The organism is Streptomyces sp. NPDC030991 (genome assembly GCF_055571235.1).
This window is the reverse complement of record NZ_JBVIFR010000019.1, coordinates 113867-155636: the sequence shown is the minus strand read 5'-3', so window position 1 is coordinate 155636 and position 41770 is coordinate 113867. Positions and strand designations below refer to the sequence as shown.

Genomic DNA, 41770 nt, shown 5'->3' with positions numbered 1-41770 from the left:
GCTCCACACCTACAATCACCACCGCGGACACACCGCACTCGCAGGCAAACCACCCGCCAGCCGCGTCCCCAACCTCACAGGGCAATACACCTAGCGGCGGCTGCGGACCAGCAGATAGAGGAAGTACGGCGTCCCGAGGACCGCTGTCATCACGCCGGCGCCGATCTGCGCCGGTGCGATCACGGCGCGGCCGAGCAGGTCGGAGGCGCAGACGAGCGTCGCCCCGAGCAGCATCGCGACGGGGACGACCCGCACGTGCCGGCGGCCCACCAGGGCGCGGGCGGCATGCGGCGCGACGAGCCCGACGAAGCCGATCGTGCCGGCGGCGGCCACGGCCGTGGCGCTGAGCAGGACGCTCAGCACGAGAAAGCCGAGCCTGCCGCGCGCGAGGTCCAGGCCGAGCAGGCGCGGGGTGTCCTCGTCGAGGGAGACCAGGTCGAGCTCCCTGCGCCGGGCGACCGCCACGACCGTGCCGACCACCAGCACCGCGGCCACGGGCAGGACGTCGGTGCCGGTGCGCCCGTACGTCGAACCCGACAGCCAGATCAGGGCCTTGGTGGCGCTGAACCGGTCGGTGAGCACGATCAGCAGGCTGATGAGCGCGGCCGTGCCGGTGGCGACGCCAATACCGATCAGTACGAGCCTGCTCTGCTGGAAGCCGCCCTTCGCCGCCAGCCCGAACACGAGCGCCGAGCTGAGCGCCGCGCCCGCCAGCGCCGCGCCCGCGATGCTCCACGCGCCGGCGCCCGGTGCGGTGGTGACGAGCAGGACGGCGCCGAGCGCGGCTCCCCCCGAGACACCGAGGACGCCGGGCTCGGCGAGCGGATTGCGGGTCACGGACTGGACGAGCGTGCCGGACAGGGCGAGCGCGGCGCCCGCGCCGAGGGCGGCGAGGACGCGGGGCACCCGGGTGTCGAGGACGAAGCTGACGGCCTGGCCGGCCCGGCCGCCCGCCCAGTTGACGACGTCGCCGAGCAGCAGGGTGCTGTCACCGACGAGGACCGCGGCGATGACGGCGCCGGTCAGGACGGCACAGAGGACGACGACGGTGACCGTGAACGCGGCCCGGCTCGGGGTGCGCAGTCGCTCCGGTGCCGCGGCGGCGTCGCCGTCCCGCATCCGTACCGCCATGACGACGAGGAAGACGGCGCCGACGACGCTGGTGACGACGCCGGTGGGCACGGTCACCGCGGTCTCGGCCGAGGTCGCGGCGCGCAGCAGGACGTCGGCGCCGAGCACGAGGGCCGCGCCGACGAGCCCGGCGAAGGGGATCCGCAGCCGGTGCCGTACGAGGGGACGGACGCGGCGCGCGAGCGGCCGGACGAGGGCCGGTGCGCACAGCCCGACGAAGCCGATGGGGCCGGCGAGCGTCACCGAGGCCGCGGAGAGCAGCGAGGCGAGGACGACGGCGGTGACCCGGGTGGAGCGGACGGAGACGCCCAGACCGTGCGCCGCTTCGTCGCCGAGGGCGAGGGCGTCGACGCGGCGGGCGAGGAGGACGAGGCCGGCGAGAGCGGCCAGGACGACCGGGCCCATGCGGACGACGCCGTCGAAGCCGTTCTGGCTGATGCTGCCCTGGGCCCACTGGTAGAGACCGTCGGTCTGTTCGGGGAACAGGAGCAGCAGCGCCTCCGTGACGGCGTTGAGGCCGAGGGTCAGCGCGCTGCCCGCGAGGACGAGGCGGACGGTGCCCGCGCCGCGTCCGGCGAGGGTGAGCACGACGGCGGCCGCCGCGAGACCGCCGATGAACGCGACCGACGAGGAGGCGAGCATCGGCAGGCTCACGCCGCTGACGGTGAGCACGCCGAGACCGAGGTACGAGCCAGCGTTGACGGCGAGGGTGTCGGGCGCGGCGAGCACGTTGCGGCTGACGGCCTGGAGGACGGCGCCGGCCGCGCCGAGGGCGACGCCGACGAGGATCCCGGCGGCCATACGGGGCAGCCGGGAGGCGACGACCACGGAGGCGTCGCCCTGTTCGGCCCGGCCGGTGAGGGCCTTCCAGATCTGGCTCGCGCCGACGGAGGCGGTGCCCTGGGTGATGTCGACGACGGCGAGGACGGCGACCAGGAGCACGAGCGCGGCCGTCACCGCGACGGCACCCGAAGGGGAGGCGGTCGTGCGTCCGGGCGTTGCGGTGGGGGTTGCGGTGACGGCCATGGCGCTACTTCGTGAGGGTGGCGACGACGGCGTCGATGTACTGCTCCATCGACTTCGGTCCGCCGAACATCCAGATGCCGTCGTCGAGGCGGTGCACGTCGCCGGACTTGACGAACGGCAGCGACTTCCAGACGGAGTTGCCGGCGAGGTCCTTGGTGAAGACGTCGGTCTCGGTCTTGTTGCCGATGTACGCGAACCGCACGTCGTCGCCGAGTCCGGTGAGCCCCTCCACATCGGTGGTGGCGAGGCCGTAGTCCTTGTCGCCCTTGAGCTTCCAGGCGTTCTTGAGGCCGAGGGCCTCGTTGACGGCGCCGAGCTGGGAGCCGCTGGTGTAGGCGCGGACCGTCACCTGGTTGGAGACGGAGTACCCGTCGGCGAAGGCGATCTGCGAACCGTCGAGTCCGGCGTCCTTCAGTGCCTTGCGGCCCGCGGCGATCTTGGCCTCGTACGACGTCTTCGCGGCCTTCGCCTTGTCCTCGGTGCCGGTCGCCTCGGCGATGACGTCGAGCGTCCGGTTCATCTGTCCGAGCTGGTCGGCTCCGTCGGCGGCCTTGACCTGGAGGACGGGGGCGATCTTCTTCATCTGCTTGACCGCGGACGCCGACAGGTCGGTCGTGGTGACGATGAGGTCGGGGGTGAGCCCGGCGATGGTGTCCATGCTGGGCTCGCCGCGGGTGCCGATGTCCTTGGGCGAGTTCGTCAGCGGGGCGGCGGTGTCCCAGGCCGAGTAACCCTTGACGTCGGCGACGCCCACGGGGTCGACGCCGAGCGTGACCAGGGACTCGACGACGTTCCACTCGGTGCCGACGACCTTGGTGGCCGGGCGGTCGAGGCGCACCTTCGCACCGCTCGCGTCGGTGAGGGTGATCTGCTCGGACGTGCTGCCGTCGGCGGTCTCGGCGGGCTCGGATGTGCCGCAGCCGGCCAGGGCGAGGGCTGCCGCGGTGGCGGTGGCCGCGGTGAGGAGGAGGCGTCTCATGGCGTGCTGGGGAGCCTTTCGCTTCTGCTGTGGTGACGGCCTATCGCGCGTGTGCGCAGCCGGCCGGTGAGGGGGTCGGTGTCGACGTCGATGCGGATGCCGTACGTCTCGGAGAGGCGCTCGGGTCGCAGGACGTCCTCGGGCGGCCCGTCGGCGACGATGCGCCCCGCGCTCAGCAGGGCGATCCGGTCGGCGACGGCCGCCGCCTGGTCGAGGTCGTGCAGGACGACACCGACGGCGATGCCGTCGTCGTCGGCGAGATCGCGCATGAGGTCGAGGAGTTCGACCTGGTAGCGCAGGTCGAGGTAGGTCGTGGGTTCGTCGAGCAGGAGCACGCCGGTCTGCTGGGCGAGGCAGCCGGCGAGCCACACCCGCTGCAACTGGCCGCCGGACAGCTGGTCGACACCGCGGCCCGCGAGTTCCGCGACGCCGGTCATGACGAGGGCGCGGTCCACCACCGAGGGGCCGTCGGGGTCCGTGCGGCCCCATCGCCCGCGGTACGGGTAGCGGCCGAACTCCACCACGTCGCGGACGGTCAGCCCGCCCGGCGTGGGCCGACCCTGGGTCAACAGGGCCACCCGGCGCGCGAACTGACGCTGCGTCAGGTCGAACCCGTCGGCGGCGTCGGTCGTTCCGGGGTCGAGGGTCAGCGTGCCCGCCCGGGCACCCTGGAGCCGGGCGATCGTACGCAACAAGGTCGACTTGCCACTGCCGTTGGGGCCGACAAGGGCGGTCACTTCGCCGGGCCGCAGGACGAGGGCCGCGTCATGCACGACGTCGACACCGTCGTACGCCACGGTCATGTGCGCGGCCGACAGCTCGTGACCGCGCGGACGTGGGGCGCTGCCTGCGCGTTCACCAGTCTTCACGCTGCGAAGGTTAGCCTAACCTTATCTGGTGCGAAACCACTCCTCCCCGCCGACCGACGAGGAGTCGAACGAGGCGGGCAACGGCGACACCCGACACGTCTGCCTGTCACCCTGCTCAACCTGAACTGGGGTTCGATGCGATGGGCGCGGAGCGGCCGCCACCGCGTCGATCTCGCCAATCGACCGCACTTTTCACGCTTCCTCGAACCCGAAACGTCGCGTTAACCCAACGATCACCTTTGCACAGCTAATCTGCTTCTTGACCTACGGTTGACCAATCATTGGTTCGGACTTGACGTGCGGATGCTGGAGAGGAGGGCTCGTGTTGCGAGGTGGGACGGCTCGTACCTGGACCTTGGTCGTCGCCGCCGTACTGGCCCTGTCCTTGTTCACTTCCGTACGTGCGTTCGCTCCCGCACATGAGTCCGACCGGTCGGCGATGCCCGCGTCCGGCGAGCAGGTCCCGACGGCCGCGCCCGGTGGCCACAGCCACCCCCAGGACCTGGTCGAGGCGCTCCGCACCCGGGACCGGCACCGCGCGACCGCGGGCGGCTCCCATCTCCCCTACCCCGCTCCGCCCGGACCGGTCCGGCACCCGGCCTCCTTCTCGCCGCCCGGGCCGGCCGAGGACGTGCGCGACCGCCCGTGCAGAGCCGTGCCGGACCTCACCGCGGCCACCTTGCAGGTCTTCCGCTGCTGACAGGGGCGACGCGCTCTCCCCCCTGTCCTGTCAGCCCGACGCGCCCCCACGGCGCGCCAGGAGGAATCACCACGTCATGCAGCCCCTCATCGACAACGCCCGCACGTTCGGACAACGCCCTGAGGAGTTCGCCCGGCTCGCCGAGGGCCAGTCCCCCCAGGTTCTCTTCATCACCTGCTCCGACTCCCGGGTCGTGCCGGCCCTGATCACCGGCGCCCGCCCCGGAGAACTCTTCGAACTGCGCACCGCGGGCAACATCGTGCCCGCCCACGCGGCCGGCCTCCCCAGCGGGGAGAGCGCCACCATCGAGTACGCCGTCGAGGTGCTCGGTGTCCAGGACATCGTCGTCTGCGGGCACTCGCACTGCGGCGCGGTCGGCGCACTGGTGCGCGGCGACGATCTCGCGGCGGTGCCCGCCGTGCGCGACTGGCTCGCGCACGCCGCCGACCATCCCTCCACCCAGGATCCGTCGGACCCGACGGTGGCGGCGGCCGTCCAGCACCATGTCCTGGCCCAACTGTCGAGGCTGCGCTCGTACCCCTGCGTGGAGCGGCGCCTCACGGACGGCCGGGTGCGCCTGCACGGCTGGTACTACGAGGTCCACACCGGGTGTGTACGCGAACACCGCCCCGACACCGACACGTTCGAGGTCCTGTGAGCGCCCTGATGACCAAATACCCCCACATCAAAGAGGACTTCACCGCCTCTCTCGTCGTCTTCCTCGTCGCGCTCCCCCTCTGTGTGGGCGTGGCCGTCGCCTCGGGCGTCCCGGCCGAACTGGGGCTCGTCACCGGCATCGTCGGTGGCATCGTCACCGGCCTGATGCGCGGCAGCAGCCTTCAAGTGTCCGGCCCCGCGGCCGGGTTGACCGTGCTCGTGTACGAGGCCGTGGACGAGTTCGGCCTGCCGGTGCTCGGCGTCGTCGTCCTCGCGACGGGCCTGCTCCAGCTCGGCATGGGCGCCCTGAAGCTGGGCCGCTACTTCCGGGCCATCTCGGTCTCGGTCGTCGAGGGCATGCTGGCCGGGATCGGGCTCGTGCTCATCGCGGGCCAGCTGTACTCGGTCCTGGCCGCCGAGGCGCCCGAATCGGGGCTCGGCAAGATAGCCGGACTGCCCGGGGCCCTGGCCGGCTCCCTGGACAGCGCCGCGTCGCTCACCTCGCTGGCCCTGGGCGCCGGTACCGTCGCCGTCCTGGTGCTGTGGAAGCGGCTGCCCGCGCGGGTGCGGGTGGTCCCCGGGCCGCTCGCCGCCATCGGGCTCGCGACCGCCGCCGCGGTCGTCCTCGACGCGCCCGTGGCCACCGTCGAGGTCAACGGACTGCTCGGGTCGATCCAGCCGCCGTCCATGGACGCCTTCGGCGAACTCGCGGGCCTCGGCCTGATCGGCACCATCGTGGCGTTCACCCTCATCGCCTCCGCCGAGTCGCTGTTCAGCGCCGCGGCCGTGGACCGGATGCACGACGGACCCCGGACCGCGTACGACAAGGAACTGGTGGCGCAGGGCGCGGGCAACGCGCTGTGCGGCGTGCTCGGCGCGCTGCCGATGACGGCGGTGATCGTCCGCAGCGCCGCCAACGTGCAGGCGGGCGCGCGCACCAAGGCCTCACGCGTGCTGCACGGCGTCTGGCTCCTGCTGTTCGCGGCGCTGCTGCCGGGCGTCCTCGCCTACATCCCGATCCCGGCGCTCGCGGGTGTGCTGGTGCACGCCGGGGCCAAGCTGATCCCGGTGCGGTCGCTGGTGAATCTGTGGCGCGAGCACCGCGGCGAGGCGTTGATCCTGGTCGTCACCGCGCTGTCGATCGTCGCGGTCAGCATGTTCGAGGGCGTGCTGGTCGGCGTCGCCCTGTCCGTGGTCAAGACGGCCTGGGACGCCTCGCACGTGAAGCTGGAGGTCATAGACAAGGGCGCCGGGCCGGTCCAGGCGTACCTGTCGGGCAACGCGACGTTCCTGCGGCTGCCGAAGATACTGGACAGCCTGGAGGCCCTGCCGCAGAACCGTCCCGTGGAGCTGCACCTGTCGGGTCTGCACCACCTCGACCACGCGTGCAAGGCGGCGCTGGAGAGCTGGGCGGAGCGGCACAGTTCCGCCGAGACGGAACCGGTGAAGGTCACCGCGGAGTGACCTTCCGGGCCCAACTGCTTTGACGTAAAGGGCAGTTGGGCCCGTCGGCGCGGCCGGTCAGGCGTCGAGCACAGCCGCGACCGCCTCGATCTCCACGAGTTGGTCGTCGTAGCCGAGAACGGTCACGCCCACCAATGTGCTCGGTACGTCATGCTCGCCGAAGGCGTCCCGGACCACCTGCCAGGCCGCCACCAGGTCCGGCTGCCGCGTCGACGCGACGAGCACGCGGGTGCTGATGACGTCCTCCAGCTCCGCGCCCGCCGCGGCGAGGGCGACCCGCATGTTCTCCACGCACTTCGCCGCCTGCCCCGCGTAGTCACCGACCGCCGCGGTGGTCCCGTCCTTCTCCAACGGGCAGGAGCCGGCGAGGAAGACGAGCCGGGCGTCGGCCGGCGCCGTGGCGGCGTACGCGTACTCCGCGACGTCGGACAGGGCGTCGGAGCGGATGAGGGCGACGGCGCGGACCATGGGCCTGGGCATCCCTTCTGGCAGCGGTGCGAGGAACGACGGGGCTGAGCCCGGTCATGTTGTCACATCACGGCTGCGTGGGCAGGGCCGAGCAGTTGGAGCCGGTCGGCTCTCCGGTGAGGCGGTCGGTGAGCCAGGTGACGGCGCTGCCCTGGTCGGTCAGGAGCGGGGCGAAGTGGTTGAGCAGGGCGCGTCCCACGTCGGGCAGGCGCACCGGCTTGTACGTGACCTGCGCGCCGCGCCCGCACCAGTCGACGGCCAGCCGGCGCGCCTGGCCGTGCGGGACGAGGTTGTCACTGACGCCGGTGGCGACCCGGACAGGACCGGCCGGTGTCATCGTGCCGATCCGCTGGTCGGCGAGGAACGACTGGAGGCGCGGCTCGGCCTGGATGATCTCGGCGAGGCTCTTGCCGTCGCTCGTCCAGGAGGAGCTGCGCGCCGAGTTGTAGGCCAAAATGGTGTCGCCGACGCACATCGTCGAGAGGTCCTTCAGCGCCGCGCGCCCCTTGTCACTGAGGTGGGCCTCGGCGATCGGCCGCAACTCGGGGTCGGACTGCAGGAACCCGTTGAGGGACCAGCCGAGGGCGCCCGCCAGATCGGTGCCGTCGATGCCCTTCGTCGTCTCGGTCAGGTCGGCGGGCGGCGCCCCCGCGTACGTGCCGGCGAGGGTGACGTCGGGCGCATACTGCGGCTGGAGTTCGGCGGCCGCCGCGGTGGCGCCGCCGCCCTGGCTGTAGCCGAAGAGGCCGACGCGGGAGGCCGCCGTCACGCTCGCCCCGTCGAGCGCGCGGGCGGCGCGGACCGCGTCGAGCACGGCGTGCGCCTCGTCGAGCCGGTTGACGTAGGTGTGCAGGCGGTCGGTCGTGCCCAGGCCGATGTAGTCGGTGACGACCACCGCGACCCCCTTGGCGAGGAGCCGGTAGATCGCCAGGTCCTCGTAACCGACCGACACGGTCTGCCCGTTGAGCCGCAACGGGTGCTCCAGGCCGAGCGAGGCCGCGCACTGGTCGCCCTGGCCCATGGTGCCGGGGGCCAGCGCGACCAGCGGCCGGGGTCCGCCGCCGCGCCACTTCGCCGAGGGCTCGATGTAGGCGCCGGTGACCGCGGCGGGGCTGCCGGCCGAGTCGGTGGTCCGGTACATGATGCGGGTCGCCGTGCCGGGCAGCGGTCCGTGCAGCGTGGGCAGGCTCAGCGCCAGCGGCAACGGTTCGCTGCGGATCAACGCGCCGTTGGCGGCGGGCAGTTCGGCGGGCGGGTTGTAGAAGGCGGGGATCGTGACGCCGCGCGAGACCTCGTTCGACGTGCCGGTCTCCGCGGCCGCGGGCACGGCCTGCGCGCCCAGACAGGCGGCCGTGACGACGGCGGCGGCCAGCAGGCGGGTGGGTGCGGGCATGGCAAACCTCCTGAGTGCAGGCGGAGTCGGGCTCCGGACCTGGCGGCGGACGGCCGGGAGCGAGCAGGCCGACGACGCGTGCGGCCGGTCGTCCCACCGACCCCACGCGTCGCCGGGACGCTATCGGGCAGAGCGTTACCGCCGGTAGCACTAAGGAGGTTACGGTTCAGTAACTTACTGTCGGCGCAGTCGCGCGCGACCGCTCACGCGTTGACGTCGAACGGCACGCCGGAGGGCAGCGCGGCGGCGAGGTGACCGGCGAAGCTGCCGTCCTTCAGGCCGAAGGTGGCGCTGCCGAAGTCGTAGCCGCTCACCTTCTCCCGCAGACCCGCCGGAAAACCGTTCCAGCCGACCAGGGCCGGGAACTGCCAGGTGCCGCGGTGGTTCTCCGGGGGCTCGTCGCCCGAGGTCGCCGGCCGGAAGCAGTGGGTGCTGATGCCGTCCTTGTGGTAGACGACCTTGGGATGGGTGCCGTCCCAGCGGATCTGCTCGCGCGGGTAGATGTGGAAGGCGCCGTGGGCGGAGGTGGCGACGTAGGCGGCCTGTCCGTCGTGGACCCAGACGACCACGTGCTCCCAGTCGTTGCGGTGTCCGCCGAGCCCGCTGCCCGCCACCGCCTGGTCCTTCTCGAAGTACAGGCCGTACATGACGGCGCACCAGCCGTTGTTGCACTTGGAGCGGGCGTAGCCGTTGGTGTTGGCGAGGTCGGAGGCGTCGCGGCACTGTCCGTTGAGCGCGCCGCTCGGCTGGAGGCCGCCGTTGACGGTGCCGTCCGGCCCGATGGCGGGCGTCGGGTAGCAGCCGTCGGTGTCGTAGTCGTACGCCGGCTGGTACGTCTGCTCCGTCCCGTCGGCGTTCGCGGGCAGGGCTCCGGGCGGCGCGGCGAGCGCGCTGCCCGCGAAGCCGATCACGAGGGCGAGGGCGCCGCCGGTGGCGAGGGCGGCTCTGCGGAGGGCTCTGGTCGGATTCACTGGGGTCTCCTGCGTCACTGTGGGGGCATGACAGTGATGTCATGCCCCCGACAGCGGCAAGCGACGCGCCCGGACAACTCAGCCGAACGCGCGGTGAATTGACGGTGCGACGGCGCGCACCCGCCGGGGTCGCGGCGTCAGGCCGTGTGCAGGGTGTTCAGGCCGTGTGCAGGGTCAGGCCGTGTGCAGGGTCAGGCCGTAGCGGCCCAGGATCTCGTTGATGGGCTGGTACCAGGTCTCGCCGCCACCGGCGCAGTTGCCCCAGCCGCCGGAGGTGACGCCCTGGGCCTGGTCGCCGCTGATGAACGAGCCGCCCGAGTCGCCCGGTTCGGCGCACACGCTCGTCTTGGTCATCTGATGGACGGCGCCCTGGCTGTAGTTGACGGTCTCGTTCTTGGCGAGGACGGTGCCGCAGTGCCAGTGCGAGGTGGAACCCGACCGGCAGATGGAGGCGCCGACCGGCGCCTCGGCCGAGCCGCGCACGAGCTGGTCGGAGACCGTGCCCCAGCCCAGCACGACCGGTACGGTCCACCAGCCGCTGCCGACGTTGACCCACGCGTAGTCGTTGTCCGGGAACGAGGAGCCCTGGAAGTTCCCGACGTACGAGCCGTCCCAGCCGTTGACCCCCTGCCCGGCCCCGCCGCAGTGGCCCGCCGTGACGAAGCCGCCGTGGACGGAGAAGCCGATGGAACAGCGGACGTTGCCGGTGTAGTAGGGGTCCCCGCCGACCGTGCCCGCGGCGAGGGTGGTGGGGGCGTGCCGCGTGGTGCGCACCGCCAGCGGGCCGGCTTTGGCGGCCCGGGCGAGGAAGGTCTTGACATCGTTGTCGGACTGCCGGTCGGCGAGCACCTCGACGACGACCCGGTTGGATTTCCAGTCGACGCGCCAACTGCTCACGCCGGTCGGTGCGCCGAGCGCGTCGACGCGCTTCTTGGCCGCGTCGAGCCGGGCGGCGCTGTGGCTGACGAGCCGGACCTTCGCCCCGGTGGCCCGTACGTCCGCGGCCTTGTCGCGGTCGGTCACGGCGACGGTCAGCTCCCGGCCCTTCGGGGTGAACCAGGATCCGGCGTAGGCGGAACCCGCCGCCCGCCGGGCCTTCTTCTCGGTGGCGGTCGCCTGTTTCTCGGCGGCCAGGCGCGCCTCGGCCTGTGCGGCGGTGAGGCCGAAGTCGCGCTGCATCGCGGTGAGCAGGCCGTCGGAGGCGGCGGCGCGCTCGGTCCGCGGGGTGTCCGCGCCGGCCGCCTGTGCCGGGAGGAACCCGGCGGTGGCGCAGGCTCCGGTGACCAGCAGCGCGGACAGGACGGCACGGATGGGTCTGGTACGTCGCATGAGTCGGCCCTTCGTTGTTCCCGCGTGGGGGTGGAACAGGGATGGGACAGGCATGGGACAGCGGATCAGCACAGCCGGGGAGCGCTCCCCCGGTGTGCCGATGGCGAGCCTAGCGAGGGATCATGAGCAGGTCCATGCCAATGGAGCGATGCAATCCGGGCTCGGAGGACGGCAGTTGGGACGCCGGGCCGTCGTCACAACCGGGCCCGCACCGCGTCGGCCAGGCGGTCGGCCTGGGCGGCGGTCACCTGTTCCGGCTCGGGGCGGCGCAGGAGCTCGAAGACGCCGGGCCCGCGCAGGGCCGGGGCCAGGTCCGCGGCGCGCGGCACGATGTGGAAGTGGACGTGCGCGAAGCCCTCGGCCTCCGCGAACTGGACGACGTACGTCTTGGCGCACCCCGTGACCTCGCGCAGCGCCCGGGAGAGCCTGACCTGCCACGTCCCGAGCGTGGCGGCCTCCAGGTCGGTGAGGTCGTGCACAGCGGTGACATGCCGCCGGGGCAGCAGCACCAGCCAGCCCGGGAGCGCGGTGCCGAAGGCGTGGGCGACCCTCCAGTGCGGGTCGCGGGCGATGCGCTCGCGGGGCGGCAGTTCGTCGAGACGGGCTTCGCCGCGACAGGCGTAGCAGGAGGCGCGGGTCTCGCGGGTGGCGCGAGTGTCACCGATGCCGCCGGTGTCGCGGATGTGGTGGCCGTCGTCGGGTCCTTGGATGTCCTCGGGTGTCATGGGTCCACGATCCGTCACGGGACCCGTTCAGGATGCGGCCATGACCGGAAGGACCGGAGCCGAAGCGCGCGGGCGAGGGCCCCGCGCCCTGTCACTCGGCGGGCAGCTCCAGGACCTGCCGGATCGTGCGCACGACCCCGTTCTCGGTGTTCGGCGGGGCCTGGTGGCGGGCGCGGAGCCGTACCTGCGGGTGGGCGTTGGCCATGGCGTACGACCAGTCGGCGGCGTCCATCATCTGCAGGTCGTTGAGGTAGTCGCCGAACACCATGGTCTGGGCCGCGGTGATGCCGAGCTCCTGCTGCAGGCGGCGTACGGCCGCGCCCTTGTCGGCCGTCGGGTTCATCACGTCGACCCAGTGCTCGCTGGAGACGACGACCTGGTGGGAGTCGGCGAGGGGCCCGAGGGCCGGGGCCGTGGTCTCCTCGGCGCGGCCGAAGTCGAAGAGGGCGACCTTGATCACCTCGTCCTGGACGGCGGTGGCGTCCTCGACGATCTCGTACCGGTGGTAGTACTTGCGCACCTCCGTCATGAACGCCTCGTCGGAGCGCTCCACGTACGCGGACCGCTTGCCGCAGACGACGGCGCCCGCGTCCACCCCCTCGTCCGCCGTGAGCCGGCGGACCTCCTTGACGATCCAGGAGGCGACGGCGGGGTCCATCGGGTCGGAGCTGATCTCGGCCCCGCCGCGGACGACGTAGGTGCCGTTCTCCGCGATGTACACCATGCCGCCGTCGTCCACGGCGGCGAACTGGTCGGCGAGGGTGGCGTACTGGCGGCCGCTGGCGGGGCAGAAGACGATGCCGCGGCGGTTCAGTTCGGCCAGCAGCGGCCACAGGGAGTCGGGGATGCGCCCGTCGGCGTCCAGCAGGGTGCCGTCCATGTCGGTGACCACGAGGCGGATGTCGGGGCGGGTGTCGGGGTGGCGCGTGTTCAAGATCGTTCCTCAGTACGGGTGCCACCCATTCTAAGGAGGGCGGCGCGGCAACATTCTGGCGCCGATCACCCGCATCCCTTGATCGAACAGGACACCGCGGCCTACCGTTCCGCCACCGGACAGCGACGAACGACCACGTCAGGAGTGTTCGATGAATCAACTCACGGTGGCGGGCGCCGTCTTGCGGTACGACGATCACGGACCGTCGGAGGGGGACGCGGTCGTCCTCGTCCACGGGCATCCGTTCAACCGGACGCTGTGGCGCCCGCAGGCCGAGGCGCTGGCCGCGGCCGGGTACCGGGTGCTCACGCCCGACCTGCGGGGTTACGGAGCGAGCGAGGTCACCCCGGGCAGCGTCCCGCTGGCCCGCTTCGCCGACGACGTCGCCGCCCTCCTCGACCACCTCGGTATCGGGAGCGCGGTGGTCGGCGGGGTCTCCATGGGCGGGCAGATCGCCATGGAGTTCCATCTGCGCCACCCGCGGCGCACCCGCGCCCTCGTCCTGTCGGACACCTCCGCCCCGGCCGAGACCGCCGAGGGCAAGGCGTTCCGCAACGCCCTCGCCGACCGGCTGCTCGCCGAGGGCATGGGCGGATACGCCGACGAGGTCATCGACAAGATGCTGGCCGCCTACAACGTGGCGGCGCTGCCGGACGTCGCCGAGCGCGTCCTCGCCATGATGCGCGCCACCGATCCGCGGGGCGCGGCGGCCGCGCTGCGCGGGCGGGCCGAGCGTCCTGACTACCGGGAGAGCCTCGCCGCGGCCCGGGTGCCCGCGCTGGTCGTGGTCGGCGCCGACGACGCGTACACGCCGGTCGCCGAGGCGGAGTCGATCGCCGGGCTCGTCCCGGACGCGACGCTCGCAGTCATCGAGCGGGCCGGGCACCTGCCGGGCGCCGAGCAGCCCGAGCGGTTCAACGGCGTGCTGCTGGACTTCCTGCGCGCCCACTGCCCGACCTCGTAGGAGACGGCCGGTGAACCGCTCCGCGGCCGACCGCCTGCTCGACGTGCTGGGCGCGTTCGACCAGGACCACCCGGCCCTCACGCTCACCGAGGTCGGCCACCGGGCCGCTCTGCCGCTGCCCACCGCGCACCGGCTCGTCGGCGCGCTGGCCCGGTGGGGCGCCCTCGAACGCGACGACACCGGCCGGTACCACGTCGGGCTGCGGCTGTGGGAGATCGCCGCGCTCGCCCCGCGCGGTCTCGGTCTGCGGCAGGCCGCGCTGCCGTTCCTCGAGGACCTGTACGAGGCGACGCACGAGAACGTGCACCTCGCCGTGCGCGACGGTTTCGAGGTCGTCTACACCGAGCGCCTGTCGGGCCGGTCGGCGATAGGTGTGCACTCCCGGGTCGGTGCACGCTGGCCGCTGCACGCCACGGGCGTGGGTCTTGTGCTGCTCGCCCACGGCGACCTGGAACTCCAGGAGGGTTATCTGGCCGGGGAGTTGACCGCGTTCACGCCGTACACCGTCACCGACCCGGACCGGCTGCGGCGGATCCTGGCCGAGGTGCGGCGCGGCGGCGTCGCGGTGAGCGACCGGCAGATCACCGATGACGCGGTGTCCGTGGCGGTGCCGGTGCGCGGGCCGCACGGGGATGTCGTCGCGGCGGTCTCCGTCGTCGTGCCGGTCACCGGTCCGCGGACATCTGTCCTGATTCCGGCGGTCCAGCTGGCCGGGCGCGGCATCTCCCGGGCGCTCGGCTGGCAACCCGTCTCGCCCCGCCCGCCGGCTTCCGCCTGACGGAAGTGGCGTTGTGGGCGGTGACACAGGTCACGACTCTGGTGGGCGACGCGCGGCGACGGCGCCGCGCGCGATGACAGGAGGGACGCCTGCCATGACCGCAGACCCGGGCCGCTCGGCCTTCGCCCGCGACCAGTGGTACGTCGCCGCGTGGGGCGCGGAGGTCGGCCGTGAGCTGCTGGGCCGTACCGTGCTCGGCGACCCGATCGTCCTGTACCGCACCGAGGCGGGTGAGCCGGTCGCTCTCGCCGACCGGTGCGTGCACCGCCGGTTCCCGCTGTCGGCGAGCGGACTCGACGGCGACCGGGTGGTCTGCGGCTACCACGGCTTCACCTACGACACGACCGGTACGTGCGTGTACGTGCCCGGGCAGAAGCGCGTGCCGCGGACGGCGCGGGTCCGTGCGTACCCGGTGGCCGAGGTCGACGCGATGGTGTGGGTGTGGCTCGGCGATCCGGCGGCCGCCGACGTCACCGCGATCCCGCGGGCCCCGCATCTCGCCGCGGACGGCTGGGTCACCGTGCAGGGCATGGAACCGATCGACGCCGACTACATGCTCCTCGTCGACAACCTGATGGACCTCTCGCACGAGACGTATCTGCACGGCGGGTACATCGGTACGCCGGAGGTCGCCGAGACGCCCATCACGACGGAGGTCGACGAGACGGCCGGGATCGTACGGGTATCGCGGCACATGACCGACGCCGAGTGCCCGCCGTTCTACGCCCGCTCCACCGGGATCGAGGGGCGGATCCAGCGCCTCCAGGACATCGAGTACCACGCGCCGTGCCTGTACCTCCTGCACAGCCGCGTCAGCCCGGCGGGCGCCGACGCCCCCCAGTTCCGTACGGAGATCACGTACGCCATCACGCCGTCGGCACCCGGAAAGGTCTACGACTTCTGGGCCGTCTCCCGGGACTTCGCGGTGGACGACGACGAAGTGACCGAGTTCCTGCGGGAGTTCAACCACACGGTGGTCATGCAGGACGTGGACGCGCTCAACCTGCTGCAACGCACCCTGGACACCGAACCCGCCGGGTACCAGGAGCTCAGCATCAACATCGACACCGGCGGCCTCGCCGCGCGCCGCATCCTGCAGAAGCTGGCCGCCGGATGAGCGGTCAGGTCTTCCGCGTCGAGTGGCTGCCCGGCACCGATCTGCTCAGCGGCCGCTGCCACTGCGGCGCGCTCCACACCTGCCAGGACCCGGTCGCGATGTGGGAGTGGATGCTCGCCCACCCCGACCACCCCACCACGGAAGAGGACCGCGCCTCGTGACCGATCCGCTCGACCCGTTCGACCTCCTCGTCGCCGACCGCCGCGAGGAGGCCGACGGCGTCCTCTCCCTGCTCCTGCGCCGCCCGGACGGCGCGCCCCTGCCCGCCTGGGAGCCGGGCGCGCACATCGATCTGCTGCTGGGCGAGGGCATCGAACGCCAGTACTCGCTCTGCGGGGGCGACGCCCGCTCCTGGCGGATCGCCGTGCTGCGGGAGCCCGGTGGCCGGGGCGGCTCGGCCCGCGTGCACGATGCGCTGCGCCCCGGCGACCGGGTACCGGTGCGCGGCCCGCGCAACCACTTCCGGCTCGAACCGGCGCCCGCGTACCGGTTCGTGGCGGGCGGCATCGGCATCACCCCGATCCTGCCGATGCTGACCGTGGACGCCGGGTGGTCCCTCTTCTACGGGGGCCGGTCCCTGCGCTCCATGGCGTTCGCCGACGAGCTGACCGCCCGGTACCCCGCGGAGCGGCTCCACCTGTGCGAGGGCCCCCTCGACCTGCCGGCCCACCTCGCCGGCCTGCGCCCCGGTGAACTCGTCTACGCCTGCGGCCCCGAGTCGCTGCTGTCCGCGGTCGAGGCGCTGGTGCCGCCCGAGGCGCTGCGCACGGAGCGGTTCACGCCGGCGGTGGTGGAGACCGGCGGGGACCGGCCCTTCGAGGTCGAACTGGCCAGGTCGGGGCGGACGGTGACGGTGCCCGCCGACCGGACGATCCTCGCCGCGCTGCGGGACGCCGGGGTCGAGGTCCTCTACTCCTGCGCCGAGGGCACGTGCGGCACCTGCGAGACCGAGGTGCTTGCGGGCGAGGTCGACCACCGCGACAGTGTGCTGACCCCTCAGGAGAGGGCCTGCGGCGATACGTTGATGGTGTGCGTGTCCCGCGCGAAAGGGGAGAGGCTCACGCTGGATCTGTGACGGCGGCCGCCACCGGCGCGGCGGCTCGCGCGGCCCGGCGCAGCAGCGTCGCCGCGACCAGGCCGCCGGTCAACACGGCTGCCGCTCCCACGAGTTGTCCCGTCTCCAGGGCCGATCCGAACGCCCGCGTCACCGTATGGCGTTCGGCGGCCGAGTCCGCCGCGGCCAGGGCCGCCGGCAGCGAGGCCGCGGTGACCGGGACCAAGGCCGAGAAGCGGGCGCTGAGCACCGCGCCGAGCACGGCGACGCCCAGGCCGCTGCCGAACTCCGTGACGGTGCCCTCGATGCCCGCTCCGGCGCCCGCCTTCTCGCGCGGGATGGAGCCGAGGACGGCGACGGCCATCGCCGGGTTGGCGAAGGCGCAGCCCACGCCCATCAGGACAAGCCCGACGAGCAGCCCGCCGTACCCGTCCACGACGTGTCCGGCGAGGGCGACCGCGGCCAGTCCGCAGGCGAGCAGCGTCATGCCGAGGGCCACGGCCCCCGGGATGCCGAGCCGCGCGCTGAACCGGGCGGAGAGCCCGGTGAAGTTGAGCAGGACGACGGTCAGGGCGAACGGGGCGGTGCGCAGGCCCGCCTCCAACGGCCCGTAGCCGAGGACGAACTGGAGTTGCTGCGTGAGCAGGAACAAGGCGCCGCCGCTGCCGAACGTGATGAGCAGCGCCCCGAACACGGCTCCGGTGAAGGTCCGGTTGCGGAAGAAGCTCATGTCCAGCATCGGGTGCGGGAAGCGGCGCTCCCAGATGACGAAGGCGGCCAGCGCGCAGGCACCGACGGCCGCGCCCAGCAGGACGTGGGAGGAGGCCCAGCCGTGGTCGGGCCCGGAGACGACGGCGTACACGAGCGCGGTCATGGCGACCGTCGAGAGCAGGGCGCCCGGCAGGTCGGGCCGGTGGCTCTGCGCGGCCTTGCTCTCCGGCACGAGCCGGGCGACGGCGCACAGGCCGAGGACGACCACGGGCAGGTTGACGAGGAAGAGGGCGCCCCACCAGAAGTGGTCGAGGAGGATGCCGCCGACGAGCGGGCCCGCGGCGAAGCCGAGGGCGTTGACCGCGGCCCAGATCCCGATGGCCCGGACCCGTTCGTCGTCGTCGAAGACCTGGACGGCGACGGCGAGCGTGGTGGTCAGGAGCAGGGCGCCGCCGACGCCCATGCCCGCGCGGGCCGCCGTCAACTGGCCCGCGCTCTGGGCAAGTCCGGCCGCCAGCGAGCCGGCGCCGAAGACGGCGAGGCCGGTCAGCAGCAGCCGCCTGCGGCCGTAGCGGTCGGCGGCGGCGCCCGCCGTGAGCAGGAGTCCGGCCTGCACGAGGACGTAGGCGTTGATGATCCACTGGATGTCGGCCGTGGTCGCGCCGAGGTCGTCGGTGAGGGTGGGGACGGCGACGTTCAGGATCGTGTTGTCGAGGATGACGACGAGTTGCGCGAGGCAGATCACTCCGAGGATCAGCCAGCGCCGCGGGTCCCGGGGCCCGGTGGAGGCGAGGGCGATCGGCTGCTCGGCGGCGGGCGTCGCCGTCATGCGGGCTCCTTCGGGGGCAGGCGCGGAGGGCAACGGGAACACCCCGCAGGCTAGTTAGGCAAGCCTAACCTGCCGGGTGGTCCCCGGTGCCACCGCCCCGGAACCCGCTCACAGGGCGCGGTGCATGATGTGCAGCCCGACCCGGCCGTGGCGCGGGTGGTCGTACGCGTCCGGCACGGTGCCGAGGATGGTGAACCCGAGGGAGCTCCACAGTCCGACCGCCGGGTTGGTCTCCACCACGGCGTTGAAGACCATCGCGCGGTAGCCGTCCGCCCTGGCCTCGGCCAGGACGTGCTCGGCCAGGGCGCGGCCGTAGCCGTGCCCGCCGTGCGCCGGGTCCACCATGAACCCGGCGTTGGCGACGGCCGCCGCCGGGCCGCCGTAGTTGGCCTTGACGTACGCGGTGGCGACGACCGTCCCGGCGTCGTCGGTCACGACGAACACTCGTCTGCCCGCTCCGGTCCACAGCGCACGCGCCTCGGGCTCGCTGGTCTGCGGGTCCCAGGTGTACGTCTCGCCGGCGCGGACGATCCGCTGCCAGAACGGCCAGATCCGGTCCCAGTCGCCGTCCCCGGCGTCTCTGATCTTCATGCGTCCGAGTCTGGCACGGGGCCCGCGGCGGCCGGAGCGTCGTCCGCGAGCGGCCCGAACCGGCCCCGGGGGACGGCCGTCGCCCCGGGTCACCACCGGCCGGGTCGGTCACGGCCCCGCGGGCCGCGGGTGACGCACCCCGGCTGGTCGCGGCGGAACCGGGCCGCGTAGGGTCCCCCTTTGTCCCGAACCACCAGGTGGCACGAGGTCGCGGCAACCGCGAAGGCTTCGGCGCCACCGAAGACCAGGAGCCTCGCACCGTGCCCGCACCGTCCACCGCCCCGGCGCCCATATACGACCGTCTCGTCGACGAACAGGGCGATGTCCTCGCCGACGTACGCGAAGCGGCTCAGCTCACCGAGCGCACCGCGGACGACGTCCTCGACTTCGCCCTCCCGCAGGACGCGCCGCCGGCCGGCTGAGCGTCCCTGCGCCGCACGCGGAGACCGTTCCGGCGCCGCTTCCGGCGCCCCCTCCCACAGCGACCATGAACTCCGTACCGTGCACGCGTACGCGCGCGGCGAGGCGGCGACGGCGGACGGGCCTACACGCAGGCCGAGGCGGCGGGCGATCTGCGGGAGGAGGCTCGCCGCGTCGGTGTACGTCGCGTGCCGGGCGCCCGTGAGGGTCAGGTCGTGGCGCGGGCCGGTGCTGTGCCGCCACAGTTCGCGCGCTGGGGCGATCCCCCCGGATGTCCGCGTGTCCCGCGGGGTTTCCCCGGAAGGAGTTCCGGGCCGTCGTCGCCGCACCGGCACGCCCCTGAACGGCGCACTCCGACAGGGAGCGGGGCCGGCGCCCGCCCTACTGTGAGGCGTCGGGATCGACGAGCGGCAGGGTGGAGGCCCCGTGGGCGGCGAGCGCAGGAAGCGGCACCTCTGGATCGCGGGCGCGGTCTCGCTCGGCCTCGCCGGAGCGGGCATCGGCGCCTGGGCCGCGTCCGGCGGCGAGCAGGCCCCGCGCACCGGGCCCCTGTCCGCGTCGGAGGTCCGCTCGGCGGCGCACGGTTTCCTCGACGCCTGGGCCGACGGCGACACCGGCACGGCGGCGAGCCGCACGGACGACGCGCGGGCCGCCGGCGCCGCATTGCGCGACTACACGCGCCGCGCCCATCTCACGGCACGGGAGCTGCGGCCCGGCGCCCCGGCCGGTGCACGGGTGCCGGTCTCGGTGCGGGCCGAGTTCGCGTACGAAGGTGCCCGCGCGCCGATGACGTACCGGACCGAGCTCACCGTGGTGCGCCGGGCCGGGGACGGCAACGCGGTCGTGCGCTGGGAGCCGCGGGTGCTGCACCCGGGGCTCGGGCAGGGCAGGCGGCTGGTGGCGCGGCGGGCCGGGGCGGCGCCGGTCCGCGCGGTCGACCACGCCGGCCGGGCTCTGGACACGCGCGCGCTCCCCTCGCTCCGGCCGGTCGTGGACGGGCTGCGGCGGACGTACGGGGAGGCGGCGGGCGGCAGGCCGGGTGTCGAGCTGCGCCTCGTGGCGCCGGCCGGAGCCGGTACGCACGCGGCCCCGGCGAACGGCACGGCGTTGCTGTCCGTCCCGGAAGGTGCGCCCGGGCGGCTGCGGACCACGCTCGACGCGCGGGTGCAGGAAGTGGCCGAGCGGGAGGTGGCGCGGCGCGCCGATGCCTCGATCGTGGTGCTCAGGCCGTCGACCGGGGAGATCCTCGCGGTCGCCAACTCCCGTGCGGACGGGCCCGACACGGCCCTTCAGGGTCGGCTCGCACCCGGCTCGACCATGAAGATGATCACGGGGTCGCTGCTCCTGGAGAAGAAGCTGGCCGCCCCGGACAGACCGCATCCGTGTCCCAGGACCGCGTCGTACGGTGGCTGGCAGTTCCACAACGTCGACGACTTCGACATCGCCGGCGGTACCTTCCGCGCCTGCTTCGCGGCCTCCTGCAACACCGCTTTCATCACGCAGGCGGGCAAGCTGGCGGACGAGGACCTGTCCCGGCAGGCCCGGGACGTCTTCGGGATCGGCGCGCACTGGTCGGTCGGTGTCGCGGCGTTCGCCGGGGTGGTGCCGGTCGAGCACGCCGCGTCGAAGGCGGCGTCGCTGATCGGGCAGGGCGGGGTGCGGATGAACCCGCTGACCATGGCGTCGGTCGTCTCCACGGCCCGGACCGGGCAGTTCGAGCAGCCCTACCTCGTCGCGCCCTCCGTCGGCCACCGGACGCTCGCCACGGCGCGGCGGCCCCTGGACCCCGCGGCGCACGAGCAGCTGCGGGATCTGCTGCACACGACGGCGACGTCCGGTTCGGCGGCGGGCGCCATGGCGGGGCTGAGCGGGGACATCGGGGCGAAGACGGGCTCCGCCGAGGTCAGCGGGCAGAAGAAGCCCAACGGCTGGTTCGCGGCCTGGCACGGTGACCTCGCCGCGGCCGCCGTGATGCTGCGCGGCGGCCGGGGCGGGGAGTCGTCGGGCCCGCTCGTGGCGGCTGTCCTGAAGGCGGCCGGGGAGCGGTGAGGGCCTGCGGGGGCCGACACGTCCGCCGCTGCCCTACGCCAGTGCGGCGAGCTCCGTGCCGGCCGGCAGGAAGCCGCCCACGCCGAAGTCGGTCGTGCTGTCGTAGGTGACCGGCCGGCTGGACTCGGGGCGGTCGCCGGCCTTCTGGACGTAGCCGAGGAATCCGTCGGGGTGCACGGCCGTGCCGACCGCCCCGACGGCGCGTCGCTTCATCGACATGTGCGCCTCACATCCTGGTGGGGTCAACTCGGCTACGGAGAGCCGGAATTCAGGTCCGTGAACACCGCGTACCGATATGAACCACGGCAGGAGCGGCAGAGGACTGGGCCATGCTCACGTCAAGGCCCCCGTTCGCATCCTCGTATGCTCGGGGGCACGAACGACGGATCGATCTTGGAGCGAGACACGTGACCCAGGTGGCACGACGGCCCGGCCCGACCCGGGCGCGGGACCGTTTCGTGGCGTCCGACCCGGGCCTGCTGCGGCTGATGGCCGGGCTGCGCACGGTCACCGCGATCGGCCTCGCGCTCGCCGTGCTCGGGCTGACCGGAACGGATGTCACGCACATGGTCGCGGGCGCCATGGCGGCCATGGTCGGCACCTTCGCGATCCGCGAGAAGACGGTGCGCGGGCAGGCGGTCACGCTCGCGCTCGGCCTGCCCGTGGCGCTCACCGCGATGACGCTCGGCGCGCTGCTGCACAGCCGGGTCGTCGCCGGTGACCTGTTCTTCGTCGCGCTGATCTTCGGCGCGGTTTACAGTCGCAGATTCGGCGACCGGGGCACGGCGCTCGGACTCATCGGTTTCCAGGTCTACTTCGTGTCCCTGTTCGTGAACGCGACGGTGGAGCAACTGCCGCTCCTCTTCGCCACGCTGGCAGTCGCCTTCGCCGCCAGCGCGGTGGCTCGTTTCCTGCTGGTGGCGGAGACGCCGCAGCGGGTGCTCGGGCGGCTCCGCGAGGCGTTCCGGGCGCGGCTCGCCCAGCTGGTGACCGCGCAGACCCGGCTCCTCGACGCCCCGCCCGAGGAGCTCGACGACGTCCTCGACGACCTGCGCCGGCACACGGCCCGGCTGCACGAGGCGGCGCTGATGATCCAGGCCCGGCTGGAGAACGGCGCCCGGGACGAGGCCACGGCCGCGCTGATCCAGCGCCGCGTCGCGGACGCCGAGGTCTCCGCCGAGCGCCTCGGCATGCTGCTCCTGAACGCCCGCAGCGCCGAGCGCGCCGACACGCTGACCCTGCATCTGCCCGGTGCGCCGGTACCGGCGGCGGGCGCGCTGCTGCCCCGCGAGGACGAGGCGACGGCCACCCTCCGCCGCGACCTGGGCGCCCTGCACCTGATGGTGGCGCGCCCCGCCGACGCCAACCGGGGCACCGCCGTCGCCCACGTACGCAACCGGCTGCTCGGCTACCGCGACGAGGAGCGCATCCCGCCCGGCGCCACCCTCGCCGCGCAGGACGTGTTCCGCGGTATCGGTGAAGCGGCCCGCGCCGTCATGGGTCTGCGGATCGCGCTCGACGGACCGCAGGACGAGTCCGACGACTCCCCCGCCACGACACGCTCGCGCGAGGAGTTCGACGCCGAGGACGTGTCCATAACGGCGGAGAAGCAGCAGGAGCCCGACGCGGAGGAGGCCGCGGAGCCCGCCGGCCTCCGGCGCCCCACCACCCGCGCCGCGTTCCAGGTGGCCGTCGGCTCGGCGCTGGCCATCGTCGGCGGCGAGTTCCTCTCCAGCCAGCGCTGGTACTGGGCCGTGCTGACCTGCTGGGTCGTCTTCCTCAACACGGCGTCCACCGGCGAGATCGTCGTCAAGGGCTACCGCCGGCTGCTGGGCACGGTGCTCGGTGTCGTCGCGGGTGTGGTGCTGGCCGGGGCGGTGGGCCACCACACCTGGCTGGCGTTCGCGCTGGTCCTGCTCTGCGTCTTCGCGATGTTCTTCACCGCGCCGCTGTCGTACGCGCTGATGTCGTTCTTCGTGACCGCGATGCTGGGCCTGCTGTACACACTTCTGAACACCTACAGCCTCGACGTGCTCGTGCTGCGCATCGAGGAGACGGCCCTCGGCGCGGCCTGCGGCATCATCGCGGCGCTCGTGGTGCTGCCCGTGCGGACGGACAGCCGCACCGACGAACTGCTCGGCACCGTCCTCGAACGGCTCGGGGAGGTCGTGGCGGGCGCCGTGGGGCAGCTCAGCGGCGGCCCCGCGGTCGACCTCCTGGACAAGGCCCGGGACCTGGACACCGCCCTCGACGACCTGCGGGCCTCCACCCAGCCGCTGACCCACCCGATCACGCCGCTGCGCGGGCGGCGCCAGACCGTCCGCTATCTGGTGGCGCTCCTCGAGACATCGGCCTACCACGCCCGGTCGCTGGCGGCGACGGCCGAACTCGTGCCGTACAGCAAGCACGTGGGCGCCGACCCGCGCCTGGGGCGGGCCGCCCGCCGCATCGCCCACAACATCGACGTGCTCGTCGCGCACGTGACCGAGACGGACACGACGGGCAGCATCGAATCGGGGGCGAGCATCGCCGCGATGCTGGAGACCGACGGCCTCGGCGTCCCGGCAGCGAACACCGTCACGTTCCGCGTCCTGCGCCATCTGCAACGCCTCGACGAGGGCATCACGGGTCTGGCCAGGCCGTTGGACGTGCCGGTGGGGCCGCTCAAGTAGCCGTGCGGGCGGCGGGGCCCGGGGCGGGGCCGGGGGCTACTGCCCGGCCCACCGCTCGATGGTCGCGGTGGCCGCGTCCCGCTCGCTCGCGGGGAGCGCCGAGATACGGGCGCCGTGGTTGGAGCCCGGCACGACGTACTTGTACGAGTCGCGCTTGCCGGGCGTGAACTGCTCGGCGCTCCACGGGTCGTTCTGCCCGTACACGAACAGCATCCGCCGCGACTTCGTCCGGACCCACTTGTCGACGCCCTTGACGACGGCGCCGTCGTAACCGGTGCGCATGCCGGCGGGCAGCACGGAGTTCGGCTGGTAGATGCCCGGGTAGTGGCGCACGCCCTTCAGGTTCTTGAACGCCAGGTCGGCCCAGCCGAGTTGGGCCGCGGCCTGCCGGTAGTAGGGGCCCGTCCCGTTGGCGCCGAGGGTGGAGTCCTCGTAGAGGGAGAGACCGTGGTCGAGCGACCACTGGTACAGCGCGTCGTCGGAGACGGCCTTGGCGTCGGGCACGGTGGGGCAGTCGTCGACCGTGCCGGACTGCCAGAAGTTCCACACCTGGTCCAGGACGGCGAACTCGTAGGCGCGGTCGGTGGTGCCCAGCGTGTTCGTGAACGTGTAGCCGGCGTCCTTCGCCGTCTTCTCGAACTTGGGCAGGAGGGCGTCACGCCGTACGAGCATCTCGCGCTGGACGGCGTCGAGGGCCTCGCGGCACTCCTTGGTGCCGACCGTCCGGAAGAACCGGTCGTACGTGCTGTCGTCCCTGTTGTCCGCGTCGTTCGGGGCGACGTAGGCGACGACGCCGTCGTAGTCCTGGGGGTAGAAGCGGTAGTGGTACGTGGCGGTCATGCCGCCCTTGCTGCCGCCGGTGGCGAGCCACTTGGAGGTCTTCTCGTACAGCGGTCTGACGGCCCGCACGACGGCGTGCTCGTCGGCGGCCTCCTGCTGGACGGTCATCTTCTTCCACGGCGTGGCGCCGGCCGGGACGGACGGGCCGAAGAACCGGTGCTCGACGCTGAGCTGGTTGGCGTCGAGGATCGTGGTGGGTTCGCGGGTGGCCGACGACAGGCCGTAACCGCCGGTGTAGAAGACGACCGGCTTCGCCGTCGACTTGTGCCAGAGCGTGAACCGCTGCTGGAAGGTGCCCGCGCGGGGCTTGTCGTGGTCGATCGGCTGCGTGATCGACAGGGAGTAGAGGGGGAACCCCTCCTTGTCGGTGACGCCGGTGACGGTGACGCCGGGTATCGCGCGCAGCTGGTCCTCGAAGGACGCGGGCGCGGTGGTCGCGGCGGTGGCCGGGGCCGCGGTGGCGGCCAGGGCTCCCGCCGTGAGGGCGGCGGACAACAGCAGCGTGGGCAGGGTGCGCAGACGCACAAGGGCCTCCCGGCTCGGTGGATCGGTGAGGTGGATCACCGATTTGGTGACCGAGACCTTAACCCGGGCCGCCTGCCGGTCAGTTGGGCTCCGCTTTCTTACTGTCCTGTTACTGTCCCGCCGCCCCGGATGCCGGGCCGCGACGACAAGAGCCGGGGCCCCCGCCTGTACGGCGGGGCCCCGGCTCTGCGTCGGACCGGTCAGAGCTGGCCGGACTCCGCGATCGTGATCTTGGCCGAGGTGGCGCCGCTGCGCGAACCGAGGGCCTCGATCTTCTTCACGAGCTCCAGGCTCGACTCGTCCGCGACCTCACCGAAGACGACGTGCTTGCCGTCGAGCCAGTCGGTGACGATGGTCGTGATGAAGAACTGCGAGCCGTTGGTGTTCGGGCCGGCGTTGGCCATGGACAGCAGGCCCGGCTTGGTGTGCTTGAGCTGGAAGTTCTCGTCGGCGAACTTCTCGCCGTAGATGCTCTTGCCACCCGTGCCGTTGCCGGCGGTGAAGTCACCGCCCTGGAGCATGAACTGCGGGATGACGCGGTGGAAGGACGAACCGGCGTAACCGAAGCCCTTCTCACCCGTGCACAGGGCGCGGAAGTTCTCCGCGGTCTTCGGGACGACGTCCTCGAAGAGGTTGAACGTGATCCGCCCGGCGGGCTCGTCGTTGATCGTGATGTCGAAGTAGGTCTTGATTGCCATACCGCAATCCTTGCATCACGACCCCCGGATCGCCGACTCGGCCCGGCCGCACGGCCGAGTCGGTACGTTACGTGACGACATCGGTACACATGGAGACGGAACTTATCCCGCCTCGTGCCGCCGCACGGCGAGCCGGTGCCACCCGCGACGCGGACATGAGAAGGCCCCGACGCCTCACAGGGGGGAGAGGAGGCGGCGGGGCCACAGACTCGAGCGGCCCGGGGGGGTGGGCGGCTTGAGCTGCTCTAGCTTGCTGGTGCCCGGGATCCGTCGGAGCATGCACGGCCCGTGCCGACTTTCTTTTCGCGCTTCTTTTCGCGGCCTTCCGCGACAGCCACCCGGGGGCGCGGAACACACGGCTCCGGTACGGGGAAGCGGGCCCGCCACAGGGGTCGAAGTCGGTTGATGATGGCCGAAACCCTTCGGTCGTGGGGCGGGTCGAAGCGGCCCAGGAGGGCTGAAGACCGCCGCGCCGGGCCGCTGCGGGGCCTGGTCGAGCCCCGGAGGGCCGTGATCTCCGGTTCGGGGCGGCCCTCCGGGGGGTTAGCATGCTCCGGCCAAGCGACGGCGAGTTCGCGACGAAGTCACCAGTGGGACGGACTGCCCGGCTTGTCCGGTCTTCTCGGCGCGCGGCATGACTAGCATGAACGCTCGTACGGTCCGGAAGATCGGCGTCCCCTTCGATGCCCGCTGACCGGATCCGCAGCCGGCCCGACCGGTCGGCTCGTCGCTTCCCGCACTCAAGGACCGAGGGACCCGCGGAATGTCAGTGCCTGCACCTCCCAGCCCGCACGCGACGGCCAGGACGGGGCGCTCCTCGCTCGGCGCCGCGCTCGCCGTGCTCGTGGTGGCGGCCGCCGCCGCGGGCGCCGCCGCGGCCCTCGCCCCGTCGGCGGCCCGCACCTGGGCGGTGTGGACGGCCACGACGGCGTGGGTGTGTCTGACCGTCGCCGTCGTGACGGGCACCGTCCTGCTCGGCCGCGCCCGGCGCACCGCCACCCGCGCCCAACGGGAACTGGCCCTGGCCCAGGGCCGGTTGACGCTCCAGGCGGCCGAGGCGGCGCAGCTGGTGAACGTGACGCTGCCCGGCGTCGTGCGGCAGCTGCGGGAGACGGCGAGCACCGGCCCGACGACGGCCCCGTCCGACCCCCAACTGCGCCGCCTCCTGGCGGAGTTCACGGCCGCTGTCGAGATGTCCGTACGGGAGGCCGTGCACGCCGCGGCCGAGCGTGACGCGGCCCGGGGTGAACTGGAGCGGGCCGGCGGGGAGTTGGAGCGCCTCACGGCTGAAACGTTTCCTGCCGCGGTGGCGCGGCTGCGGGAGGGCTCGTCCGCCGACACCGTCCTCGCCGAGCTCGACTGGCCGCAGAACCCCTTGCTGAGGGTGCCGGCCGAAGGGTTCCTGCGGGAACTGGCGCGGAGCGAGCGGCGCGCCGCCGCCGCCCAGGCCGCCTCGGCCAAGGCGCTCAGCCGGGTCCAGGCCAAGTCCGTGAGCATGCTGGCCGACCTGCGCGGTATGCAGGAGCGGCACGGCGAGGAGGTCTTCGGCGATCTGCTGCGCCTGGACCACGCGACGTCCCAGCTCGGCCTGATGACCGACCGGCTCGCCCTGCTGATGGGCGGCCGCTCCAGCCGCGCCTGGAACAAGCCGATCGTGATGGAGAGCGTGCTGCGCGGCGCCGTCGGCCGGATCGCCGCCTACCAGCGGGTGCGGCTGCACTGCGCCACGGACGCGGCGATCGCCGGGTTCGCGGCCGAGGGCGTGATGCACCTGCTGGCCGAGCTGATGGACAACGCGGCGAACTTCTCGCCCCCCATCGACGAGGTGCACGTCTACGTGGAGGAGCGCTCCGCGGGACTGGTGGTCACCATCGAGGACAGCGGCCTGAAGATGGCCACCGCGGCGATGCGCCGCGCGGAGCAGGCGGTGTCGGGTCAGGTCACCGACCTGGCGTCGCTCCAGGGCACCCGGCTCGGGCTCGCCGTCGTCGGCCGGCTCGCCGCGAAGTACCGCATCGACGTGAACTTCCGACCCTCCTCCCGCGGCGGCACCGGCGTCGTGGTCCTGCTGCCGCCCCAGCTCCTCGCCCAGCAGCGGGACATCGTGCAGCCCCTGGCCGTGCCCGCGCCGCGCCCCGCCCCGGCGGAGACGCACGAGCGCGCCGAGCACCCCGAGCACCCCGAGCACACCCAGCACACCGAGACCGGCGTGCCCCAGCCCGCCCAGCCCGCCGCCGCCACACCCAACGGGCTGCCGGTGCGTCCGCCGGGCCGCACCATGGCCGCCGCCGAGCAGGACCGTGAGCGGCCGGCCCCCGCACCCGCCCGGGCCGCGCAGCCCGGCCGGGACGCCGGCTCCCGCTTCGGCGCCTTCCACCGCGGCCGCAAGGCAAAGGACGGCGACCGGCCCGAGTAGGCCGCCGCGCACCACGAGGACCCCTCAACCCCCCGCTCGACACCGTGAGATTGGAGGCACGGGCGGTGCCCGGCAGAACCGGACGCAACTCCGCCCGACCCCACCATGCAGACCACTGACACCAGCCTGACCTGGCTCCTGGAGAGCCTGCTGGAGCGCACCCCCGGCACGCGCCACGCCCTCGTCCTCTCCCGGGACGGGCTGAAGCTCTGCTGGAGCGAGCATCTGACCCTCGACCAGGCCGACCAGCTCGCAGCGATCTGCTCCGGCATCCAGGCGCTCGCCCAGGGCGCGTCGGTGGAGTTCGGCGACGGGACCGGCGGCGTACGGCATTCCATGACCGAGTTCCACGGCGGGCTGCTGTTCATCGTGGACGCGGGCGAGGGCGCGCATCTGGCCGTCGTCGCGGACGAGGACGCCGACCCGGGCGTGGTCGGCCACCAGATGACGGAGCTGGTCGAGCAGATCGGGGAGCACCTGCGGGCCGAACCGCGCCAGTCACCCGTAGGGGGCGGCGCCTCGTGACGCGCCGGCCGGTGGACACCGGCGACCCGGACCGGCTCTACACGGTCACGGGGGGCCGCAGCCGTTCCGACGACACCTCGTTCGACCTGGTGACGCTGGTGGTCAGCGAGTGCGAGCCGGTCGCGGGGATGCAGTCCGAGCACGTACGGATCCTCGAACTGTGCCGGCAGCCCGCGGCCGTCGTGGAGATCGCCGCCGAGCTGAAGCTGCCGATCACCGTGGTGCGGATCCTGCTCGGTGATCTGCTGGCCGGCGGCAAGATCACCGCACGTCATCCGCGCGCGGCCGCCGCTGTCGCGGCGCTCCCCGATTCCGACCTTCTCAAGGAGGTGCTCCATGGGCTCCGCAACCTCTGAACTGCCCGCACGCACGCCACTGGGCGCCCTCGCCGACACCGGCCTGAAGATCGTCGTGGTCGGCGGGTTCGGGGTCGGCAAGACCACGCTCGTGCGCTCCGTCAGCGAGATCCGGCCGCTCAACACCGAAGAGGTGATGACGCAGGCCGGAGTGGGCGTCGACGAGACGACGGGCGTGGCGGCGAAGACCACCACCACGGTCGCCTTCGACTTCGGCCGCATCAGCCTCAACGACCGCATGGTGCTGTACTTGTTCGGCGCGCCGGGCCAGGAGCGGTTCTGGTTCCTGTGGGACCGGCTGTTCTCCGGGACGCTCGGGGCGGTCGTCCTCGTCGACACGCGCCGCATGGACGACTCCTGGTACGCGATCGACCGCCTGGAGCACCACGGCACCCCGTTCGTGGTGGCGGTCAACCGGTTCGACGACGAACCCGTGCGCCACTCCCTCGACGAGATCCGGCAGGCTCTCGCGCTGCCGGCGCACGTGCCGATGGTCGACTGCGACGCCCGCGTCCGCTCGTCGGGCAAGGACGTGCTGATCACCCTCGTGGACCACCTCTACGCACTGGCCATGGCCCAGGAGACGACACCGTGACCGAGCAGAGCCCGCTCCTCCCGACCAGTGCGACCGGCGGCGCGCCCGCCGGCTGCCCCGCGCACGCGGGCGCGGTCCCGCTCAGCGGCCTGGAGTACCAGCAGACGCCCTCGCAGCTGTACCGCTCGCTGCGCCGTGAGCACGGTCCGGTGGCGCCGGTGCTGCTCGACGGGGACATTCCGGCGTGGCTGGTCCTCGGGTACTCCGAGGTGAGTTACGTGACCGCGCACGACGAGCTGTTCGCGCGGGACTCGCGGCGCTGGAACCAGTGGGAGCACATCCCCGAGGACTGGCCGCTGCTGCCCTTCGTCGGCTATCAGCCCTCGGTGCTGTTCACGGAGGGCGCCGAGCACCAGCGGCGCGCCGGGGTGATCACGCACGCGCTGGAAGAGGTCGACCAGTTCGAGCTGGCCCGGGACTGCGGGCTCATCGCGGACCGGCTGATCTCCGGGTTCGCGGGCAGCGGTCAGGCCGAGCTGATGGACGCGTTCGCCCATCCGCTGGCGATGATCGCCGCGGTGCAGATGTGCGGGATGCCGCACTCGGGGACGGACACCCAGGATCTGGTCGACGACCTGAAGATCTCGCTGGACGCGGCGGAGGGCGACGACCCGGTGGCCGCGTACGTGCGCGTCGGCGAGCGAATCCAGAGGCTCGTCAAGGAGAAGCGGGAGCGGCCCGGCGCCGATGTCACCTCCCGGATGATCCAGGACCCGGCGGGGCTGACCGACGAGGAGATCGTGCAGGACCTGATCTCGGTGATCGCCGCGGCCCAGCAGCCGACGGCGAACTGGATCTGCAACACGCTGCGGCTGCTGCTGACGGACGAGCGGTTCGCGCTGAACGTGTCGGGCGGGCGGCTCAGTGTCGGCGAGGCGCTGAACGAGGTGCTGTGGCTGGACACGCCGACGCAGAACTTCATCGGCCGCTGGGCGGTGCGCGACACACAGCTGGGTGGCCGGCAGATCCGGGCGGGCGACTGCCTGGTGCTGGGGCTGGCGGCGGCGAACACGGACCCGCAGATCTGGCCGGAGTCCCACGTGGGCGCGGAGAACGCGGCGCATCTGTCGTTCAGCAACGGCGAGCACCGCTGCCCCTACCCCGCTCCCCTGCTGGCCGACGTGATCGCGCGGACGGCCGTGGAGACGCTGCTCGACCGGCTGCCCGACCTGGTCCTGGGGGTGGATCCGGCGGAGCTGACATGGCGGCCGTCGATCTGGATGCGGGGGCTGACAGCGATGCCGGTCGAGTTCACGCCGGTCGTGCAGTAGCGGCCCTTCGCGTGGCTGTGCACCCGCCGCGCGGGTGCACAGCCACGCTCTTCAGTAGTCGGAGTTCATGGCGGCCCGTACGTCCTTCAGGGTCGCATCGGCGATCGCCCCGGCCCGCTCGTTGCCCGCTCGCAGGAGGTCCCGGACCAGGCGGCGGTCCTGCGCGTAGGCCCTGCGGCGGGCACGGATCGGCGCGAAGCGTTCGTTGACGGCCTCGGTGACGCGGCGTTTGAGGGCGGCGGCGCCACCGGCGCCGATCTCCTCGGCCACCTGGCGCGGGTCGCCGTCCTCGCACAGGGCGGCGAGCAGTACGAGCGAGGAGACCTCGGGGCGGCCGGACGGGTCGTAGGTGATGTGACGCTCGGCGTCGGTCCTGGCGCCGCGGATGAGCCGGGCGGTCTCGTCGGGGCCGGCGGACAGGGCGACGGCGTTGCCGCGGCTCTTGCTCATCTTGGTGCCGTCGGTGCCGAGCAGCAGCGGCGCCGTGGAGAGCAGCGCCTCGGGCAGCGGGAAGACCGGGGCGCCGCGGCCGTACCGCTCGTTGAAGCGGCGCGCGACGGTGCGGGTGACCTCCAGGTGCGGCAGCTGGTCCTGGCCGACCGGCACGAGGTTCGCCTTGCAGAAGAGGATGTCGGCGGCCTGGTGCACGGGGTAGGTGAACATCAGGCCGCTGACGGCCGCCTGCCGGGAGTGGGCGATCTCGTCCTTCACGGTGGGGTTGCGGCCCAGTTCGGCCACGGAGACGAGGCTGAGGAACGGCAGCAGCAGCTGGTTCAGGGCGGGCACGGCGCTGTGCGCGAAGACCGTGGCGCGGCCCGGGTCGATGCCGACCGCCAGGTGGTCGAGGACGAGCTCCTCGACATGTTCCGTGAGGTGCTCGGCGACGTCGCGGTCGGTCAGCACCTGGTAGTCGGCGATGAGGACGAACGTCTCGACGCCGAGGTCCTGGAGTCTGACGCGGTTGTGCAGGGTGCCGAAGTAGTGCCCGAGATGGAGGCGGCCGGTGGGCCGGTCGCCGGTGAGGACCCGGAACCGGTTGGGTTCCTCGCGGATCAGCTGCTCCAGCTCGGCGCCGCGGGCCGGCGCGGCGGTGGCGTCGAGGGTGTCGGTGGTGCTCATGGTCTCTCCCGGTGGTCGTGGGCGCCCTCGGGACGGCAGACTTCCAGGGAGAAAAGAAGAAGGGCCGTCCGGGGACGGCCCATTGGTTCGTGCGTGGCTGTGGCCGCCTCTAAGCGAGGCGCCACCAGGTCAGGCACGAGAAGCGATGCATACGGCGAGCCTAACACCCGCCGGCCCGCCGGCTCAGGGTGCCAGCGGCGTGAACCGCACGGGCAGCGACTGCGGGCCGCGGGTGAACACGCCCTCCTCGACCGGGTCGAACCCGTCGGCGAGCCGGACGTCCGGCATGGCGTCGAGCAGCTGGTTCACCCCGGTCTCCACCTCCGCCTTGGCGAGCAGCGCGCCGACGCAGAAGTGCCGGCCGAGGGCGAAGGCGAGGTGGTCGGCTGCGGCCGAGAACGCGGTCGTGGCCGTCAGGTCCTCGCGGAAGAGGTCGAAGCGGTCGGGGTCCTTGTAGCGGTTCTCGTCGCGGTTGGCGGCGCCGATGAGGCAGGTGACGGTGGCTCCGGCGGGGATCGTGCCGCCGCTGACCTCCACGTCGACCGCCGACTGACGCATGATCATGTGGACGGGCGGGGTGTATCGGAGGGTCTCGGCGAAGGCCCGCGGGATGAGCGAGCGGTCCTCTCGGACGGCGGCCAACTGCTCGGGGTTGACGAGGAGGTTGGCGAAGATGCTGGCGATCGCCTTGTCGGTGGTCTCGCCGCCCGCGGCGAGCAGCAGGCTGCAGAACGCCTTGATGTCCTCGTCGCTCATCCGCACACCGTCGACCTCGGCGGCGCACAGCGTGGACAGCAGGTCGTCGCCGAGGTTCTCGCGGCGCGCCTGGATGATCGGGATCATGTACTCGGAGAACTCGACGCGGGTCCGCTCCCCCGCCGCCGCGACCTCCGGGTCGCCCGCCAGGTTGCCGAGGAAGGCGATGACGGCGGTGTACCAGCCGTGGAAGCGGGCGTGGTCGGCCTTGTCGAGGCCGAGCATGTCGGCGATGACGTTGACCGGGAAGCGGGTGGCGTAGTCGCCGACGATGTCGGCGGCGCCGGTGGTGCGGAACTGGTCTATCAGAGCGCGGGAGTTGCTCTCGATGACCGGCAGGAACTTCTCCTGGAGGTCGCTGCCGCGGAAGGCCGGGGCGACCAGCGCGCGGCGTACCGAGTGCTCCCGGCCGCTGAGTTGGAGGATCGTCTTGCCGTGGACGGGTTCCAGCTGCCAGTCGTAGTTGTCGGTGGTGAACTGCGACTGTTTGTCCTTGAAGACGCGTTCCACGTCGGCGTACCGCGAGACGATCCAGCTCTTGGTCGCCTCGTGCCAGAAGAGGGGCGCGGACTCACGCATCGTGCGGTACGCGGGGTAGGGGTTCTCGGCGAACTCCGGCGAGAGGATGTCGGGGACCTGCGCGGTGGACATGGAGCTCCCTGAGTGGGTGACGGACGATCCGCCCTCCAGGCTATTGATCACCCGTCACCCGGAACAGCCCCCACCGCGCCGACAGTTGAGAACTGCACTAACGGCGTGGCCGGAAATCGCCGGTCGGCGCGGCTGGTGTCAGCCGTTGGGCAGGATCACGGCGCGTCCGTTGATCTTGCCGTCGTGCAGTCGCTCGTACGCGAGGGGCGCGTCGTCGAGCGAGTACGTCTCGGTGTGCACGGAGACGGCGCCGGCCCGGGCGAGGTCGAGGACCTCGATGAGCTCGCCGCGGCTGCCCCAGTACGGTGCGGTGACGCTGACCTCGAAGTTCGTCACTCCGAAGCCGACGGGCAGCGTGCCGCCGCCGATGCCGACGATGGTGACCTCGCCCTCGATGGCGGCGACGGCGCCCGCGGTCTCGACGGTGGGCTGGACGCCGACGAAGTCGAAGACGGCCTCGGCGCCGCGCCCGCCGGTCAGCTCACGGACCTTCCCTGCGGCCTCGGCGTTCGACAGGATCGCCTCGTGCGCGCCGACGGTGCGGGCGAGGGCGAGCTTGTCCTCGGAGACGTCCAGGGCGATGACGCGGGCCGCGGTCATGGCGCGCAGCAGCTGGATGGCGACGTGGCCGAGGCCGCCGGTGCCGATGACGACGGCGGTCGAGCCGGGGACGAGCTTGGGCAGCGAGCGCTTGATCGCGTGGTACGGGGTGAGGCCGGCGTCGGTGAGCGGGACGGTGGCGACCGGGTCGAGCCCGTTGATCGGCACGAGGTGGCGCGAGTCGTCGACAATCATGTACTCGGCCATGGAGCCGGGGGCGCCGAGGCCGGGCGGGCGGATGCCGAGCTCGTCGGCGCGCAGGCAGTAGTTCTCCTTGCCGTGCGCGCAGTTGGCGCAGGTGCCGCAGCCCCAGGGCCCGTAGACGGCGACGGAGTCACCCTCCTCCAGGCCGCTCACGCCCGCGCCGAGGCCGGCGACCGTGCCGACGCCCTCGTGGCCGAGGGTCAGCGGCAGCTCGTACGGGAAGTTCTCCGCGGGCCAGCTCATGACCGCGATGTCGGAGTGGCAGACGCCGGCGGCGGTGACCTTGAGGAGGACCTGCCCGGGCCCGGGCTCCGGATCGGGGACGGTGACGACCTCGGGCGCTGCTCCGACGGTCCGGTACTGAAGTGCCTTCATGGCTCGACTCCTTCGTCGCTCTCACAAGCCCCCGCGATCCCAGCGTAACGCGCTCGCGTCCCAATGGGACACATGTCCCGCCGAGACTCGCGTCTCATGGGGACTTGTCGTCGTGGAGTGGTTCGACCGGGCGCCCGGCGCGCACGACCAGGCGCAACAGCGAGCGTGCGGCCTGCGGGGAGGAGACGTGTGTGGGCGTCCGGGGAGGGACGGAAACCTCCGGCAGCGGGGGCGAGCGCCTTGGACGGGACGACAGGCCCTGCCGCGGAGCGGGTCCGGCGGCGGGAGAACGGCACGGATCGAGGACTGTCGGAGCGGCTACCGCCGACGCCCGCCTCGCCCTGCCGCGGGCACACTGCCCGGAGAATGAGAAGGACCCCGACCGTACGGGGGAGAACGGTCGGGGCCTTCGTTCAAAGTTTAACAGCCAACCAACCGTGCTTCGCACACATCCTCGCCCGCGGCCGCGTGAGGTCGGACACGACGCACGGGGGACGCGGCGCAAGCCCACACGGACGGCCTGATTCCGGTCGCCCCACCGAACGGTTCCGGCCGTCCGCGGCGCCCCTGTGCGGCCACCGCGCCGCCCCGGCCACCTCCCCGAGCTGAGCCGACGCGGCGCGGGATCGAACACGTGCGAAAAGCACCGGCCAGATACCCCGTCCGCCAGAAGTGGCCGGTCTTGCCGTGGACCCGGTAGATGCCTGGGGCATCCAATGGTCGAGGAGCGCGGAACGACCAGCTCCGCGCGCACGGACAAGCACTGCGAGGCGATCCGATCCATGACGCAATCGACGACGGAACCGGCCCGCCAGGACCACACCCCCGACCCGCCCGCCGCCCCGTCCGCCCGGGCCGGGGTCTCCTTCCCCCAGGACCGCGGCTGCCCCTACCAGCCGCCCACCGGCTACACACCGCTGCGCGAGGCGGGCCCGCTCGGCCGCGTCACGCTCTACGACGGCCGCACGGTCCGGGTCGTCACCGGGCACACCCTCGCCCGTGAGCTGCTCGCCGACCCGCGGCTCTCCAGCGACCGGGACCGGCCCGGCTTCCCGGCGACGACCGAGCGGCTCGCCCAGATGCGCTCGCGGCGCGTGGCGCTGCTCGGTGTGGACGATCCCGAGCACAACACCCAGCGCCGCATGCTGATCCCGAGCTTCTCCCTGAAGCGGATCGCCGCGCTGCGCCCGCGGATCCAGGAGACCGTGGACCGGCTGCTCGACGCGGTGGAGCGGCAGGGGCCGCCGGCCGAGCTCGTCGGGGCGTTCGCGCTGCCGGTGCCGTCCATGGTGATCTGCGCGCTGCTGGGCGTGCCCTACGCCGACCACGAGTTCTTCGAGGAGCGCTCGCGGCGGCTGCTGCGCGGGCCCGGCGTCCGTGACGTGGAGCGGGCCAGGACCGAACTGGAGACGTACCTCGGCGAGCTGATCGACCGCAAGCGGCGCGATCCGGGCGAGGGCCTGCTGGACGAGCTGATCCACCGCGGGTCGGGGGACGGGCCGCCCGACCGTGACCAGCTGATCGCGTTCGCGGTGATCCTGCTGGTCGCCGGGCACGAGACGACGGCGAACATGATCTCGCTCGGTACGTTCACACTGCTGCGCCATCCCGAACAGCTCGCCGCGCTACGGTCCGGGCGGACCACGACGGCCGTGGTCGTGGAGGAGCTGCTCCGCTACCTGTCGATCGCGGACGGGCTGCTGCGCGTGGCGACCGAGGACCTGGAGGTGGCCGGGGAGACGATCCGGGCCGGTGAGGGCGTGGTCTTCTCGACCTCGGTGATCAACCGGGACGCGGTGGCGTTCGCGGCGCCGGACGCTCTCGACTGGGACCGCTCGGCACGCCATCACCTCGCGTTCGGCTTCGGCATCCACCAGTGCCTGGGACAGAACCTGGCCCGCGCCGAACTGGAGATCGCATTGCACACCCTCTTCGCCCGGCTGCCGGGGCTCAGGCTGGCCGCCCCCGCCGAGGAGATCCCCTTCAAACCGGGCGACACGATCCAGGGCATGCTCGAACTGCCCGTGGCGTGGTGAGCGCCGTGCGGATCGAGATCGACAAGGAGCGCTGCGTGGGCGCCGGCATGTGCGCGCTGACGGCGCCCGACGTGTTCACGCAGGACGACGACGGATTCAGCGAAGTGCTCCCCGGCGCCACCGAGCGGGCCGGGGAGCACCCGATGGTGAAGGAGGCGGTACGGGCCTGCCCGGTGGGGGCGGTGACACTCACCGGACCGTGACCGCCCCGCGTTCACCTGTGCGGCACCACGGTCACCGGGCAGGGGGCGTGGTGCAGTACGGCGTGGGCGACCGAGCCGATCCGGGCGCCCACGGCGGTGCGGCGGGCGCGCCGCCCGACGACCAGGAGCTGCGCCCGGGGTGCCACCGAGAGCAGCACCTGGCCCGCGCTGCCGATCTCCACGTGCTCGGTGACGGGCACGTCGGGGAAGCGCTCGCGCCAGGGGGCCAGGGCCTCGCCGAGCGCCTTCCTCTCGTACGGTTCCATGCCGCCGGACTCGTCGAGCAGCTCCAGCGAGGCGGGGCTGTACGCGAACACCGGCGGCAGGCTCCAGGCGCGTACCGCGCGCACGCTCGCGCCGCGGGCCGCCGCCGTGCGGAAGGCGAACTCCATGGCGGCGGCGCTGTCCAGCGGGTCGCCCTCCTGCCCGACGACCACCTCGCGTCCGGCCGCCTCCGCGGCCGCCCGGTCGTCCGCGCGGACCAGCACCACGGGCCGCTCGGCGCGGGCGATGACCTGCTGGCCGACCGAGCCGAGCAGGAAACCGAGGAGCCGACCCTGGCCCCGTGCCCCCAGGGCCAGCAGCTCCGCGTCCCGGGCGACGGCGAGCAGCGCCTCGGCGGCGTCCTTCTCGTCCAGGACGTCGGTGGTGGTCGCGAGTCCGGGGTGCCGGTCGGCGATCTCCTGCTCGGTCTCGGCCAGGAGGTCACGGGCCCACCGGGCCTGCACGTCCTCGTCGGCGGCGAGGGCCGGCGTCTGCGGTGCGGGCGTCCCCACGTGCACCAGGCGCAGCGGCACCTCGCGCCGCACCGCCTCCCGCGCCGCCCAGGCGGCCGCTGCCGCGCTCTCGGGTGATCCGTCCACTCCCGCGGTGATCGGCCGGCTCATGGGGCCTCCTCCTGGTCTGTCACTACGTCGCCCTCATGCCCTCGCAGGGCACGCCGACGATCTTGCCTCACCTCGCCGGTTGTCCACTGGTGACCTTCGCACGCTTCTGCGGGCGCAGGAAGCGGGGCCAGCCTCCCGGCGGGCGCTCCCCCACGCCCAGAGTACGCAGCCTGGCGAGGACGGCCGGGTCCTGCGCGTCGAGCCAGTCGACGAACTGCCGGAAGGAGACGAGCCGTACGTCTTTCTTGTCGGCGACCCGCTTGAGGGTCTCCTCGACGGCGTCCATGTAGATGCCGCCGTTCCACTCCTCGAAGTGGTTCCCGATGAAGAACGGGGCCCGGTTCGTCTCGTAGGCGCGCCGGAACCCGGCGAGGTAGGACTGCGTGGCCTGGGTGCGCCAGCCCGGGTAGTTGGAGGACGGTGCCCGCGTCGAGTTCCTCGACTGGTTGGCGAGGATGTTGTAGTCCATCGACAGGACCTCGAAGCGGTGGCCGGGGAACGGGATGCTCTGCAGCGGCAGGTCCCATACGCCCTGCTTCTTGTCGGGCCAGCGCTGCAGGCCGCCGGGGGACGACGCGTCGTAGCGCCAGCCCAGCTCCCGGGCGACCGGCAGCAGGTTCTCCTGGCCGAGCAGGCAGGGCGTACGGCCGCCGATGAGCTCCTTGTCGTAGTCGAAGGGCAGCGACGGGTGCTCGTGCCAGCCGGTGTTGGTGCGCCAGGTCTTGACGAACGCCTGGGCCTGCTCGATCTCGCTGCGCCAGTGCGCCGCGCTCCAGTTGGCGACGGAGCCGGGGCCGCCGCAGAAGTGCCCGTTGAAGTGCGTGCCGATCTCGTGGCCCGCCAGCCAGGCCTGGTGGACGTGGTTCAGGGTCTCCTTGACGTGCCCGTCGCTGAGGTAGCCGATGTCGGAGGCGCCGACGGGGTTGTTCGGCGGGTTGTACAGGCGCTTCTTCGACTCGGGCAGGAGGTAGACGCCCGAGAGGAAGAAGGTCATGTGGGCGTTGTGCTCGCGGGCCAGTTCCAGGAACCGCGGGAACAGACCGTTGCCGACCTCGCCCGCGCCGTCCCAGGAGAAGACGACGAACTGCGGTGGCCGCTCGCCCGCTTCGAGCGGGACGGCCGCGGCCGGCTGGCGGGGCTGCGCGCCGGTGTACGCGGTCGAGCCGTCGCCGATCAGCAGGGGCGCGGCCTTCTTCGGCGGGCCCGCGGGCTGTTCCGGACGGCGCCCCGGGCCGGCCGGCGGCAGCTCGCCCTCCGCGCCGCTGCCGCAGCCCGTGAGTGTCGTGGCCGCGGCGCCCAGGCCGATGCCGAGCCCCAGGCGCGCCGCGCCTCTGCGGCTGATTCCACTCATGCGCATCCTCGTCCGCGCCGGGTCAGGGCGCGTTGTGTGTCCCCCCTCACGGACACCGACCTCCGCACCGTAAATCCGACAAACGGATAAACAGCCCATTTGGTACGGCGTGCCGTACGAAAGGACGGGCCGAGGGGCGGGGGCCACACCGGCTTCATCAGGCGCTCACCCCGGATGTGCGCAGCGGCGTTCCCCGCGGCGGCCCGGCGATCTGCGCTCGGCGGCAACGCAGCGCGCCACGACCCGACGAACGAGCCCGGCATCACCGATCCGGCGGGCCTGCCGCGCTGACCCGGCCCGGACCCGGGGGAGGTCAGTCCTCGCCGACGACCTTCCCCGGGTTGAACAGGTCCAGCGGGTCGAGTGTCCGCTTCACCGCGCGCTGCATCGAGCAGACGGCCGGACCCAGTTCGGCGCGCATGCCGCCGCGCTTGAGCAGGCCGACGCCGTGCTCGCCGGTGACGGTGCCGCCCGCGGCGATCGCGGCCTGGAGCAGCTCCTCGAAGGCGGCCTGCGCGGCGACACGGGCCGCCTCGTCGCCGGGCGGGGTGATCAGCAGCGGGTGCAGGTTGCCGTCCCCGGCGTGCGCGATGGTGGCGATGCGCACCCCGTGCCGGTGGCCGATCTCCTCGATGGTGGCGAGCATCTCGGGCACGGCCGAACGCGGCACGCAGAGATCCTCGGTGAGGACGGGGCCGAGCCGCTCCAGCGCGGGATAGGCGAGGCGTCGTACGTCGAAGAGCGCCTCGGCCTCGACGGCGTCGGTGGACTGCTCGGCCCAGAGCGCCCCGGCCTCCTGGAAGGCGGCGGTCACCGCGTCGGCCTCGACGGCGCCCGCGTCGCCCGCCGCGTCGACCCGGGCCAGCAGCATCGCCTCGGCGCCCGGCTCGATGCCCAGGTGCTTCCACTCCTCGACGGCCTCCATGCAGGCGCGGTCGAGGAGTTCGAGGGCGGCGGGCGCGAGGCCGCGACGGGTGACGAGGGCGACCGCGGCGCCGGCGGCGACCAGGCTGTCGAAGGCGCCGACGACCGTGCGCGGTTCGGCGACGGGGGCGGGCCGCAGCCGCAGCGTGATCTCCGTGATGACACCGAAGGTGCCCTCGGAGCCGACGAACAGGCTCGTCAGGTCGTAGCCGCTGACGCCCTTGGTGGTGCGCCGGCCGAGCCGGACCCGGCTGCCGTACTCACCGGCCGGGCCGCCCATGACGACTTCGAGGCCGAGGACGTAGTCGCGGGTGACACCGTACTTGAGGCAGCACAGGCCGCCCGCGTTCGTCGACACGTTCCCGCCGATCGTGGACCAGGGGGCGCTGGCCGGGTCCGGCGGGTACCACAGGCCGTGCTCGGCGACGGCGGCCTTCAGGTCGTTGTTGACGACGCCCGGCTGGACGACGGCGAGCAGGTTCTCGGGGTCGATCTCCAGGACGCGGTTCATCCGGGAGACGTCGAGGACGACGCAGCCGTCGACCGCGTTGGCGCCGCCCGACAGACCGGTGCCCGCGCCGCGCGTGACGACGGGTATCCGGCGCGCCGCGCAGGCCCGCACCACCGCCTGCACCTCCTCGGCGGAGCCGGCCCTGACCGCCGCGAGCGGGCGGCCCACGGGCGCCCACTCGGCGTCGTCGCGGCCGAGCGAGGCGAGTACGTCCGCATCGGTGACCAGGGTGCTCCCCGGCAGCGCGTCGGCCAGTTCGCGCACCTTGTCTGCTGTGTCCGCCGTGGTTCCTGCCGTGTTGATGTCGTGCCTCCAGAGCATGTGCGGGTGACCGGCTGGTTCGCGGGGTCACTGCCGGACACCATGATGGAGCGACATCGACGGGCGGGAAGCGGGGGCCCTGTCCCGCCTCAGGCCGGGAGCGTGAGGACCGCCTTCACGCGTTTGCCGACCGGCACCCGTTCGACGGTGACCTCGGCGAGCATGTCCACGATCTCCAGGCCGTGGCCGCCGATCCGGCCCGGGTCCCGGGGGTAGCGGCGCGGCACGGCGGCGCTGCTGTCGTAGACGGCGACCGTGATCTGGCCCACGGTCCCTTCGAGCTCCAGGACGTACGGGCCGCGGCTGTGCCGGTCCGCGTTGGTGACCAGCTCACTGACGACGAGGAGCACGTCTCCCGCGGCCTTGCGGTCGACGTCGACGCACCACTCCTGGGTCAGCTGCGCCAGAAACGTCTCCGCGAAGGTACGGGCCCGCGCTATGCAGCCCGGTTCGCCGGAATATTGCGTCATCCGCCGCAGCGGCTCGACAGGCGTGTCGAAGCCAATTGGGATCACTGCCCCGTCCACATGCTCGATCATTCGCGTCTCTTTCGATCGGGCCCGTGATGGTCAGGCCCCCGCAGGCATGCTGATACCCCGAGTCGGGCGAGGCAGTCCTACGGGATCGTGGTGTGACTGTCACACGGTGCGGTCGTTTGAAGGACGAAGCCCATCACGCCCTTCGACGCGGGAGATCCGCCCATGCCGACCCTTCGCCGTGGCCGACCGGCCCAGCGCACCCGGATAGCCGCCGAGCGGGCCGAGGCCGCCCTGGT

At 72.7% G+C, this 41770-nt stretch carries 40 protein-coding genes (1 of these 40 only partly in view); 19 read left to right on the top strand and 21 right to left on the bottom strand.

Annotated features, from left to right (window positions below):
* Positions 1–90 precede the first annotated feature (90 nt).
* Genes ACZ45E_RS30300 through ACZ45E_RS30290 form a run of 3 tightly spaced genes read right to left on the bottom strand, consistent with a single transcriptional unit; the run spans position 91 to position 3939 of the window.
* Positions 91–2157: an iron ABC transporter permease gene (locus ACZ45E_RS30300; RefSeq protein WP_468226618.1), complete on the bottom strand. Its 2067-nt coding sequence runs from the start codon at positions 2155–2157 to the stop codon at positions 91–93.
* Positions 2158–2161: 4 nt separating this feature from the next.
* Positions 2162–3136, bottom strand: a complete 975-nt coding sequence (locus ACZ45E_RS30295; protein WP_468226616.1) for an ABC transporter substrate-binding protein — start codon at positions 3134–3136, stop codon at positions 2162–2164.
* Positions 3133–3939: an ABC transporter ATP-binding protein gene (locus ACZ45E_RS30290; RefSeq protein WP_468226637.1), complete on the bottom strand. Its 807-nt coding sequence runs from the start codon at positions 3937–3939 to the stop codon at positions 3133–3135. Before ACZ45E_RS30290 ends, ACZ45E_RS30295 begins: the two co-directional genes overlap by 4 nt.
* A 388-nt stretch (positions 3940–4327) precedes the next feature.
* Between ACZ45E_RS30290 and ACZ45E_RS30285 the strand changes: the two genes are divergently transcribed.
* The 3 genes from ACZ45E_RS30285 to ACZ45E_RS30275 all read left to right on the top strand — a co-directional run bounded on the left by ACZ45E_RS30285 (position 4328) and on the right by ACZ45E_RS30275 (position 6826).
* Positions 4328–4705: a hypothetical protein gene (locus ACZ45E_RS30285; RefSeq protein WP_468226613.1), complete on the top strand. Its 378-nt coding sequence runs from the start codon at positions 4328–4330 to the stop codon at positions 4703–4705.
* A 76-nt stretch (positions 4706–4781) separates the two neighbouring features.
* A complete protein-coding gene (locus tag ACZ45E_RS30280; protein WP_468226611.1) occupies positions 4782–5363 on the top strand; it encodes a carbonic anhydrase in 582 nt (193 codons plus the stop codon).
* Between the two features lie 8 nt (positions 5364–5371).
* The gene (locus tag ACZ45E_RS30275; protein ID WP_468226609.1) at positions 5372–6826 is read left to right on the top strand and encodes a SulP family inorganic anion transporter; all 1455 of its coding nucleotides are present in this window, start codon (positions 5372–5374) and stop codon (positions 6824–6826) included.
* A 57-nt stretch (positions 6827–6883) separates the two neighbouring features.
* Here the strand turns inward: ACZ45E_RS30275 and ACZ45E_RS30270 are convergent, their stop codons facing one another.
* From ACZ45E_RS30270 to ACZ45E_RS30245, 6 genes are all read right to left on the bottom strand, one after another.
* On the bottom strand, positions 6884–7294 hold the full coding sequence (locus ACZ45E_RS30270) for a RidA family protein (RefSeq protein WP_468226634.1): 411 nt from the start codon (positions 7292–7294) through the stop codon (positions 6884–6886).
* Between the two features lie 67 nt (positions 7295–7361).
* The gene (locus ACZ45E_RS30265) at positions 7362–8687 is read right to left on the bottom strand and encodes an alpha/beta fold hydrolase (RefSeq protein ID WP_468226606.1); all 1326 of its coding nucleotides are present in this window, start codon (positions 8685–8687) and stop codon (positions 7362–7364) included.
* Positions 8688–8890: 203 nt separating this feature from the next.
* Complete coding sequence (locus ACZ45E_RS30260) at positions 8891–9658, bottom strand: NPP1 family protein (RefSeq protein ID WP_468226604.1); 768 nt, start codon at positions 9656–9658, stop codon at positions 8891–8893.
* A gap of 174 nt (positions 9659–9832) precedes the next feature.
* Positions 9833–10987 carry a S1 family peptidase gene (locus tag ACZ45E_RS30255; RefSeq protein ID WP_468226602.1) on the bottom strand — a complete coding sequence of 385 codons (1155 nt, stop codon included), beginning with the start codon at positions 10985–10987 and terminating at the stop codon, positions 9833–9835.
* Between the two features lie 194 nt (positions 10988–11181).
* A complete protein-coding gene (locus ACZ45E_RS30250; protein ID WP_468226600.1) occupies positions 11182–11712 on the bottom strand; it encodes an HIT family protein in 531 nt (176 codons plus the stop codon).
* A 91-nt stretch (positions 11713–11803) separates the two neighbouring features.
* Complete coding sequence (locus ACZ45E_RS30245) at positions 11804–12646, bottom strand: Cof-type HAD-IIB family hydrolase (RefSeq protein WP_468226597.1); 843 nt, start codon at positions 12644–12646, stop codon at positions 11804–11806.
* Positions 12647–12797: 151 nt separating this feature from the next.
* Between ACZ45E_RS30245 and ACZ45E_RS30240 the strand changes: the two genes are divergently transcribed.
* From ACZ45E_RS30240 to ACZ45E_RS30220, 5 genes are all read left to right on the top strand, one after another.
* Positions 12798–13610, top strand: coding sequence for an alpha/beta fold hydrolase (locus ACZ45E_RS30240; protein ID WP_468226595.1), 813 nt, complete (start codon positions 12798–12800; stop codon positions 13608–13610).
* Between the two features lie 10 nt (positions 13611–13620).
* Positions 13621–14388 carry an IclR family transcriptional regulator gene (locus ACZ45E_RS30235; protein ID WP_468226592.1) on the top strand — a complete coding sequence of 256 codons (768 nt, stop codon included), beginning with the start codon at positions 13621–13623 and terminating at the stop codon, positions 14386–14388.
* Between the two features lie 94 nt (positions 14389–14482).
* The gene (locus tag ACZ45E_RS30230) at positions 14483–15505 is read left to right on the top strand and encodes an aromatic ring-hydroxylating dioxygenase subunit alpha (protein ID WP_468226589.1); all 1023 of its coding nucleotides are present in this window, start codon (positions 14483–14485) and stop codon (positions 15503–15505) included.
* Entirely contained in the window at positions 15502–15666 is a 165-nt protein-coding gene (locus tag ACZ45E_RS30225) for a hypothetical protein (protein WP_404213185.1), read from the top strand. Before ACZ45E_RS30230 ends, ACZ45E_RS30225 begins: the two co-directional genes overlap by 4 nt.
* Entirely contained in the window at positions 15663–16580 is a 918-nt protein-coding gene (locus ACZ45E_RS30220; RefSeq protein ID WP_468226587.1) for a PDR/VanB family oxidoreductase, read from the top strand. Before ACZ45E_RS30225 ends, ACZ45E_RS30220 begins: the two co-directional genes overlap by 4 nt.
* Here ACZ45E_RS30220 and ACZ45E_RS30215 read toward each other — a convergent pair.
* Both ACZ45E_RS30215 and ACZ45E_RS30210 read right to left on the bottom strand, forming a co-directional pair.
* Complete coding sequence (locus tag ACZ45E_RS30215) at positions 16564–18099, bottom strand: MFS transporter (RefSeq protein ID WP_468226585.1); 1536 nt, start codon at positions 18097–18099, stop codon at positions 16564–16566. The two genes, ACZ45E_RS30220 and ACZ45E_RS30215, sit on opposite strands and share 17 nt — an antisense overlap.
* A 108-nt stretch (positions 18100–18207) precedes the next feature.
* A complete protein-coding gene (locus ACZ45E_RS30210) occupies positions 18208–18690 on the bottom strand; it encodes a GNAT family N-acetyltransferase (RefSeq protein WP_468226583.1) in 483 nt (160 codons plus the stop codon).
* Between the two features lie 260 nt (positions 18691–18950).
* Between ACZ45E_RS30210 and ACZ45E_RS30205 the strand changes: the two genes are divergently transcribed.
* Positions 18951–19112 (top strand): hypothetical protein, encoded by a 162-nt coding sequence (locus tag ACZ45E_RS30205; protein WP_468226580.1) that lies wholly within the window; start codon positions 18951–18953, stop codon positions 19110–19112.
* Between the two features lie 424 nt (positions 19113–19536).
* A complete protein-coding gene (locus ACZ45E_RS30200; protein ID WP_468226577.1) occupies positions 19537–21159 on the top strand; it encodes a penicillin-binding transpeptidase domain-containing protein in 1623 nt (540 codons plus the stop codon).
* 33 nt (positions 21160–21192) lie between these two features.
* Here ACZ45E_RS30200 and ACZ45E_RS30195 read toward each other — a convergent pair whose 3' ends face one another.
* Positions 21193–21378 carry a hypothetical protein gene (locus ACZ45E_RS30195; protein ID WP_468226575.1) on the bottom strand — a complete coding sequence of 62 codons (186 nt, stop codon included), beginning with the start codon at positions 21376–21378 and terminating at the stop codon, positions 21193–21195.
* 269 nt (positions 21379–21647) lie between these two features.
* On the opposite strand from ACZ45E_RS30195, the gene ACZ45E_RS30190 reads away from it, so the two are divergent.
* Entirely contained in the window at positions 21648–23831 is a 2184-nt protein-coding gene (locus tag ACZ45E_RS30190; protein ID WP_468226632.1) for an FUSC family protein, read from the top strand.
* A 36-nt stretch (positions 23832–23867) separates the two neighbouring features.
* Here ACZ45E_RS30190 and ACZ45E_RS30185 read toward each other — a convergent pair whose 3' ends face one another.
* The gene (locus ACZ45E_RS30185) at positions 23868–25196 is read right to left on the bottom strand and encodes a S28 family serine protease (RefSeq protein WP_468226572.1); all 1329 of its coding nucleotides are present in this window, start codon (positions 25194–25196) and stop codon (positions 23868–23870) included.
* 200 nt (positions 25197–25396) lie between these two features.
* Positions 25397–25894, bottom strand: coding sequence for a peptidylprolyl isomerase (locus ACZ45E_RS30180; RefSeq protein WP_468226569.1), 498 nt, complete (start codon positions 25892–25894; stop codon positions 25397–25399).
* Positions 25895–26657: 763 nt separating this feature from the next.
* On the opposite strand from ACZ45E_RS30180, the gene ACZ45E_RS30175 reads away from it, so the two are divergent.
* The 5 genes from ACZ45E_RS30175 to ACZ45E_RS30155 all read left to right on the top strand — a co-directional run bounded on the left by ACZ45E_RS30175 (position 26658) and on the right by ACZ45E_RS30155 (position 31057).
* Entirely contained in the window at positions 26658–28310 is a 1653-nt protein-coding gene (locus tag ACZ45E_RS30175) for a sensor histidine kinase (protein ID WP_468226567.1), read from the top strand.
* A gap of 105 nt (positions 28311–28415) precedes the next feature.
* Entirely contained in the window at positions 28416–28835 is a 420-nt protein-coding gene (locus ACZ45E_RS30170; RefSeq protein WP_468226566.1) for a roadblock/LC7 domain-containing protein, read from the top strand.
* Positions 28832–29191: a DUF742 domain-containing protein gene (locus ACZ45E_RS30165; protein ID WP_468226564.1), complete on the top strand. Its 360-nt coding sequence runs from the start codon at positions 28832–28834 to the stop codon at positions 29189–29191. The genes ACZ45E_RS30170 and ACZ45E_RS30165 overlap by 4 nt, the downstream gene beginning before the upstream one ends.
* On the top strand, positions 29172–29786 hold the full coding sequence (locus tag ACZ45E_RS30160; RefSeq protein WP_468226562.1) for a GTP-binding protein: 615 nt from the start codon (positions 29172–29174) through the stop codon (positions 29784–29786). The genes ACZ45E_RS30165 and ACZ45E_RS30160 overlap by 20 nt, the downstream gene beginning before the upstream one ends.
* Complete coding sequence (locus tag ACZ45E_RS30155) at positions 29783–31057, top strand: cytochrome P450 (RefSeq protein WP_468226559.1); 1275 nt, start codon at positions 29783–29785, stop codon at positions 31055–31057. The genes ACZ45E_RS30160 and ACZ45E_RS30155 overlap by 4 nt, the downstream gene beginning before the upstream one ends.
* A 51-nt stretch (positions 31058–31108) precedes the next feature.
* Here the strand turns inward: ACZ45E_RS30155 and trpS are convergent, their stop codons facing one another.
* The 3 genes from trpS to ACZ45E_RS30140 form a co-directional block, all read right to left on the bottom strand.
* A complete protein-coding gene (gene trpS, locus ACZ45E_RS30150; RefSeq protein WP_468226558.1) occupies positions 31109–32176 on the bottom strand; it encodes a tryptophan--tRNA ligase in 1068 nt (355 codons plus the stop codon).
* 183 nt (positions 32177–32359) lie between these two features.
* Complete coding sequence (locus ACZ45E_RS30145) at positions 32360–33583, bottom strand: cytochrome P450 (protein WP_468226556.1); 1224 nt, start codon at positions 33581–33583, stop codon at positions 32360–32362.
* 138 nt (positions 33584–33721) lie between these two features.
* Positions 33722–34762, bottom strand: coding sequence for an NAD(P)-dependent alcohol dehydrogenase (locus ACZ45E_RS30140; RefSeq protein WP_468226555.1), 1041 nt, complete (start codon positions 34760–34762; stop codon positions 33722–33724).
* 782 nt (positions 34763–35544) lie between these two features.
* On the opposite strand from ACZ45E_RS30140, the gene ACZ45E_RS30135 reads away from it, so the two are divergent.
* Both ACZ45E_RS30135 and ACZ45E_RS30130 read left to right on the top strand, forming a co-directional pair.
* Positions 35545–36798, top strand: a complete 1254-nt coding sequence (locus tag ACZ45E_RS30135; protein ID WP_468226553.1) for a cytochrome P450 — start codon at positions 35545–35547, stop codon at positions 36796–36798.
* Positions 36799–36803: 5 nt separating this feature from the next.
* On the top strand, positions 36804–37001 hold the full coding sequence (locus ACZ45E_RS30130) for a ferredoxin (protein WP_468226551.1): 198 nt from the start codon (positions 36804–36806) through the stop codon (positions 36999–37001).
* Positions 37002–37012: 11 nt separating this feature from the next.
* On the opposite strand, the gene ACZ45E_RS30125 is transcribed toward ACZ45E_RS30130, so the two are convergent.
* From ACZ45E_RS30125 to ACZ45E_RS30110, 4 genes are all read right to left on the bottom strand, one after another.
* The gene (locus ACZ45E_RS30125; RefSeq protein WP_468226549.1) at positions 37013–37888 is read right to left on the bottom strand and encodes a universal stress protein; all 876 of its coding nucleotides are present in this window, start codon (positions 37886–37888) and stop codon (positions 37013–37015) included.
* Positions 37889–37955: 67 nt separating this feature from the next.
* The gene (locus ACZ45E_RS30120; RefSeq protein ID WP_468226546.1) at positions 37956–39239 is read right to left on the bottom strand and encodes a polysaccharide deacetylase family protein; all 1284 of its coding nucleotides are present in this window, start codon (positions 39237–39239) and stop codon (positions 37956–37958) included.
* 313 nt (positions 39240–39552) lie between these two features.
* Complete coding sequence (locus ACZ45E_RS30115) at positions 39553–40995, bottom strand: FAD-binding oxidoreductase (RefSeq protein ID WP_468226543.1); 1443 nt, start codon at positions 40993–40995, stop codon at positions 39553–39555.
* An 89-nt stretch (positions 40996–41084) separates the two neighbouring features.
* Positions 41085–41534 (bottom strand): ATP-binding protein, encoded by a 450-nt coding sequence (locus tag ACZ45E_RS30110; RefSeq protein WP_468226541.1) that lies wholly within the window; start codon positions 41532–41534, stop codon positions 41085–41087.
* A gap of 162 nt (positions 41535–41696) precedes the next feature.
* On the opposite strand from ACZ45E_RS30110, the gene ACZ45E_RS30105 reads away from it, so the two are divergent.
* Positions 41697–41770 carry the start of a hypothetical protein gene (locus ACZ45E_RS30105; protein WP_468226539.1) on the top strand. 1882 nt of this gene lie beyond the right edge of the window, so 74 of the gene's 1956 nt are visible here — the first part of the coding sequence; the start codon lies at positions 41697–41699; the stop codon falls past the right edge of the window.

What these genes read in the sequence shown, in the direction of transcription:
- ACZ45E_RS30145 (WP_468226556.1), bottom strand. Translation starts at nt 33,583, where the DNA reads ATGTCCACCGCGCAGGTCCCCGACATCCTCTCGCCGGAGTTCGCCGAG.
- ACZ45E_RS30120 (WP_468226546.1), bottom strand. Translation starts at nt 39,239, where the DNA reads ATGAGTGGAATCAGCCGCAGAGGCGCGGCGCGCCTGGGGCTCGGCATC.
- ACZ45E_RS30295 (WP_468226616.1), bottom strand. Translation starts at nt 3,136, where the DNA reads ATGAGACGCCTCCTCCTCACCGCGGCCACCGCCACCGCGGCAGCCCTC.
- ACZ45E_RS30255 (WP_468226602.1), bottom strand. Translation starts at nt 10,987, where the DNA reads ATGCGACGTACCAGACCCATCCGTGCCGTCCTGTCCGCGCTGCTGGTC.
- ACZ45E_RS30140 (WP_468226555.1), bottom strand. Translation starts at nt 34,762, where the DNA reads ATGAAGGCACTTCAGTACCGGACCGTCGGAGCAGCGCCCGAGGTCGTC.
- ACZ45E_RS30230 (WP_468226589.1), top strand. Translation starts at nt 14,483, where the DNA reads ATGACCGCAGACCCGGGCCGCTCGGCCTTCGCCCGCGACCAGTGGTAC.
- ACZ45E_RS30240 (WP_468226595.1), top strand. Translation starts at nt 12,798, where the DNA reads ATGAATCAACTCACGGTGGCGGGCGCCGTCTTGCGGTACGACGATCAC.
- ACZ45E_RS30300 (WP_468226618.1), bottom strand. Translation starts at nt 2,157, where the DNA reads ATGGCCGTCACCGCAACCCCCACCGCAACGCCCGGACGCACGACCGCC.
- trpS (WP_468226558.1), bottom strand. Translation starts at nt 32,176, where the DNA reads ATGAGCACCACCGACACCCTCGACGCCACCGCCGCGCCGGCCCGCGGC.
- ACZ45E_RS30270 (WP_468226634.1), bottom strand. Translation starts at nt 7,294, where the DNA reads ATGGTCCGCGCCGTCGCCCTCATCCGCTCCGACGCCCTGTCCGACGTC.
- ACZ45E_RS30265 (WP_468226606.1), bottom strand. Translation starts at nt 8,687, where the DNA reads ATGCCCGCACCCACCCGCCTGCTGGCCGCCGCCGTCGTCACGGCCGCC.
- ACZ45E_RS30215 (WP_468226585.1), bottom strand. Translation starts at nt 18,099, where the DNA reads ATGACGGCGACGCCCGCCGCCGAGCAGCCGATCGCCCTCGCCTCCACC.
- ACZ45E_RS30250 (WP_468226600.1), bottom strand. Translation starts at nt 11,712, where the DNA reads ATGACACCCGAGGACATCCAAGGACCCGACGACGGCCACCACATCCGC.
- ACZ45E_RS30110 (WP_468226541.1), bottom strand. Translation starts at nt 41,534, where the DNA reads ATGATCGAGCATGTGGACGGGGCAGTGATCCCAATTGGCTTCGACACG.
- ACZ45E_RS30115 (WP_468226543.1), bottom strand. Translation starts at nt 40,995, where the DNA reads ATGCTCTGGAGGCACGACATCAACACGGCAGGAACCACGGCGGACACA.
- ACZ45E_RS30290 (WP_468226637.1), bottom strand. Translation starts at nt 3,939, where the DNA reads ATGACCGTGGCGTACGACGGTGTCGACGTCGTGCATGACGCGGCCCTC.
- ACZ45E_RS30180 (WP_468226569.1), bottom strand. Translation starts at nt 25,894, where the DNA reads ATGGCAATCAAGACCTACTTCGACATCACGATCAACGACGAGCCCGCC.
- ACZ45E_RS30170 (WP_468226566.1), top strand. Translation starts at nt 28,416, where the DNA reads ATGCAGACCACTGACACCAGCCTGACCTGGCTCCTGGAGAGCCTGCTG.
- ACZ45E_RS30195 (WP_468226575.1), bottom strand. Translation starts at nt 21,378, where the DNA reads ATGTCGATGAAGCGACGCGCCGTCGGGGCGGTCGGCACGGCCGTGCAC.
- ACZ45E_RS30225 (WP_404213185.1), top strand. Translation starts at nt 15,502, where the DNA reads ATGAGCGGTCAGGTCTTCCGCGTCGAGTGGCTGCCCGGCACCGATCTG.
- ACZ45E_RS30280 (WP_468226611.1), top strand. Translation starts at nt 4,782, where the DNA reads ATGCAGCCCCTCATCGACAACGCCCGCACGTTCGGACAACGCCCTGAG.
- ACZ45E_RS30275 (WP_468226609.1), top strand. Translation starts at nt 5,372, where the DNA reads ATGACCAAATACCCCCACATCAAAGAGGACTTCACCGCCTCTCTCGTC.
- ACZ45E_RS30160 (WP_468226562.1), top strand. Translation starts at nt 29,172, where the DNA reads ATGGGCTCCGCAACCTCTGAACTGCCCGCACGCACGCCACTGGGCGCC.
- ACZ45E_RS30135 (WP_468226553.1), top strand. Translation starts at nt 35,545, where the DNA reads ATGACGCAATCGACGACGGAACCGGCCCGCCAGGACCACACCCCCGAC.
- ACZ45E_RS30175 (WP_468226567.1), top strand. Translation starts at nt 26,658, where the DNA reads ATGTCAGTGCCTGCACCTCCCAGCCCGCACGCGACGGCCAGGACGGGG.
- ACZ45E_RS30125 (WP_468226549.1), bottom strand. Translation starts at nt 37,888, where the DNA reads ATGAGCCGGCCGATCACCGCGGGAGTGGACGGATCACCCGAGAGCGCG.
- ACZ45E_RS30210 (WP_468226583.1), bottom strand. Translation starts at nt 18,690, where the DNA reads ATGAAGATCAGAGACGCCGGGGACGGCGACTGGGACCGGATCTGGCCG.
- ACZ45E_RS30190 (WP_468226632.1), top strand. Translation starts at nt 21,648, where the DNA reads ATGGCCGGGCTGCGCACGGTCACCGCGATCGGCCTCGCGCTCGCCGTG.